This window comes from Vibrio galatheae (assembly GCF_000967545.1).
Taxonomy (GTDB): domain Bacteria; phylum Pseudomonadota; class Gammaproteobacteria; order Enterobacterales; family Vibrionaceae; genus Vibrio; species Vibrio galatheae.
Window position 1 is genome coordinate 1 of the sequence record NZ_JXXV01000033.1, and the last position, 56,390, is coordinate 56,390.

General features: G+C 45.7%; 59 protein-coding genes (1 of these 59 running past the window's edge). 35 read left to right on the top strand and 24 right to left on the bottom strand.

Annotation, left to right across the window (positions count from 1 at the left end; all coding sequences use genetic code 11):
* Positions 1–54 precede the first annotated feature (54 nt).
* Genes TW81_RS17050 through hemC form a run of 4 tightly spaced genes read right to left on the bottom strand, consistent with a single transcriptional unit; the run spans position 55 to position 4,141 of the window.
* The gene (locus TW81_RS17050; RefSeq protein ID WP_045956945.1) at positions 55–1,242 is read right to left on the bottom strand and encodes a heme biosynthesis protein HemY; all 1,188 of its coding nucleotides are present in this window, start codon (positions 1,240–1,242) and stop codon (positions 55–57) included.
* A complete protein-coding gene (locus tag TW81_RS17055; protein ID WP_045956946.1) occupies positions 1,242–2,450 on the bottom strand; it encodes a uroporphyrinogen-III C-methyltransferase in 1,209 nt (402 codons plus the stop codon). The genes TW81_RS17050 and TW81_RS17055 overlap by 1 nt, the downstream gene beginning before the upstream one ends.
* 3 nt (positions 2,451–2,453) lie before the next feature.
* Positions 2,454–3,197 (bottom strand): uroporphyrinogen-III synthase, encoded by a 744-nt coding sequence (locus tag TW81_RS17060; RefSeq protein WP_045956947.1) that lies wholly within the window; start codon positions 3,195–3,197, stop codon positions 2,454–2,456.
* A 5-nt stretch (positions 3,198–3,202) separates the two neighbouring features.
* Positions 3,203–4,141, bottom strand: a complete 939-nt coding sequence (hemC, locus tag TW81_RS17065; RefSeq protein WP_045956948.1) for a hydroxymethylbilane synthase — start codon at positions 4,139–4,141, stop codon at positions 3,203–3,205.
* Positions 4,142–4,476: 335 nt separating this feature from the next.
* Between hemC and TW81_RS17070 the strand changes: the two genes are divergently transcribed.
* Complete coding sequence (locus TW81_RS17070) at positions 4,477–7,005, top strand: class I adenylate cyclase (RefSeq protein ID WP_045956949.1); 2,529 nt, start codon at positions 4,477–4,479, stop codon at positions 7,003–7,005.
* A gap of 55 nt (positions 7,006–7,060) precedes the next feature.
* On the opposite strand, the gene cyaY is transcribed toward TW81_RS17070, so the two are convergent.
* On the bottom strand, positions 7,061–7,375 hold the full coding sequence (gene cyaY / locus TW81_RS17075) for an iron donor protein CyaY (RefSeq protein ID WP_045956950.1): 315 nt from the start codon (positions 7,373–7,375) through the stop codon (positions 7,061–7,063).
* Between the two features lie 75 nt (positions 7,376–7,450).
* Here cyaY and lptM point away from each other — a divergent pair, with 75 nt between their 5' ends.
* The 7 genes from lptM to TW81_RS17110 all read left to right on the top strand — a co-directional run bounded on the left by lptM (position 7,451) and on the right by TW81_RS17110 (position 14,653).
* Entirely contained in the window at positions 7,451–7,570 is a 120-nt protein-coding gene (gene lptM / locus TW81_RS19700) for an LPS translocon maturation chaperone LptM (protein WP_420835069.1), read from the top strand.
* Positions 7,571–7,600: 30 nt separating this feature from the next.
* Positions 7,601–8,854 carry a diaminopimelate decarboxylase gene (gene lysA / locus TW81_RS17085; protein WP_045956952.1) on the top strand — a complete coding sequence of 418 codons (1,254 nt, stop codon included), beginning with the start codon at positions 7,601–7,603 and terminating at the stop codon, positions 8,852–8,854.
* A 10-nt stretch (positions 8,855–8,864) separates the two neighbouring features.
* Positions 8,865–9,695: a diaminopimelate epimerase gene (dapF, locus tag TW81_RS17090; protein ID WP_045956953.1), complete on the top strand. Its 831-nt coding sequence runs from the start codon at positions 8,865–8,867 to the stop codon at positions 9,693–9,695.
* A gap of 62 nt (positions 9,696–9,757) precedes the next feature.
* The gene (locus TW81_RS17095) at positions 9,758–10,462 is read left to right on the top strand and encodes a DUF484 family protein (RefSeq protein ID WP_045956954.1); all 705 of its coding nucleotides are present in this window, start codon (positions 9,758–9,760) and stop codon (positions 10,460–10,462) included.
* Complete coding sequence (gene xerC / locus TW81_RS17100; RefSeq protein ID WP_045956955.1) at positions 10,434–11,363, top strand: tyrosine recombinase XerC; 930 nt, start codon at positions 10,434–10,436, stop codon at positions 11,361–11,363. The genes TW81_RS17095 and xerC overlap by 29 nt, the downstream gene beginning before the upstream one ends.
* Positions 11,363–12,085, top strand: a complete 723-nt coding sequence (gene yigB / locus TW81_RS17105; RefSeq protein WP_045956956.1) for a 5-amino-6-(5-phospho-D-ribitylamino)uracil phosphatase YigB — start codon at positions 11,363–11,365, stop codon at positions 12,083–12,085. The genes xerC and yigB overlap by 1 nt, the downstream gene beginning before the upstream one ends.
* 93 nt (positions 12,086–12,178) lie before the next feature.
* Entirely contained in the window at positions 12,179–14,653 is a 2,475-nt protein-coding gene (locus TW81_RS17110; RefSeq protein WP_045956957.1) for a bifunctional diguanylate cyclase/phosphodiesterase, read from the top strand.
* On the opposite strand, the gene TW81_RS17115 is transcribed toward TW81_RS17110, so the two are convergent.
* A complete protein-coding gene (locus TW81_RS17115; RefSeq protein WP_045956958.1) occupies positions 14,637–15,266 on the bottom strand; it encodes a tRNA-uridine aminocarboxypropyltransferase in 630 nt (209 codons plus the stop codon). The genes TW81_RS17110 and TW81_RS17115 overlap by 17 nt on opposite strands.
* On the bottom strand, positions 15,263–16,783 hold the full coding sequence (locus TW81_RS17120) for a COG3650 family protein (RefSeq protein ID WP_045956959.1): 1,521 nt from the start codon (positions 16,781–16,783) through the stop codon (positions 15,263–15,265). The genes TW81_RS17115 and TW81_RS17120 overlap by 4 nt, the downstream gene beginning before the upstream one ends.
* A 38-nt stretch (positions 16,784–16,821) precedes the next feature.
* On the opposite strand from TW81_RS17120, the gene TW81_RS17125 reads away from it, so the two are divergent.
* A complete protein-coding gene (locus TW81_RS17125; protein WP_045956960.1) occupies positions 16,822–17,292 on the top strand; it encodes an EVE domain-containing protein in 471 nt (156 codons plus the stop codon).
* A 50-nt stretch (positions 17,293–17,342) separates the two neighbouring features.
* On the opposite strand, the gene TW81_RS17130 is transcribed toward TW81_RS17125, so the two are convergent.
* Both TW81_RS17130 and TW81_RS17135 read right to left on the bottom strand, forming a co-directional pair.
* Positions 17,343–18,170, bottom strand: coding sequence for a Cof-type HAD-IIB family hydrolase (locus TW81_RS17130; RefSeq protein WP_045956961.1), 828 nt, complete (start codon positions 18,168–18,170; stop codon positions 17,343–17,345).
* Between the two features lie 108 nt (positions 18,171–18,278).
* On the bottom strand, positions 18,279–19,265 hold the full coding sequence (locus tag TW81_RS17135) for an alpha/beta fold hydrolase (protein WP_045956962.1): 987 nt from the start codon (positions 19,263–19,265) through the stop codon (positions 18,279–18,281).
* An 85-nt stretch (positions 19,266–19,350) separates the two neighbouring features.
* On the opposite strand from TW81_RS17135, the gene rhtB reads away from it, so the two are divergent.
* From rhtB to TW81_RS17170, 7 genes are all read left to right on the top strand, one after another.
* Positions 19,351–19,968, top strand: coding sequence for a homoserine/homoserine lactone efflux protein (gene rhtB / locus TW81_RS17140; protein WP_045956963.1), 618 nt, complete (start codon positions 19,351–19,353; stop codon positions 19,966–19,968).
* 21 nt (positions 19,969–19,989) lie between these two features.
* Positions 19,990–21,216 carry an EAL and HDOD domain-containing protein gene (locus tag TW81_RS17145; protein WP_045956964.1) on the top strand — a complete coding sequence of 409 codons (1,227 nt, stop codon included), beginning with the start codon at positions 19,990–19,992 and terminating at the stop codon, positions 21,214–21,216.
* Between the two features lie 131 nt (positions 21,217–21,347).
* Entirely contained in the window at positions 21,348–21,689 is a 342-nt protein-coding gene (locus TW81_RS17150; RefSeq protein ID WP_045956965.1) for a metalloregulator ArsR/SmtB family transcription factor, read from the top strand.
* A 24-nt stretch (positions 21,690–21,713) separates the two neighbouring features.
* Positions 21,714–22,715: an ArsJ-associated glyceraldehyde-3-phosphate dehydrogenase gene (locus TW81_RS17155; protein WP_045956966.1), complete on the top strand. Its 1,002-nt coding sequence runs from the start codon at positions 21,714–21,716 to the stop codon at positions 22,713–22,715.
* A 12-nt stretch (positions 22,716–22,727) separates the two neighbouring features.
* The gene (locus TW81_RS17160) at positions 22,728–23,219 is read left to right on the top strand and encodes a cyclin-dependent kinase inhibitor 3 family protein (RefSeq protein ID WP_045956967.1); all 492 of its coding nucleotides are present in this window, start codon (positions 22,728–22,730) and stop codon (positions 23,217–23,219) included.
* Positions 23,220–23,288: 69 nt separating this feature from the next.
* Positions 23,289–24,509 (top strand): organoarsenical effux MFS transporter ArsJ, encoded by a 1,221-nt coding sequence (gene arsJ, locus TW81_RS17165; protein WP_045956968.1) that lies wholly within the window; start codon positions 23,289–23,291, stop codon positions 24,507–24,509.
* A gap of 98 nt (positions 24,510–24,607) precedes the next feature.
* Entirely contained in the window at positions 24,608–25,621 is a 1,014-nt protein-coding gene (locus TW81_RS17170) for an acyltransferase (protein ID WP_045956969.1), read from the top strand.
* A gap of 29 nt (positions 25,622–25,650) precedes the next feature.
* On the opposite strand, the gene TW81_RS17175 is transcribed toward TW81_RS17170, so the two are convergent.
* Positions 25,651–25,983: a DUF2500 domain-containing protein gene (locus TW81_RS17175; protein ID WP_045956970.1), complete on the bottom strand. Its 333-nt coding sequence runs from the start codon at positions 25,981–25,983 to the stop codon at positions 25,651–25,653.
* Positions 25,984–26,250: 267 nt separating this feature from the next.
* Between TW81_RS17175 and TW81_RS17180 the strand changes: the two genes are divergently transcribed.
* From TW81_RS17180 to TW81_RS17195, 4 genes are all read left to right on the top strand, one after another.
* A complete protein-coding gene (locus TW81_RS17180; RefSeq protein WP_045956971.1) occupies positions 26,251–26,616 on the top strand; it encodes a hypothetical protein in 366 nt (121 codons plus the stop codon).
* A 914-nt stretch (positions 26,617–27,530) separates the two neighbouring features.
* Complete coding sequence (locus TW81_RS17185) at positions 27,531–28,154, top strand: lysoplasmalogenase (RefSeq protein ID WP_045956972.1); 624 nt, start codon at positions 27,531–27,533, stop codon at positions 28,152–28,154.
* Positions 28,155–28,216: 62 nt separating this feature from the next.
* Entirely contained in the window at positions 28,217–28,453 is a 237-nt protein-coding gene (locus TW81_RS17190; RefSeq protein ID WP_045956973.1) for a YecH family metal-binding protein, read from the top strand.
* 147 nt (positions 28,454–28,600) lie between these two features.
* Positions 28,601–29,185 carry a YhgN family NAAT transporter gene (locus TW81_RS17195; RefSeq protein WP_045956974.1) on the top strand — a complete coding sequence of 195 codons (585 nt, stop codon included), beginning with the start codon at positions 28,601–28,603 and terminating at the stop codon, positions 29,183–29,185.
* Positions 29,186–29,223: 38 nt separating this feature from the next.
* Here TW81_RS17195 and TW81_RS17200 read toward each other — a convergent pair whose 3' ends face one another.
* Both TW81_RS17200 and rsmD read right to left on the bottom strand, forming a co-directional pair.
* Positions 29,224–29,490, bottom strand: coding sequence for a DUF1145 domain-containing protein (locus TW81_RS17200; RefSeq protein WP_045956975.1), 267 nt, complete (start codon positions 29,488–29,490; stop codon positions 29,224–29,226).
* 11 nt (positions 29,491–29,501) lie between these two features.
* Positions 29,502–30,104: a 16S rRNA (guanine(966)-N(2))-methyltransferase RsmD gene (gene rsmD / locus TW81_RS17205; RefSeq protein WP_045957007.1), complete on the bottom strand. Its 603-nt coding sequence runs from the start codon at positions 30,102–30,104 to the stop codon at positions 29,502–29,504.
* Between the two features lie 207 nt (positions 30,105–30,311).
* Here rsmD and ftsY point away from each other — a divergent pair, with 207 nt between their 5' ends.
* The 6 genes from ftsY (at position 30,312) to glpG (ending at position 35,863) form a co-directional block, all read left to right on the top strand.
* Positions 30,312–31,532 (top strand): signal recognition particle-docking protein FtsY, encoded by a 1,221-nt coding sequence (ftsY, locus tag TW81_RS17210; protein WP_045956976.1) that lies wholly within the window; start codon positions 30,312–30,314, stop codon positions 31,530–31,532.
* A 76-nt stretch (positions 31,533–31,608) separates the two neighbouring features.
* The gene (gene ftsE / locus TW81_RS17215; protein ID WP_045956977.1) at positions 31,609–32,283 is read left to right on the top strand and encodes a cell division ATP-binding protein FtsE; all 675 of its coding nucleotides are present in this window, start codon (positions 31,609–31,611) and stop codon (positions 32,281–32,283) included.
* Positions 32,273–33,241 (top strand): permease-like cell division protein FtsX, encoded by a 969-nt coding sequence (gene ftsX / locus TW81_RS17220; RefSeq protein WP_045956978.1) that lies wholly within the window; start codon positions 32,273–32,275, stop codon positions 33,239–33,241. The genes ftsE and ftsX overlap by 11 nt, the downstream gene beginning before the upstream one ends.
* A 182-nt stretch (positions 33,242–33,423) precedes the next feature.
* On the top strand, positions 33,424–34,281 hold the full coding sequence (rpoH, locus tag TW81_RS17225; protein ID WP_045956979.1) for an RNA polymerase sigma factor RpoH: 858 nt from the start codon (positions 33,424–33,426) through the stop codon (positions 34,279–34,281).
* 414 nt (positions 34,282–34,695) lie between these two features.
* Positions 34,696–35,022 carry a thiosulfate sulfurtransferase GlpE gene (gene glpE / locus TW81_RS17230; protein WP_045956980.1) on the top strand — a complete coding sequence of 109 codons (327 nt, stop codon included), beginning with the start codon at positions 34,696–34,698 and terminating at the stop codon, positions 35,020–35,022.
* Positions 35,023–35,026: 4 nt separating this feature from the next.
* Positions 35,027–35,863 carry a rhomboid family intramembrane serine protease GlpG gene (gene glpG, locus TW81_RS17235; RefSeq protein WP_045956981.1) on the top strand — a complete coding sequence of 279 codons (837 nt, stop codon included), beginning with the start codon at positions 35,027–35,029 and terminating at the stop codon, positions 35,861–35,863.
* Positions 35,864–35,905: 42 nt separating this feature from the next.
* Here the strand turns inward: glpG and TW81_RS17240 are convergent, their stop codons facing one another.
* Positions 35,906–36,313: a flagellar basal body-associated protein FliL gene (locus TW81_RS17240; protein ID WP_045956982.1), complete on the bottom strand. Its 408-nt coding sequence runs from the start codon at positions 36,311–36,313 to the stop codon at positions 35,906–35,908.
* A gap of 166 nt (positions 36,314–36,479) precedes the next feature.
* Between TW81_RS17240 and TW81_RS17245 the strand changes: the two genes are divergently transcribed.
* Positions 36,480–37,019: a chorismate lyase gene (locus tag TW81_RS17245; protein WP_045956983.1), complete on the top strand. Its 540-nt coding sequence runs from the start codon at positions 36,480–36,482 to the stop codon at positions 37,017–37,019.
* Positions 37,020–37,874, top strand: coding sequence for a 4-hydroxybenzoate octaprenyltransferase (ubiA, locus tag TW81_RS17250; protein ID WP_045956984.1), 855 nt, complete (start codon positions 37,020–37,022; stop codon positions 37,872–37,874).
* A 52-nt stretch (positions 37,875–37,926) separates the two neighbouring features.
* Here the strand turns inward: ubiA and plsB are convergent, their stop codons facing one another.
* Entirely contained in the window at positions 37,927–40,362 is a 2,436-nt protein-coding gene (gene plsB, locus TW81_RS17255) for a glycerol-3-phosphate 1-O-acyltransferase PlsB (protein ID WP_204244012.1), read from the bottom strand.
* Positions 40,363–40,775: 413 nt separating this feature from the next.
* Between plsB and lexA the strand changes: the two genes are divergently transcribed.
* From lexA to fghA, 5 genes are all read left to right on the top strand, one after another.
* On the top strand, positions 40,776–41,396 hold the full coding sequence (gene lexA / locus TW81_RS17260) for a transcriptional repressor LexA (RefSeq protein ID WP_045956986.1): 621 nt from the start codon (positions 40,776–40,778) through the stop codon (positions 41,394–41,396).
* 88 nt (positions 41,397–41,484) lie between these two features.
* A complete protein-coding gene (locus tag TW81_RS17265; RefSeq protein ID WP_045956987.1) occupies positions 41,485–42,297 on the top strand; it encodes a class I SAM-dependent methyltransferase in 813 nt (270 codons plus the stop codon).
* Positions 42,298–42,338: 41 nt separating this feature from the next.
* Entirely contained in the window at positions 42,339–43,676 is a 1,338-nt protein-coding gene (gene dinF / locus TW81_RS17270; RefSeq protein ID WP_045956988.1) for an MATE family efflux transporter DinF, read from the top strand.
* Between the two features lie 208 nt (positions 43,677–43,884).
* Complete coding sequence (locus TW81_RS17275; RefSeq protein ID WP_045956989.1) at positions 43,885–45,033, top strand: S-(hydroxymethyl)glutathione dehydrogenase/class III alcohol dehydrogenase; 1,149 nt, start codon at positions 43,885–43,887, stop codon at positions 45,031–45,033.
* 69 nt (positions 45,034–45,102) lie between these two features.
* A complete protein-coding gene (gene fghA, locus TW81_RS17280) occupies positions 45,103–45,942 on the top strand; it encodes an S-formylglutathione hydrolase (protein ID WP_045956990.1) in 840 nt (279 codons plus the stop codon).
* Between the two features lie 66 nt (positions 45,943–46,008).
* On the opposite strand, the gene sthA is transcribed toward fghA, so the two are convergent.
* Complete coding sequence (gene sthA, locus TW81_RS17285; RefSeq protein ID WP_045956991.1) at positions 46,009–47,409, bottom strand: Si-specific NAD(P)(+) transhydrogenase; 1,401 nt, start codon at positions 47,407–47,409, stop codon at positions 46,009–46,011.
* Positions 47,410–47,697: 288 nt separating this feature from the next.
* Here sthA and fabR point away from each other — a divergent pair, with 288 nt between their 5' ends.
* Entirely contained in the window at positions 47,698–48,339 is a 642-nt protein-coding gene (fabR, locus tag TW81_RS17290; RefSeq protein ID WP_045956992.1) for an HTH-type transcriptional repressor FabR, read from the top strand.
* On the top strand, positions 48,339–48,722 hold the full coding sequence (locus tag TW81_RS17295) for a YijD family membrane protein (RefSeq protein ID WP_045956993.1): 384 nt from the start codon (positions 48,339–48,341) through the stop codon (positions 48,720–48,722). Before fabR ends, TW81_RS17295 begins: the two co-directional genes overlap by 1 nt.
* A 140-nt stretch (positions 48,723–48,862) precedes the next feature.
* Here TW81_RS17295 and TW81_RS17300 read toward each other — a convergent pair whose 3' ends face one another.
* The 9 genes in view from TW81_RS17300 to TW81_RS17340 are tightly spaced (at most 4 nt apart) and all read right to left on the bottom strand, a layout consistent with a single transcriptional unit that may run on beyond the window.
* Complete coding sequence (locus tag TW81_RS17300) at positions 48,863–49,702, bottom strand: hypothetical protein (protein ID WP_045956994.1); 840 nt, start codon at positions 49,700–49,702, stop codon at positions 48,863–48,865.
* Entirely contained in the window at positions 49,702–50,844 is a 1,143-nt protein-coding gene (locus tag TW81_RS17305) for a beta-ketoacyl synthase N-terminal-like domain-containing protein (RefSeq protein WP_052706235.1), read from the bottom strand. The genes TW81_RS17300 and TW81_RS17305 overlap by 1 nt, the downstream gene beginning before the upstream one ends.
* Positions 50,845–50,848: 4 nt before the next feature.
* Complete coding sequence (locus TW81_RS17310; RefSeq protein ID WP_045956995.1) at positions 50,849–51,118, bottom strand: acyl carrier protein; 270 nt, start codon at positions 51,116–51,118, stop codon at positions 50,849–50,851.
* The gene (locus TW81_RS17315) at positions 51,115–52,275 is read right to left on the bottom strand and encodes an ABC transporter permease (protein ID WP_045956996.1); all 1,161 of its coding nucleotides are present in this window, start codon (positions 52,273–52,275) and stop codon (positions 51,115–51,117) included. The genes TW81_RS17310 and TW81_RS17315 overlap by 4 nt, the downstream gene beginning before the upstream one ends.
* Positions 52,268–53,188: an ABC transporter ATP-binding protein gene (locus TW81_RS17320; RefSeq protein WP_052706237.1), complete on the bottom strand. Its 921-nt coding sequence runs from the start codon at positions 53,186–53,188 to the stop codon at positions 52,268–52,270. Before TW81_RS17320 ends, TW81_RS17315 begins: the two co-directional genes overlap by 8 nt.
* Positions 53,188–54,186 carry a BtrH-related acyltransferase DarH gene (gene darH, locus TW81_RS17325; protein WP_045956998.1) on the bottom strand — a complete coding sequence of 333 codons (999 nt, stop codon included), beginning with the start codon at positions 54,184–54,186 and terminating at the stop codon, positions 53,188–53,190. Before darH ends, TW81_RS17320 begins: the two co-directional genes overlap by 1 nt.
* Complete coding sequence (locus tag TW81_RS17330; RefSeq protein ID WP_045956999.1) at positions 54,176–54,604, bottom strand: DarG family dialkylresorcinol biosynthesis protein; 429 nt, start codon at positions 54,602–54,604, stop codon at positions 54,176–54,178. The genes darH and TW81_RS17330 overlap by 11 nt, the downstream gene beginning before the upstream one ends.
* The gene (locus tag TW81_RS17335) at positions 54,604–55,752 is read right to left on the bottom strand and encodes a beta-ketoacyl-ACP synthase III (RefSeq protein ID WP_045957009.1); all 1,149 of its coding nucleotides are present in this window, start codon (positions 55,750–55,752) and stop codon (positions 54,604–54,606) included. Before TW81_RS17335 ends, TW81_RS17330 begins: the two co-directional genes overlap by 1 nt.
* A gap of 1 nt (position 55,753) precedes the next feature.
* Positions 55,754–56,390: the 3' portion of a hypothetical protein gene (locus TW81_RS17340; protein WP_045957000.1), read on the bottom strand. It continues 278 nt past the right edge of the window; only the last 637 of its 915 coding nucleotides appear in the window; its start codon lies beyond the right edge, outside the window; the stop codon is at positions 55,754–55,756.

Consider the following 56,390-nt stretch of genomic DNA (forward strand, 5'->3'; position numbering starts at 1 on the left):
CTTAACTGACTGGCATTACACTCTCGCGAGTGGCTTTCACACAGACCAAGCAGATTAAGCTACGGGATCTTTAATAAGAGTAAGCGCTTTTTTTGATACCTCATGCGCCGCTTTGGTTAAGTTCTGCTTCTCTAGTGCATCTGAGAGGTAACCGTAATCAGAAACACTGGAACGAACTGAAAGGGCTTTCTCAAGGTGCTGCTGAGCTTCCGGCCACTTTCCACTGCGTAGCAGGAAGCGTGCAATGGCACTGTGCGCTTCAGCGTTGTGCGCATCTTTGCGTAGTGTACCTTCGAGGAAGATGATGACAGGATGGTCATCGGCAAGCTTGAGTTCTGGCAGCAGCGAATAAAGCGTCGAGCTTGGGTGTTTACTCAGTGTTTCTTTAATCAACGTAAATGCTTCGTGATCTGCACCGCGAGAAATAAGCTGCTTGGCAAAGCACTCGATAAGGTGTGTATCTGCTTTAACTTTACGCGGCAAAGTATTCCAATGAGACACGAGACCTTCGCTGCCGTTCTGCTCTGCAACATCGTTTAATAAGCCGCATTGAGCTCTTTTAGTCAGTGGTTCTTGCTCTTCTTTGGCGACAATGCCTTGTTTAACTAACTTAGGCAGCAAATCCAATAAAGGTTGCCAAAGTTTTAACTCGATATAAACCTGTTTGAGCAGATTCAGAACCATGGCATTGTTGGGGTGGTTCGCTTTTAACGTTGAAAGCGTATCAAACGCTTGATTGTAATTTGCATCGCGAATTTGTTGCTTAGCTCGTGTCAGTTCGACGGCTAGTTGAGAGTGCTCTTGTTGGGATGCTAACTCTAAGTAGCGGTCTCGCTGTTCGTGATTACCCATGCCTTGTGCAGCCTCTGAGGCGACCAGATAGCAAAGTAACGGCATATCATGATGATTCGCCCAACGAGTGACTTTCTTTTCGGCTTGTTTAAAATCCCCTTCGAGTAGTTTGATAATACCTTCATTGGTATAACGACGTGAACGACGCATTTTGCGTACGCTGAACCAGTTCCATGTTGCTGAGCTGGCATTGAGGGCTTTCTTAACGAAGAACTCTAGAGCGAATAATGCAGCTAGCGTGGCAATAACAAAGATAACCAGGGTGGTTACACTCATCTCAATGGTTTTATTGGCTACTGAGATGAGCACATATCCTTGTTGACCAGCGTATTGGGTACCGGCGAATAGTCCTAAGCCAAGTACCACAAAGAGGAAAATAACTCTAAACATTAGTTTTCCTCCGTCACAAAGGTGGTTACTTCACGGCGCAGGCGTTCACGGATGACGTCAGATAACTGTTGCTGAGTTTCGAGTTTTACTGGGTACTCAACCTGTACTTTTTGCTTACTCAATAACTCGAGTGCCTTGTTAAATTCCACAACTTCATTTGAGTCCTGATTAAAGAAGGTGGCAGACCATTTATCGGCAGTAGCAAGTGCTGTGGTGTAAATCTCTTGTTGCTCGACATAAACGGCTTTAATCGCGGTTTCTAGCTTGGCCTTGATGTTCTCTTTTAGATAAAAGTGCTGTTGAGGTGACAAGAGTGGAATCACGTTTCCATCGCGGCTTCTAAATGTAATAAAATTCTCTGAGAAGTCCTTCAGCGAGGTCATCAAGTTATTTTGCCAGTCATTCATATCTTCAGAGACAACGACCTTTTCTACCTGTTCTGCTTCTGGTAACAGCGCGTTAGCTAAAGGTAGGCTGTCCACCTGTTGTTGCAGTGCGGTGATACGTAGTACCAAGCCTTCTCTATCGATAAGTGGAATCGTTTTGAGTTTGGTGATGTCGTTGGCCATCGATTTACGCAAAGGAACCAAACTTGGATCATTCAGCGCTGCGATACGTAAATCGGCGCTTTCCATCAGTTTTGTCGCACTTACTGCATCATGTTCTAAGAACAGCTTTCTGCCAGCAAGTTTTACGAGATAGTCCGCTTCGGCAAGCAGCCAATCATTTGGTCGGCGACCTTTGACATCCGCGACGGCAACTTGCAGGCTTTCGATACTTTTCTGCTGTTGTTCAAGAATGGTTTCAGCGCGGTGGGTCACTTCTGTTGCCTTCGCGATTGCCTGTTGTTGAGTAGACGCTAGTTGTGACTGGAGATTGTTCTGAGTCTGTTCGAGCTGTGACTGAAGCGCGTTGATTTGTGCTTGGTAGTGTGCATTTTTCTGCTGCATTTGGAAGGTAATGCCACCACCTATGAGTAAAGAGATAATAATGGCGATGGTACCCAGTTTGACGCCGCGTTTACCTTGTTTTTCTTCAAACTTGGCTGGCGTCGCCGAGTCAGGCGAAGATGGCTGTGGTTGCGCACTCGACTCTTCTACTGTCGGCTCTACCGTTTCAGACGCGTTTGTTGCAGTTGCGCTTGCTTCCTCTGCCGGTTTGTTTTCTTGGTCAGGGGCAATGCTGTCGTTGTTATTTTTTCTGGTCATTACTTATGGTCCTGTTTCACTTGGCCGGAGAGCAGCCAGTAATACTTTATTAGAAGCACTGAAAGTGTTGGTCACTGCTTGAAATCCGATTTCACGTGCTTGTTGTGCTATTCGCTCACTGGGTACGTAGAGATGGAGCGTAAACAACCAGTTCTTATGGTCATCAGTTAGCTGAGACATAAAATAACTGAGCTGACCTGAACTGGTGATGACTAATTGGTCTATTTGTTCATTTTGCCAGAGTGGGACGAGCAAATCTGAGCGGAAAGCTAGGTTTTGCCGTTTATACACTTCTCGGTACGTTACCAAGGCTCCACGCTCAACTAGCGTATTAAAGATAAGCTCTCGTCCACCGTTACCACGTAGAATAAGCACTTTTCTATTGGCAATGGATTGAAGCGATGCAAGTTGAAGCAAATGCTCGCTATCACTGACTTGTGGGTAGTGTACTTTTTGTTGCGTCGCATTGCTTAAAACATGTGCAGTTTTTTGACCGACGGCAAGATAGGTGGCATTTGTCGGCCAATTTTGACCTGATTGCGTAAGATAGGTATCTGTTACTGACGCGGCGTGTTGACTAACAGCAATAATGATATCGAATTGAGCGAGAATGAGTTCCAGCCCGAGCAACTGTTCGCTAGGCTGGATTTCGATCAAAGGTTGGTGGTAGCTATTGATACCAACCTTAGATAATTGCTGACAGAGCTCGTGGCCTTGTTGTCCCGGCCGAGTGACCAGTACTGGCATGGGTTTTACTCGTGCTCTGCGTAGAGCTTAGTGAGGATTTCTTTCGCGCCGTTATCAAGCAGTTGATTGGCGAGGGTGACGCCCAATTTCTCTGCGTCAGTGCGCAAGCCACGAATTTCACCACGAACAATCTTAGAACCATCAGGTTCACCAACGAGTGCACGTAGCCAAATGTTGTCGCCGTCAAGCAGAGAGTAACTGCCGATAGGTACCTGACAACCACCTTCAAGGGTAAGGTTCATCGCCCGCTCACACAGCACGCGATCAGCTGTCTCCTTATGATTTAAAGGCTCTAACAGTTTAATCAGACGTTCATCATCTAATCGACACTCAATACCGACTGCACCTTGACCAACGGCTGGCAATGACTGCTCAGGTTCGATAAAACTCTGAATACGCTCTTCTAACTCTAAGCGCTTTAAGCCTGCCGCAGCGAGAATGATGGCATCATACTCCCCAGCACCCAGTTTGCCTAAACGCGTACCGACGTTGCCACGCAGTTCTTTGATGACAAGATCGGGACGATATTCTTTGAGCTGACACTGACGACGCAAGCTGCAAGTGCCGACGATTGCGCCTTGTGGTAGGTCATCAATACTCTTGTAGTTATTTGAAACAAAAGCGTCGCGAGGATCTTCACGTTCACAAATCGTGACTAGACCCAAACCTTGAGGAAAGTCGACCGGAACATCTTTCATCGAGTGAACTGCCAGATCGGCGCGACCTTCTAACATGGCGACCTCAAGCTCTTTAACAAATAAGCCTTTGCCACCCACTTTGGCTAACGGTGTATCTAAGATCACATCGCCCTTAGTTACCATGGTCACTAGCTCAACCTCTAAGCCTGGGTGAGCGGCCATTAGTGCATCTTTTACATAGTGAGCTTGCCAAAGTGCCAGTGGACTTTTACGAGTCGCAATTCGAATTGGAGTGGTATGAGTCATAGTGTTTTATTGATTACAAATAATGGCCTAATCGTACCATTGTCGGTGAAAAAAGTATTAAGGCTTATTCGTTACAAGGGGAAGTTAGCTATGGACTAGCATAAAATGATTAAAAGAGTGTGATTGATGTCTCGTTTGTAAAATAGGCTATTATTATTAATAGACGTTACGTACCACACTAAGAGCGGCAACTTCAGATGGACAAAATTGTGTCGAATCGATCGTACATTTCTTTACCAATCTAAAGAAAAGTGATAGATTGATCACGTTTTGTTGGTGCTTTAGAATAATTAATAGTCAAAGTGCCCTCTAGGATATGAACCAAGGAACCCCCCTTGCAGGCTTACACCCAGACGCTAATTAACAGACTTGATAACCTCAACCAGCAGCGCGTAGAGCGTGCGTTGGCATTAATGGATTTACCAAGTCAGCGTGTGTTTCATCTGATACCGACTCTTCTTCATTTCAATCACCCTGTTATTCCCGGCTACTTCGACGCTCAAGTCCCATTCGGTATTCGTGACTTTGAATTGAATGATATTCAGCAGCAGTTCGTTGCCGACACGCAGCTTACTATTGGTCAGTTGCTTACAAGCAGTACGCAACCTGCGATTTTGGGTCTGTATACCATGGGCAGTACTTCGTCGATTGGTCAAAGTACCTCAAGCGATCTCGATATCTGGGTGTGCGTTTCGCCAAGCATGAGCTGTGACGAGCGGGAAAGCCTAACCAACAAATGCTTACTGATTACCGACTGGGCTCAGACACAAGGTGTGGAAGCCAATTTCTTTTTGATGGATGAAGAGCGTTTTCGTTCGAATCATTCTGAAGAGATGACCGGGGATAACTGCGGTTCTTCGCAACACCTTTTATTGTTGGATGAGTTCTATCGCAGTGCGGTACGTCTTGCCGGTCAACGTCTATTGTGGCAAATCGTTCCTCCAGAGATGGAAGAGTGCTACGACGAATATGTGAGAGACCTATGTGGTCAGGGACATATCGATTGTTCGAAATGGATCGATTTCGGTCAACTCAATCGAATTCCAGCAGAGGAATATTTTGGTTCGAATCTATGGCAGTTGTACAAAAGTATCGACTCGCCCTATAAGTCGGTACTAAAAGCGATTCTGCTTGAAGCCTATTCGTGGGAGTACCCAAACACTCAACTGTTGAGTTTAGATACCAAGCGCCGTTTCTTTGCACACGAGCCAGACCTGTATGGTATGGACGCGTATTACCTGATGCTTGAGAAAGTGACGCGCTACTTAGAGCGCATCGGGGATCGCACTCGTTTGGATCTTGTCCGTCGCTGCTTCTATCTTAAAACGCATGAAAAACTGTCTCGCGAGCCTAACGTGGGCTCTGTGGCTTGGCGTCGTGAAGCATTAAGTGACATGATTCGAAAGTGGGACTGGGACGCGTCGGTGATTGCTGAATTGGATGATCGCCGTAACTGGAAAGTGGAACAAGTCAAAGTGGTGCATCACGCACTGCTTGATGCGCTCATGCAAAGCTACCGCAATTTGATTCAATTTGCTCGCCGTAACGATATTACTTCAGCGATCAGTCCTCAAGACATCAGTGTGTTGGCGCGTAAGCTCTATGCCGCATTTGAAGTGCTGCCCGGCAAAGTGACGTTGCTTAATCCACAAATCTCTCCTGATTTGCACGAGCCAGACCTCACTTTTATTGAAGTTCGACCTGGGCGCACCAACAAATCGGGTTGGTATCTATACAAGCAACCAATCACTCCGCATCGCATTCTTGGTCAGGCACCACTCGAGCACAATGAGTACTTGAGTAAGCTAGTGGCATGGTCATTTTTTAACGGTTTAATTACGGAGTCGACGCGATTGCACTCTGTGATTCGCGATGCTCATTTGGATATCGACAAGTTCTACCAAATGGTGAGTGATTTACGCAATACCTTCTCACTGCGTAAGCGCCGTCCAACCATGCAAGCACTGGCTAGCCCGTGTGAAATTAGCCAATTGGCGATGTTTATCAACTTTGAAAATGACCCAACCGCAGAGCTGGCAGGTAAGTCACTCAAACTCGATCCTAAAACGACCGATATTTTTAGTTTTGGTCCTGAGCAAAAGAGTTTAGTGGGTAGTGTTGACTTGGTTTATCGTAACTCATGGCATGAAGTGCGTACTTTACACTTCAAAGGTGAGACTGCGATGTTGGATGCCTTAAAAACGGTATTGGGAAAAATGCATCAAGATGCGATCCCACCCGAGTCGGTTGATGTGTTCTGCTACAGCAAAAACCTACGCGGTGTAATGCGTAATATGGTTTACCAATTACTTGCTGAATGTATTGATCTACGTCTGAAGCCTGTTGAACAGGAAAAGCGCCGCCGATTCAAAGCGCTACGTATTGGTCAACAGACATACGGCCTGTTTTTTGAGCGTCGTGGCGTATCAGTGCAGATGTTGGAAAATTCAGTCGATTTTTACCGCAGTATCTCGACCAACAAGCTCAAAGGGTCGCCACTGTTGATGCTCGATAAAGAGCAAGATTACCCATTACCTGATATTGTCGACGGTTTTGCCAGTGAAGGCTTGATTCAGTTCTTCTTTGAAGATAGCGAACAGGGCTTTAATATTTACGTTCTTGACGAAGCGAATCGTGTTGAGGTGTATCACCAGTTTAAAGGTGAAAAAGACGAAATGATCGCTAGCGTAAATAGCTTCTATACCTCGGTACAAGACGAAAGCTCAGTGTCGTCTAAGCTGATTAACTTTAATTTGCCGCAGTATTACCAGATAGTTCATCCTGAAGATGATGAATCTTACATCGTGCCTTACCGTAATGATGGCGCCAGCTATTCAAGGCCAAGTAAAATCGTTAATGGTTAGCAACAAAAAAAGAGCATCATGAAAAATGCTCTTTTTTTAATTTTCTTCGCGATGATTATTGCCATTCAATCTCTTCAGCGCAGTGCTTCTCGCACTCTTGTTTGACCATAGCGATCAACTCAAGGCCGCTCTTAGAGCATGTCCACTTATCGTCCACTAGGGCAAAGTGGAAACCGCCGGATTTAGAGGCTAGCCAGATCTCTTTCATAGGCTCTTGGCGGTTGATAATGATTTGACTACGGTCTTCAAACTCCAGTGTCATTACATTTCCAGACGTTTCGTAGTCGATGTCCGCACCTGAATCATCAATCATTTCCTCGATGATTTGCATTTGAACATCTACCAACTGATGAAATTCCGTATCGTTCATCTAATCTATCCTATTGCTTTTCTTGATTGTGGTGCGATTATAGGGGGCATTGACAGAATAATCACGATAGAACTCATGAAAAAATCACTCGTAGCGCTATTTATCTTTTCAGTTCTTGGCCTAGCTGGCTGTGGTCAAACAGGGCCACTTTACATGCCTGAAGATGCTCCGCAAACTGAGCAACCATCACAATAAAACTAAAATCAGAATATAAGGGAAAGTACTTTGGATTACTTCAACTATCAGGATGATGGCCAGCTTTGGGCCGAAGACGTTTCACTCACTGAACTTGCTCAACAGTTTGGTACGCCGCTATACGTTTATTCTCGCGCAACACTAGAGCGTCATTGGCATGCCTTTGATAAATCGGTTGGTGAGCACCCTCATTTAGTCTGTTATGCCGTGAAAGCCAACTCCAACTTAGGGGTATTAAATACCTTGGCACGTTTAGGTTCTGGCTTTGATATTGTTTCAGGTGGTGAGCTAGAGCGTGTGATTGCTGCGGGTGGTGAGGCAAGCAAAGTGGTTTTCTCTGGTGTAGGGAAAACGGAAGCTGAAATGAAGCGAGCGCTAGAGCTAGGCATCAAATGTTTTAATGTTGAGTCTGAACCTGAACTTGAGCGTCTGAATAAAGTGGCGGGTGAGCTTGGTGTGAAGGCACCGATTTCACTGCGTATTAACCCTGATGTGGATGCTAATACTCACCCTTATATTTCTACTGGCCTACGTGACAACAAATTTGGTATCGCTTTCGACCGCGCGCCCGAGGTGTATAAGTTCGCACAAAGCCTCGACAATCTAAATATTCAGGGTATTGATTGCCATATTGGCTCGCAACTGACCGACATTGAGCCGTTTATTGATGCCACCGACCGTTTACTTGCATTGATTGATGATCTGAAGTCTCAGGGTATTACGATTACTCACCTAGATGTGGGTGGCGGTCTGGGTGTGGTTTACCGTGATGAATTACCACCTCAACCATCAGATTACGCCAAAGCGCTATTAGGTCGATTAGAGAATCATCAAGACTTAGAGTTGATCTTTGAACCTGGGCGCGCCATTGCTGCGAATGCGGGGCTATTGCTGACCAAAGTTGAATTCCTCAAGCACACAGAGCACAAAAACTTCGCCATTATCGACGCTGCGATGAACGATTTGATGCGTCCAGCCTTATACCAAGCTTGGCAAGATATCGTACCTGTTGCCCCTCGCGAAGGTGAATCGGTAACCTACGATTTGGTTGGGCCAATCTGTGAAACCGGTGACTTCCTAGGTAAAGATCGTGCGCTGGTACTACAACCCAATGATTTGCTGGCGGTACGCTCTGCGGGAGCCTATGGCTTTGTAATGTCGTCAAACTACAATACGCGCTGCCGTGCTGCCGAAGTGATGGTAGATGGCAACCAAGTGCACCTCGTCCGTCAACGCGAAGAGCTGACGAGCTTATGGGCACTTGAAAATGTACTTCCGGAGTAATTGAAGTCTTATGCATTTCCATTTTTCTAAAATGCACGGTTTGGGTAATGATTTTATGGTCGTTGACTGCATTACCCAGAATATTTTCTTTTCCCCAGATTTAATCCGCCGTTTGGCGGATCGCCATACTGGGGTAGGCTTCGACCAGTTGTTGGTGGTCGAAGCGCCTTATGATCCAGAAACGGACTTTCACTATCGCATCTTCAATGCGGATGGCAGTGAAGTTGAGCAGTGTGGTAACGGAGCACGATGTTTTGCCCGTTTTGTGCGCATGAAAGGGCTGACGAATAAGTACAGCATCAGTGTTAGCACCAAGAAAGGTAAGATGCTCCTTAACATCGAAGAAGATGATGAGGTGACCGTCAACATGGGTATCCCTGAATTTGAACCCAGCAAGATACCGTTTAAAGCTAAGCAAACCGAGAAAACCTACATTCTTCGTACTGGTGATAAGACACTGTTTTGCGGTGCGGTAAGCATGGGCAATCCTCATGTCGTCACGGTTGTAGATGACGTGGCGACGGCAGATGTTGAGGCGCTTGGCCCACTGCTTGAATCTCATGAACGTTTCCCCGAGCGTGTTAATGCGGGCTTTATGCAAGTGGTCAGCCGTAACGAAGTCAATCTCAGAGTGTACGAACGTGGTGCGGGAGAGACTCAAGCTTGTGGAAGCGGTGCGTGTGGCGCAGTGGCGGTGGGCATTATCCAAGGTTTGCTGGATGAAACCGTCACGGTCAACCTTCCAGGGGGCTCTCTGTGCATATCTTGGCAGGGCGTTGGTAAACCTCTCTATATGACGGGGCCAGCTACTCATGTATTCGATGGTCAACTAAGCTGTTAATATCCCCAGCATATATAAAGATCCAACTATGTTGGCAAGATAAAGAACAATAAGGAACTGACGTGTCTCACATTGAAGCGGATGCGCTGACGGCAGAAGTGGTTGCCGAATACCTAAGTGATAATCCGGATTTTTTTATCCATCGACGTGATTTAGTTGACCGACTCGCTTTGCCTCACCAAGAGCAGGGCGCGGTGTCATTAGTTCATGTACAAATGAACCGCCAGCGTCAGAGAATTGAAGAGCTAGAAGAAGAGATCACTGCGTTGATGTCCTTGGCGAAAAGTAACGATCGTACTTTTCACGAGTTTATGCAGTTGCAAGAGCAGATTCTTAAGTGTGATTCTCTGCTGTCAGTGATCAAGGCAATAGAAGAGATGGCCAAATCACTCGACCTCATTGCGTATGTACGTTTGTTGGACAATGAGTCAAGCTACTATGCACTCAGCAAAGACAACTACCAGCGTTTTGCGACCAATCACTTAAATGGCAAAGGGGCCTATTTAGGGCGGATGCGTAAAGTCGATCGTGAACTTCTGTTCGGTGACCATTCACGTGCGCCAGAAATGGGCTCTTATGTTGTGTTGCCTTTGCACAAGACATCTCTGCAAGGTGTATTGGTTTTTTCCAGCAGCGATGGTGGACATTTCCAACCCCATATGGACACCTTATTCTTACGCCATTTAGCGCTTGTTCTTTCCCATCTTATTGAAAACCTCCCTTGGCAGAACGACGACCATGAGCGAATCAGTAACACCTCTGCCTAATGGTCTGCAACGACCCCTTGAACGTTTCTACGAATATCTGCGTAGCGAAAAGGGGTTGAGCTTACATACTCAGCGTAATTATAAACAGCAGCTTGAAACCATGGCTCAGCACCTGGCTCATCTTGGACTCACAGAGTGGCAGCAAGTGGATGCGGGTTGGGTGCGACAGCTCGCCAGTAAAGGGATGCGTGAAGGGATGAAGGCCAGTAGCTTAGCGACACGACTCTCTTCTTTGCGCAGCTTTTTTGATTTTCTCATCCTACGCGGCGAAATGACGGCCAACCCTGCCAAAGGTGTTTCTGCGCCGCGTAAAAAGCGCCCGTTGCCTAAAAATCTTGATGTGGATGAAGTAGGCCAACTACTTGATGTCAATGAAGATGACCCACTAGCGGTGCGTGATCGCGCCATGATGGAATTGATGTATGGCGCAGGTTTGCGTTTAGCTGAGCTGGTGAGCGTCAATATCAAAGATGTTAGCTTGTCGGCGGGCGAGTTGCGCGTAGTGGGTAAAGGGGACAAAGAGCGTAAAGTACCATTTGCGGGTTTGGCGGTGGAATGGGTGACCAAGTGGCTGAAGGTGAGAGCGAGTCTCGCCAACAGTGATGAGGCGGCGCTGTTTGTTTCTAAGCTAGGGGTAAGAATTTCGCACCGTAATGTACAAAAACGTATGGCAGAGTGGGGACAAAAACAAGCTGTTGCTAGCCATATTAGCCCGCATAAATTACGCCACTCGTTTGCCACACATATGCTAGAGTCGAGTAATAACTTACGTGCGGTCCAAGAACTGCTGGGACATGAGAATATCTCAACCACGCAAATCTATACTCATTTGGATTTCCAGCACCTTGCCGACGTGTATGACCAAGCACATCCGCGAGCGAGAAAGAAGGAAAGAGACTGATGCAGTTTTTTCGCCATTTGCAGCCGATTCACGCGATGACTTTTGATCTCGATGATACGCTATACGACAATCGACCTGTTATTCGACATGTCGAAGCGCAAATGGTGGCTTGGTTGCACAAGCATCATCCCATCTCTGCCAGTCAAACGCTGCGCTGGTGGTACGATTTAAAGCGATCGTTGGCCCAAGAGGATACTTGGCTGCTTAATGATGTCACTTTGTGGCGTTTTAAACAGATCGAAAAGGGGTTGTACCTTCTCGGCTATCAGCCACAGCAGGCTGCTCAGGCCGCAGAGGATGCAATCGATCAAGTGTTGCGTTTGCGCAGCGACTTCACCGTGCCAGCCGAATCGCATCAAGTACTGACTGAGTTAGCAAAGCGTTTACCCTTGGTCGCGATTACCAATGGTAACGTAGATGTGGAAAAAATCGGTTTAGGGGAGTATTTCTCTCTAGTGCTAAAAGCTGGCCCCGATGGCTATGCCAAACCTCATCGACAAATGTTTAGTAAAGCTCAAAGTTATCTCTCTGTTGCTGCCGAGAATATCCTTCATGTTGGCGATCATCTGATTTCTGATGTGCAAGGGGCAAAACTGAGCGGTTATCAGGCTTGCTGGTTTAACGATCAGAATATCAATCTGTTTGATGTCAGTAAGGCTCGAACTCTGCCAGATGTCGAAGTGAATCGTTTGCATGACCTGTTGCGACTGAGTGAGAGCTAAATAACATCTGCTCAACACAAGGCTTTTCATATTGATTGAGTTGAATTACGGTAGTAGCAAATATAAATTCAAACAATAAGTCTAGGCTTTTGAATGCGCACATACTCAGCGTTGATTACCGACCATCAACAACTCATGGCGCATCTAAGGGATATTCCGACCAAGAACTACTCTTCATGTCTTGTTCAGCTTCTGTCTACTGATCCAGAATCGGTCGTATGTGATTATGCGACCCAAATTCTCGAACATATTCCTGGGTGCCATATCATTGGTCACAGTACACGTCACACTATTTATGATGGTCAGATTGTTCATCATGGTAGTTTGGTGACCATCTCCTGTTTTGAGCATACCGCGATTACTTCGTCTTGCGTGGCGGTTACCGATAGTCCGCGGAGTGATGCAAGACAGGTTGCCGATGAATTGGCACTGGCGCGTGCGACTAAATCCATCATCTCTTTTTCACACCACATTCGCAGTCTTGATTGTAATCTCTACCAGGCGTTAGGCGAACTTAGTGATATACCAGTTAGTGGAGGAGCTGCGGCGACCGTCGAAGGAAGAGATGCTTGGGTGTTGCTTGGTAATCAAACTCTGCAAGACAAATCGGTTTCGGTGGCTCTACATGGTGAAGAGCTACAAGTTTGGCGTAATTCATTTTCTGAATGGACACCTATTGGCGGTCTTCTTCGCGTCACCGATGCCGATGGAGCGCGGTTACGCTCACTAGATTACCAATCTGCCTACGACTTATATCAAACCCGATTGTCTGCTGGAAAAACGCTGACACTTGATCAACTGCTGAGCTTTCCGCTCAAAAATAGTTCCGGTGTTGTCAGTTGTCCACGGGTGTTGCACCCCGATGGCAGCATTGAGTTTGAGCACCCTTTTCAGATTGGCGATGAAGTGCGGATCTGTTACAACCATCCATCGTTGACGCTAGAGCAGGTACGTCACGATGTGACCGGTTTGGCTCAGCATAACCCCGAGTCGATATTTATCTACAATTGCGAATCTCGCTTAGAGTTTATCGAAGGCGTGAACGAAATAGAGCTGTTTGATGAGTTTGACAGTTGTTGTGGTTCCTACTGTTTTGGTGAACTCTATCGCGGTGACAGACAACAAGCGTTGCACCACAGTATGACTTATGTGGCTTACAGTGAAGACTCATCCCGCCAACCGATTCGTTTAAGTGAAAAAGCCGAGTTTCCCGTCTCTCCTTTGTTCCATTTAATTAGCTATACCATAGATAACTTAAATGAAACCCAACGAGGGATGGAACAGAAGTTGGCTCAGCAGACAGAAAAAATGATCAATAGCTACCGTGTTGATAAGCACACTGGGCTGAAGAATCGTATTGCACTGCAAGAGCGACTCAAAACAATCAAAGTTGATGAACATGTGGTGACATTGAAGTTGTCTAATTTTCATCAAATTAATGAGAAATATGGCTATCAAGTGGCCGACGAGTTGATCCGAGATATTAGCGATTACTTAGTCCATCACTTCGTAGAGTTGCGCTGGGTCTCTCAAACTGAACCCTTGTACTATATCAGCACTGCTGAATGGGCTTTCGTCTTCTGCTCTGAGCTACCAAGTCATACTATTCAGCAAGAATTGTCGCAACTTTCTGACACTATCGAGCACATCAACTTTGAGCCTTATGGACTGCCAGAAGTGGACTATCTCTCGGTTTCCATTTGTGGTGGGATTGCCAGTCAAAGGGATTTCTCTCAAGTTTCAGGGGATGAGCTGTTACTTAAGTCAATTGATGCTCGTCGCATTGGCAAGGCGCGTAATACCCATTTGTTCAATGCAAAAGATTGCGCGGTAAGTGCGATTGAGCAACAAGATAAGTTGGACTTAATGGGGATTGTCAGCCGGGCAATTCTCAATAAGCGGATTATTACTTATAGCCAACCGATTTTTGCAGCGCACACTCGTGAACAAGTCTCACAGGAGTGCTTGGTACGCATTGAAGACGAAGGTGAAATCATTTCGCCGGGACGCTTCTTACCCATCATTGAAGGGACACATCTTTATACGCGTTTAAGTCGTCATATGTTTGAGTCAACCATCGGCTATATGTCTGACAAGCAAGCGCCTTTTTCAATCAACCTCTCTCCTCAGGATATGCTCAGTGATAAAACGCTTTATCTGCTAGAGCAGGCCGTGGCGAAAATGAATGACCCGTTTCGTTTGGGCATTGAGGTGTTGGAATCAGAACGCCTTAAGGATTTTGGTCGTATGGCTGAAATTTGCCGCCATTTTAAACAAATGGGAGTGCGGCTTCTGGTCGATGATTTTGGTTCGGGCTATTCCAACATTGATGAAATCATCCGCTTAGAGCCAGATGTGATTAAGCTCGATGGGAGTTTGATTAAAACCATCGATAGAGATCCTAAGCAGCGTCAGATTACCGGGCAGCTAGTTAAGCTGTGTCAGGTTTTAAATGCCAAAACGGTCGCCGAGTTTGTCCACAACCAAGAAGTATGCAATATCGCAGAAAGCTTAGGTATCGACTACCTGCAGGGCTTTTATCTGGCAGAGCCTAGCCGACTGTTTTAGCGCTGAGCACATGACCACTCTTGTCTGCTTTAAAGGCTTGCATGTAGTGGTCAAAAAAGTCCAGCAGTTGATTCGCTTGCTGCGCTTGTCCTGCCTGCTTAAGTATTTCACACCCTACTTCTAAAGTGCACAGGTGGCCTTGCTCTTGATTGCGCCGTAGTTGATAACGCGACTCGTGACTGGGGGTAATGTGGGCTAAGGGTAGCTCGCTCAGCCAGGCACTCTTGCGTAGCATCTTTTTTGCTTCTTGCCAGGTACCATCCAAAATGATGAATAAGGGGATGGTTTGCGCCTGTGTTGTCGTTTGGACGACTTGCTCAACAGGGATGCTCACGTCGCTTGGAAACAGTAAATATGGCTGGTAGTGCTCACTGTTCAGCATGGTTAGTAATGATTGACAAGGTTGCGTGCGCTGCCAAACATGCACCGACGTGGAAGCCAAGCTTTTGTTGAGCCATTGACCAGTATTGGTCTCACGGGTTAACTCATTTTCATGGGTTAGCAGTGCGAGGTGAAATGGAGCGTCGATACTTGGCAGTCTATCACACACGCACTGATACTGCAGTTGGCATTGAGGGCAGCGTTTGCCCTCAATAGTGGCAGCATGACTCACAGGGTGACACCTCGCTGCTGGGGTGTTTGCCCGTCAGAAAATAGCTGTATTGGGCTGATTTGGTCATAATCGGCTACGGGAGCTGTGCTTGGATTGAGTGGATAGCGGTCACCTTGATAGCGCAAGACATGCTGGTTGGGCACGGCTCCGCCACCACTGACAAAAAAGACTAAGTCATGCCAGCCATTACTGTGCTGCAAACCGAGATTGATCGGCGTCCTTACCTGAGTTACGCGGCTATTGAAGTGCCACTGCTGCTGGACGTTTTCAAAAATAAGCAGGGTACAACCTCCCGAGCCACACCAATCTAATTGGACGAGCAGTTCCTTATTGCCATCACCATTTAAGTCGTAAGCTAGCCAACGATAGCGTGTTCCTGTTGGATCGGTATTGACGGATTTCAAGTAACTACGAATGGCTTTATCGACCTGTGGATTAAACTCTGCGCTAGAGAGAATGGCCTGTGGTGTTGATTGCTCGCCAGCTTTTTCTGCGCTCGGCTCAGATTTAAACAGGGTTAGCCCACCATCTGCGATAGGGTAGATGAGGTTACCTACCTTCTCTTGATTTGCGCTGAGTTGCTTGCCATCACGGGTGAAAATACGCTGTGAAAGTAATGGTTGCTGCTGATGATGCGTCATGACGACTTGAATCTGATTTGGGTTAAGTTGCTGCCAGAAACCACTTTCAACCGAGTCAGACTCACCAGTGCTATATCCGTACCTGGTAATAGCAGAATGATCTGGGAAGACTTTTAAAGTAACGCTAAAGTTACTCGATTTGGTCGAGGATGCGCGATATTCGCCAACCCAACTTTGGGTCGCATCTTGATTGGATAAGGTTGCGCAACCTTTATAGCGAGTATCATCTAGGTTGAGTGTGGCACTCCAGCCATACAGAGAGTCACTCATACCGTCGACACAGCTATTTTGCTTAAGTTCGAGTGAACCTCTTTCAAATTGGTAGCGACGACGATCAGGTTCAATACGGCTAGACGTTAACGCGAGTGATTGCTGTTCGTTTCCCGGTGTTTGGAATATCAACTGGTTGTTTGCGAAGCTAACCGACCATGACGGCTCGTTACCAAAAGCGGTTGTCGGTTTAGCTGCTTGGTTACAACGTTTTGGATTTTCTGCGCTGAGGATATTGACCGATTCAACCACAAAGCGAGCGCTGTAATCCGAGACAAAACCATCTGTTTGCCCAGTCGTAAGATGGCCTACCACCTCGCCATATAGTGGAGCATAGGGGCTGCGTACCAATGTCAGTGCTTGTTGGAACTTGTCGTCAGAGAGATCGAGCCAATACTGCTGCTGACTACCACAAGGGGTAATGGAGCGTACTTCATGACCAAGTACTACTTCGCCGCGCATGATAAATGTCGGCACTTTAACTGTGTCAGGTTTATCTAGGCTTGCGTTTGCGACGGCCTGAGACGAAGAAACATCGTTAGACGTTGAGCAGGCTTGTAGAGCGAGTAAAGTGAGCACAACCACTGGGTTTTGGAGCGCCTTCATGCTATATCTTCCCTATTAAGAAACTGGCGAGATCTATTATGGCATATTGGCTATTCAAAACTGAACCAGACACTTTTTCTATTGATACGCTGCGAGTGCAAAAAAACTCCTGTTGGGAGGGCGTACGTAACTATCAAGCACGTAACATGATGCGCGATCAAATCAAAATCGGCGATTTGGTTCTGATCTATCACTCTTCTTGTAAAAAGGTTGGCGTTGCTGGGATTGCCAAGGTGGTGAAGGAATCTTATCCCGATCATTTCTCTTTTGACCCAGAGAGTGATTACTACGATCCTAAATCGACGCCAGAGAATCCACGTTGGTTTATGGTTGATATCGAATTCGTGCGCAAGACCGAACGCTTGATTCCATTGTCGGTGATGAAAGCGATGCCAGAGTTGGAAAATATGCCGTTAGTCAAAAGAGGCAATCGCTTGTCGATCATGCCCGTGACAGATCAAGAGTGGCAGGCGATTCTAGCCAAAGAGTCACTGACTAGCGTGAACTAAGATGTTAAACCAACACAGGCTGCGTAGTGCAGCCTGTGTTGTATTGAGTTTTAAAACAAGTGGTCATGTAAATAATGAGCCACAGCGTCTTCTGCATTGCTGCCGATGACTTCGTTATTCGGCAGTGCCTGTTTTACTTTGTGGTGCGAGGTGCCCATCACTAAGCCTTTGCCCGCCATAGCTAGCATCTCTGCGTCATTCATTCCATCACCAAACGCAATACAATTTTCAAGTCCAAGTCCGAGCGACTTAGCTACCGCATCAAGTGCGTGACCTTTCGACACTTCCGCATTCATCACTTCAAGGCACCAAGGGGTAGAGAAAGCGATATTGAGCTGATCGCCAAACTGTTCGCGTAGCTGGTTTTCAAACCCAACCAAGTGTTCGTGGTCATGTTCTGGATGAGTAAAAAAGATTTTCGCTATGCCCTCGTTAGGAGCATTACCAGCTTCGAAACGTTTGTAACTAAACCCAGACTCACTATGGAATTTTGCTAATCTCTCATCATCTCTATCTAGAAGCCAATCTTCATCTTGGTACATGTGGATAAAAATAGCCGGATCTTGGCGGATCACATCGATCACAGATTGAACCAATTCTTTTGGCACATTGTTGCTGTACATCAGTTGATCATTTTGGTCATGCACGCGAGCACCGTTTGAGGTGATCATGTAGGCCGGTATACCCGCTATTTCACGAATGCCAGCGACATCAACGTGGTGACGACCTGTGGCAAAGATAAAGGTGAATCCTTTTTCGTGCAGCGCTTTGAGCGTTTGTTTAGAAAAGTCACTCAGCTGGTGGTTGGGCGCGAGTAAAGTGCCATCGAGATCCGAGGCTACAATGTGAAAAGGAGTATCTTTGCTTGTTGTGGTCATATCACCCTCGTTAGTACAGCGTCAGTTCCCGATTGGGGTAGAGAGCTTAGTTTACTCGAAGACAAAGGGGAAAAAGAGGGTAAAGATCACCCATCAACATTTCCTGTTTTAGAACTGCTGGAAAAAACTCAGAGTCGAATCAAGTGCTTGGTTTCGATATTCATCTTTCTCAAACAACAATTCGTGCTTCGCGCCGTGGATGATTTTAAAAACACATTCGGCATTGGTGCGGGCAAGCTTCTTCATTAACTGACCCTGTGCTTGATTAGAGACAATCTGGTCGTTACTGGCTTGCATGACCAGTAAGGGTACCTTTAGCTGCCGTGTCATTAAGTAACACTGTTTACAAGACATCAATGCTTGCCACACCCAACGCGTGCTTGCGCCGCCAATTTTTAGTTCTGGCTGGCGCTCATACAGATCGCGAAACCAGTGATAGCGAACGCGACTTTGGCTCAGTAGGTTAGTGTCAAACGGCTTTGGATAGTAAGCCACTTGTCCGGGAGCAAAGGTTGGCTGAGGGTAAATAGCGGTGAGCAATTGGCCTAGTAATGTAGCAATCGGTTTAAGGTGCCAAGGCAAATCTACCCCATACATTGGAGCACTTAAAGCGGCGGCATTAAATGGATGTGGACAGGTTTGTAGGTAACGCGTGGCAATATTGCCGCCCATTGAGTGTCCGAGCAGATAGCGTTTGTGGTATTTGTCTAGGTTGCAATGAACGACGATCTTGTCTAAGTCTTTAACATAGTCATCAAACTCTTCGACATAGCCCATTTGCGTGTCTTCAATTAGACGTTGGGACAAACCTTGGCCTCGATGGTCATAGGAATAGATATCGTAACCTTGTTGAAAAAGGTCGTAAAATAGCTCCTGGTACTTTGCTGTGCACTCGATTCTGCCGTTAACAACAACGATGGCTTTGGTGTGCTCAGGCGCACACAGCTTGACCCAGTACAAAGACGTTTTGTCGAATGATTTTAGGTAGCCTTCTTCTTTGGTACGCCATAAATTCGCTATAGAGCTAGCGATTGCTTGCTCAAAGTTGGACTCTTGAGTATAAGAAGGGGTAATGTTGAGGCTGGAATCATTCATGGGAGTTAAGTGCCTGAGTACGATTTCATTTTTGCGACAGATTAGATTATGTGGTTGTTGCTGCATTTAGTCGAGAGGAAATACTATGGATATGCATGTTTGGCTTGCTTATGTGGCGACAGCGATTGTTTTTAGCCTAGCGCCAGGCTCTGGCACGGTGAACTCGATAAGCAATGGCTTGAGCTATGGCACGCGTCGTTCATTGATGGCGATCGCTGGACTTCAAGTCGGGCTGGCTATTCATATTGCCCTCGTTTGGATGGGAATTGGTGCCTTGGTTGCGCAATCGGCATTGGCTTTCAGCGTCATTAAATGGGTTGGTGCGGCTTATCTAATTTGGCTCGGTATTCAAAAATGGCGCGATCGTTCGAGTTTTGTCGCACAGCAATCGAATCACCAGTTGTCAAGCATACAGCTGATGCGTAAAGCTGTACTGATTAATTTAACCAATCCAAAGTCGATTGTCTTTTTAGTCGCGCTGTTTCCTCAGTTTATTGACCCTGCGAAAGATCAACTAACTCAGCTATTGGTTCTCGGAATTACGACAGTGACGATTGATGCCTTTGTGATGTTGGGCTACACCAGTCTAGCGGCGCAAATGGGACGTTTTATACGTTCAGATAAGATTATGTCTGGCATCAATAAGGTGTTTGGCTCCATGTTCATGGGCTGCGGTGCTTTGCTTGCCGCTGCCAAAGCGTAATAGGTTACTATGCGACATCGGATGCAAGATACCTATGTGGCTCGCCAGCCGATCCTCAATGCGAAACGACAAACGTTAGGTTATGAGTTGTTGTTTCGTGATGGCGAGAACAATGCCTATCCGTCCCATATCGAATCTAACCGAGCAACTTACCGCCTGATCGTAGAAAACTTTCTGTCGTTAGGGACCAATCCTGCGTTGTCTACATCGCGCTGTTTTATTAACTTCCCACACAGCAGCTTGGTGCGTTTGTTGCCACTCTCTTTGCCAAAAGAACAAATTGTGGTGGAAGTGCTAGAAACCTGCACGCCCAACGATGAGTTGCTCGCGGCGATTAAGCAGATTCATGCCAATGGCTACCTTATTGCCTTGGATGATTTTGTTTATAAGCCTGAGTGGGAGCGTTTCTTGCCTTATGTGCAGATTGTCAAAATCGATATTATGGCGACGGGACTAGAGGCGTCATGCCAATTGGTGAAAGAGCGCTTAACCAAAGGGTCACGACCTAAGTTTTTGGCAGAGCGGGTCGAAACGGAGCAAGAGTTTATTGCTACGCGCTCGGCAGGGTTTACCTTTTTTCAAGGCTACTTTTTTAGCAAACCACATATTGTTCGCCAACGTTATGTCAGTCCGCAGCATGTGATTGCGATGGAGTTGTTTCGTGAAGTATGCCGCCCTGAAGTCGACTTTGCTAAAGTTGAAAAGATCGTTGCCCGCGACGTTGCTTTGTCATACAAGTTGTTGCGCTTCGTCAATACCATGTCGACACGAATTGAGGTGCCAATCTCTTCGTTTCGTCAGGCTTTAGTCTATTTAGGCCAGGATAGATTGAAGATTTTTGTTTCATTAGCGGTTGCTTCGTTTGTCTCGGTAAATAAACCCAAAGAGATCTATACCTTGTGTTTGCAACGTGCACAGTTCTTCTTGCTGATGGCAAACGACAATCCCTTTGATCAGTTTCGCGAACAGGCGTTTCTAATTGGCTTGTTTTCTCTGCTCGACTCTATGCTCGATATTCCCTTGGACGAAATTGTTGAGCAACTGCCGTTAGCAACCGCAATTAAAGTCGCTTTACTCGACAGGCAAGGGCCTTATGGCGACTTGTTGACGCTTGAAGAGTGCTATGAAAGTGCTGATTGGCAAGGTATGGAGCAAGTTTGTAAGCAACTCAATTTATCTATTGATGAAGTCATGCCGCGTATCTCTCAGGCTCAGCGCTGGAGCCAAGATCTCAACACTCTTATCTAATGCTTACTGACCGCAGCTTGCCTCAGGCTGCACTTTCCTACATGAAACTTTTGTGACGATTGGCTGGTTAGGCTTGATCTCAGCTTAATTTTAACCAAGTATATATGCATATCCATATATGAGTATGTTTTATGCTACCACACCAATTCTTTAAATTGTTATCGGATGAAACCCGCGTTCGCTGCTTGATGCTAATCATGCGTGAAGAATGCTTGTGTGTAGGGGAGTTGACTGAAGCGTTGCAAGAGAGTCAGCCGAAAATTTCTCGTCATCTTGCTCAGTTACGCTCGAGTGGCATTTTGGTGGATGTCCGCCAAGGGCAGTGGGTGTTCTATCGTCTTGCTGCCGATTTACCCGGATGGATGAAAAAATTGATTGATGACCTTGTTGCATCAAACTGCCTAAAGGCTGAGTACCAACAAGATATAGAGCGACTTCATGCAATACAGGCACGCCCTGTCTGCTGTCAGTAATTAAAGGAACGGAAGAGATAAATTATGGCAATTAAAGTAGGTATTAACGGTTTCGGCCGTATCGGACGTTTGGCTTTGCGTGCTTCGTTTGATTGGCCAGAGCTAGAATTTGTGCAGATCAACGATGTTGCAGGTGATACCGCAACGTTGGCTCATTTGCTTGAGTTTGATTCAGTGCAAGGCCGCTGGCATCACGAAGTTACGGCGCAAGGTGATCAGATGATCATTGATGGTCAAGCCATTAAAACCACACAAGAGAAAGCGATTGATGCGGTTGATTGGTCTGGCTGTGATGTGGTGATTGAAGCAACAGGTGTTCATCGCCAGGCTGCTTTCCTCAACCAATACTTAGCGCAAGGCGTGAAGCGTGTTGTGGTTTCCGCGCCAGTGAAAGAAGAAGGCGTCGCCAATATCGTCGTGGGCGTTAACGATCATATCTTTGACCCTGCAGTGCATAAAATTGTCACCGCTGCTTCTTGTACCACTAACTGTATTGCCCCTGTGGTCAAGGTTATCAATGAAAAACTGGGCATCGAGCATGCGTCGTTTACCACCATCCATGATTTGACTAATACCCAAACGATTCTCGATGCGCCGCACAAAGATCTGCGCCGTGCAAGAGCATGTGGCATGAGTTTGATTCCGACAACCACTGGTAGCGCGAAAGCGATCGTCGAAATTTTCCCAGAGTTAGAAAACCGCATTAATGGACATGCCGTTCGTGTTCCACTGGCGAACGCATCTTTAACCGACATCATCTTCGAAGTGAAACAAGACACCACCGCCGAAGAAGTCAATGCACTGCTAAAAGAGGCATCGCAAGGTGAGTTGAAAGGTATTCTTGGCTATGAAGAGCGCCCATTGGTTTCTATTGATTACAAAGGTGACCAGCGCTCGACCATTGTCGATGCTCTATCAACCATGTTGGTCGGTAAGCGTATGGTGAAAATCTACGCGTGGTACGACAATGAGATGGGTTATGCGACACGTACTGCTGAGCTTGTTCGTCAAGTTGGCTTGGCATAAGGAGTGACTGATATGACACATCCAACTTGGCAACTTGATGTCGAAAATGGCGCCTTGGTATTAACCCCGTGTCCTGGAACTAAAGGTGTCGATCTAGATACCTCTCTTAACCAGCTAAAACAGCAAGGCGTTGAGGCGATTGTCACCGCGCTAGATAGTGCGGAACTGGTCAGTAAAGACGTTGCTCAACTTGGTGAGAAAGCGCAACAGCTCGGGATGCAGTGGTTCCAAATCGAGATAGAAGATGATTGTGCGCCAAATGAAACCTTTGCCGCTAAGTGGCAACAGGCGAGCCCTGCTTTACACCAGATTGTTGAAAATGGCGGTAAAGTGGCCATGCATTGTATGGGCGGCTCGGGTCGAACAGGTTTGCTCGCAGCGCATTTGTTGTTAGAGAAGCACTGGCCGCTAGAGAAGATTATCCAGCAAGTTCAAGCGCTTCGCCCTGGTGCGTTCACTAAGCCGGTGCAAGTTGAGTACATTAGCGAGATTGCTGCACAGTAATCTTATCTTAGAGCTTTTGGATCATAGTTGTTCAAAAGCTCTATTTGCTGTCCATGGGCGAGGGAGCTTATGTTGTCAAATCTCAGTAACAGTGTGCGTCAGTATATGCTGGTGACGTTTAACTATTGGAATTTCACCATTACCGACGGCGCATTGCGTATGCTGGTGGTGCTGTACTTCTATGACTTAGGCTATAGCGCATTCGAAATTGCTTCACTGTTTCTTTTTTATGAATTCTTTGGTGTGGTGACCAATTTAATTGGCGGTTGGCTTGGAGCAAGGTTAGGGTTAAACACGACCATGAACCTTGGTTTAGCTATGCAGATCGTTGCGTTGTCCATGCTAGCAGTGCCGAGTGTTTGGTTGACGATTCCTTGGGTGATGGCGGCTCAAGCTTTGTCGGGGATTGCCAAAGACCTCAACAAGATGAGTGCAAAGAGTTCGATCAAAACCTTAGTTCCTGATGAGCAGCAAGGGGCGCTGTATAAGTGGATTGCGATTTTAACCGGTTCAAAGAACGCGTTAAAAGGCGCAGGCTTCTTTGTCGGTGGTTTGCTACTTTCGACGATAGGTTTTAAGTATGCCGTACTCACTATGGCTGGCGTGCTCACACTGGTCTTTATCGGCAGCGTACTCAGCCTAGAGGCCAATCTTGGCAAGGCGAAATCTAAGCCTAAGTTTAACCAGATCTTCTCTAAGTCACCGCCGATCAACATTCTTTCCGCAGCGCGAATGTTCTTGTTTGGCGCGAGAGACGTGTGGTTTGTTATCGCGCTGCCGATTTATTTAGGTAGCGTGTTTGGCTGGGATCACACCTGGGTCGGGGGCTTTCTTGCTGCATGGACAATTGCTTATGGTTTCGTTCAAGGTGTCGCGCCTAAGATTACAGGTAAAGCTCAGGGGCGAGTACCCGATGGACATGCGGCTATGCTGTGGGCAGGAGGTTTAGCCGTGGTTACCGCGTTGATCGCGTACGCGGTGCAGATTGGTTGGCAGCCGCAGTTGGTGATTGTCGGTGGTTTGATGATTTTCGGCGCTATCTTTGCCGTCAATTCGTCACTGCATTCGTACTTAATCGTCAGTTATGCCAAAGATGATGGCGTTTCGCTTGATGTCGGCTTTTATTACATGGCCAACGCAATAGGACGTCTAATTGGCACTATTCTTTCTGGCTGGGTATTCCAAATGGCAGGTTTGGCGGCGTGTTTATGGGTCTCTGTAGCCTTCCTGGCACTAACGACACTGATCTCGATTCGTTTACCGAAAATTAAGCACATTGCTACGGCATAGTATAATCCACGCTTTCATGACTAAAAGCTGACTAAGGAAGTACTTTAGTCAGCTTTTTTATTGCTATATTCAATACGTTATTGAGTAAAGGTGGTGGTATGCGCGAAAGAGTGCTGTTTTTTGATTTATTACGTTGTGTGGCAGCGGTTGCGGTGATCGCTATTCATGTCTTGGCACCTTATCGGCATGAACTGGGCACGATACCTGTGATGGAGTGGGCGACTGCGGTTGGGGTTAATAGTGTCACGCGCTGGGCTGTGCCGGTGTTTATTCTTATTACCGGTGCCCTGATGCTGAGTGACAAGCGCCCATTTGATGCAAAGTACTATGTCAAACGGCGTCTGGGTAAAGTCTTGCTGCCTTTTATTATCTGGTCATTGTTCTACGCCTTTTTATCTGGATGGAGTGCCAGTGGTTTTGATGGTGCGCTATCTCTGCAAGTATTGGCTGGCAGTCTCAGTCATGAAACCTACTATCACCTTGGATTCTTCTATTACTTTATTCCGCTCTACTTTGTTATACCTTTCTTCCAACTGGTGGTTAAGCAATATGGAGACAGTGCTCTTTATGCCTTTGTGGCTATTTGGTTAGCCACGACTTTGCTCTATTTGCTAAGAATCGATGGTCCCTGGAGCCATGAATTATGGCTATACAGCGGCTATTTGCCGTTGGGGTACTTACTCTATCAACGCGTACCGTTAACCAGAGTTTATGTCTCTGTGTTCGCGGTTCTGGGTTTAGCCGCGTTGTTTATCACTGGGTACATGGTGATTACTCACAGTCTTGCGGCTCATGAGTACACTGTTGGCCGCTGGTTGTCATATAAGACGCTCAATGTTGTGCTTGCAGCTAGTATGATCTTCATGCTCTGCCGTTACTTTGGGGAGGGGTTATCCGATTCGTCGAACCAAGTGATTGGTTTTATTAGCCAACATAGTTTGGGGATCTATATTCTCCACCCGATATTTTTGTGGCCAATGAAGGAGTTTGCTTGGCACCAAGGGCACCCAGCTTGGGTGATACCCGTATGGATTCTCATTAGTGGCACTGGGGCGTTAGCGCTGAGTTGGTTGCTGTCTAAATCGACACGTACACGTTGGTTGCTACCTTAAGTTTTGGCTCTTCAGTAGACGGGAGAGCGTTAACGCTTAACAGCAAAGTGAAGAAACTTGTCGCCACGGTAAGTTAGAGTTCCTTGATCGCCAGGGTTTAACGCGTGAAAGTAGTGCACGCCTATCTGAAACTCTCTTTTGGGTCCAATGCGGCCCTTCTGAACATAGATCCAATATTCTTGGTCATCTTGCCCAGGTTGCGCATCTTCTATAGCAATAGATTGCTTGTCTAGAACTGTGACCTCAGCAGTTTGCTCAGGTGCATTCTCGCCATGGATGTGCTTGCGATAGAAACGGACAAACGCCCAGCCACTCGCAAGGGCGAAAATCACGATGATGGCAAATAATAGTGTTAAGGGCATGCTTTAAGCCTTTTTGTCAGTCGTCTGCTATCTATATTATCTGGAAATGTTCACTAGTGTTGGGCACGGCTCTTGCTGTATCAACAAAGAGAGTGTCAGTAAGAGGATTCTCGAGCCATATCACATAACGAACTTGTGTAATCAGTGTAATACGTTTTAATCATTGATTCTTTTACACAAATTTACTTGAAACTTGGACGAAAAGTGGGAGAGTAGATAGAAGAAAGATTAAACACCCCCTAAACTTAGTAGCGATGGAGGGAAACTATGTCTGATATTGAAAAAGTAGTGACTCGAACACGTAAAATCGAGAGGCTCCTCCGAACGCAATATCATGCTAACGGTAAAGGAATGCACCAACTTATTACCAGCTGTGAAGAACGCTTGCCTCATGACGTGATCGATAAGTTGAGATATATCGCGACCATTCGTAACAAAGTGGTTCATGAAGATGATTTTAAACTAGATAGTCGACGAGACTTTCTCAGTGTTTGCGATGAGTGCGAAAAAGAACTTACGCCAAGAAGCAGTCGATTCATTTGGAGAGCTGCGATTACCTTGATGACGTTAATTACGCTGGCGGCATTACTGTTTTATTATGCAAATTGGGATGTGTTATCTAAGCATCTCTAGACTAAGCGTTAAAAGTAGTACTTTTACTCAGTGCTAACTATTTATTCATATGGCTGATTTTTAACTAAAAATCGAGTGCTAAACATCCAGAAAACAAAAAGGGACGCAATTGCGTCCCTTTTTGTTTTTATTAAATTTCTTAGTACATCATCGGCAGTGTCATTAGACCAACGACGACTGCGATCATTACAAGTCCTTGTTTTTGTGAGGAAGAAATCATAACACTGCTCCTTAAATTTGATGTTTAACGGTATGTTTAAAACAATAGCAGTATTTTGATGGTTAGATCAAGAGATTTGTCACCTAAGCCTTAAAAAAATAACTTTTCTATGCTCGATAAAGTAAATTTGTCGTCACTATTTTTATTTTTTTCTATGTGACTTTACTGGGTTTAACCTCTGTTTTTTATTTTTAATTTTTTATCTTGTTGTTTTTATAGTTATTTTTTATTGTTGCTAAGTTGTTTCTGATTGTTTTTTTGTATTTTCTTGGCTTTTGTAGCTGGCAGTGATTTTGTTTGTTAATTTATGTTTTTATGACTTATTTCTAACACTGGATTTAATCTTTTACTTTGTAGTCTCGTGAGATTGAGGGTGGTTTTAATAGAAAAGTAATTTTATCTATCTTGTGCTTGTTTTTTAGTTAACTGTAACTTGTTGTTTTTTAATTGTTTTGTATTTATTGATAATCGTCATTTCTACTAATGGTGTTGTTTTTTCATTTCTAAGCGCTTGGCTTATCCTAACGCTAAATCTGTTGGTGTTAGCGCGTGAGGGAAGAACAATAACGACGGGAGTAAAAAGGTCAGGTGTGAAACGAGGATAGTATTATCGAGATCCAAGTTTTGCTTTTTGATGGTAGACATCTTGAGCGCGGTGCCTAAACTAGCAGCTCATTTTTATTGAGGTGTTCGAATGTGGAGCTGGCTATCGGTTGCCCTATCCGGGTATATCAGTATTTCCGCTAATGAAAGCAATCATGTAAAACAGGCTGCGATGTTTAAAACAATGTCGCTGCTTATGCTACTGACTATACTCTTGAGTCATGAAGGCGCAATTGGCTTCTCGGCTGGGCTGGTATCGCTTGGTCTTATCATCTCTATACTTGCTGATGGGCTCTACATTTTTAAAAAGCAACTTAAGCTGTGCTTCGCGAGTTTTATTGCCGCACAGCTTTGCTATAGCGCATCATTTTGGTTCAAGCTTTCTGGCGACATAGTTTGGTGGTTACCCGCAATGCTGTTGGGTGTCGGAGTTGTCAGCTTCTTTTTGTTGCTGCCTAAGATTGATCGGCTGATTTTTCCAGTTGTAATGATGGGCATTGTATTGCTACAACTCAACTGGGCTGCTGGTGAGGTATGGCTGCTTAATCAGAGTCTTGCGAGTCTAAGTGGGTTTATTGGTTCGCTGACTTTAACTTTGTCGGCAGTACTACTTGCTGTTCATGATTATCGCCACTCTATTTCTCAGGGTCGTTACCTCATCTCTGGAAGCTATCTTTTAGCCCATAGTTTAATTACTGCGTCTCTGCTTATCTAAAATCAAGGAAATGTTGCCCAGCTCAAGTATCCTCGCTGCAAATAGACGTTTGAGGATCGGCCATGACGACAGAGATTCACGCCCACAAGGTGTTAAATTTACTCAGAGAACAACCAATGTCGAAATCAGAATTGACCTTGGCGGTAAACAGCACTTTTGGCGAGCAAGCACGCTTTCGTACTTGTAAGTGCCAAGGCTTCACATTGGACTCATTACTCACGTTTTTTATTGAACGTGAAAAAGTAACGATTGAAGATGGGCTATGGATGGTTAACACCGAGCGAGTGTGTGGTCATTAAGATTCAACCCCAGAGCTGAGTTTCACCATCGAAGGTGTTCGTTTATAAGATTAAATTTCTTCAATGCCTCCAATTCATTCGATGAGATTGCTATACTGCTCCGACTTTTAATGCGGTCAGCTTAATCACGCTTTTTGGAGGCTTTTTATGGACATACTTTCCGCCGCGACCATGCTATTTTTAATCATGGATCCGCTCGGCAACCTGCCGATTGTCCTCTCTATTCTTAAACATCTAGATCCTAAGCGTAGACGCAAAGTCCTGATCCGTGAGCTGATCTTTGCTCTAGTCATCTTAATGCTGTTCTTGTTTGCTGGGCAAAGCATACTCAATTTCTTACATGTTCAACCAGAAACCTTGAGTATCTCAGGTGGTATTATCCTGTTTATTATCGCGATTAAGATGATCTTCCCGAGCGCCGGCAGTATCACTGGCCTCGCTGCTGGTGACGAGCCGTTTATTGTGCCAATGGCAATCCCGATGATTGCGGGGCCATCTGTGATTGCGGCGATTTTGCTGCTGTCTAGTCAGTACCCCGATAAGTTAATCGAGCTGTCTGGCGCAGTCTTATTGGCTTGGGGAATCACCTTCTTTATCCTGATGTTCTACAACTTCTTCCACCGTATTTTAGGTGAACGAGGATTGAAGGCCGTTGAACGTTTGATGGGCTTACTGCTGATTATGATTTCGACTCAGATGTTCCTTGATGGCGTCAAAGGGTATCTTGCTTAATACAGACAAAAATGCCGCTCAAATGAGCGGCATTTTTATTAAGACATGTGCTTACGACGAATATCCAGTAAGGCGAAAATCCCAAAGACTAAAATCGACCATTTTTCCCAACCGCTCATTTTGACTTTATCACCAAAGGCGCCGATGAAAATGGCCATTTGCAGTCCGTGCATGATGAACAAGAAGGCCGTCATAATATAAAGGGCAATGGCCGCTTTGCCTGGGAAGGGCATAAAGAAGTTCAGTATCAGAATCAACCACACAAAACCAATCGCGGCTTTGGCTAACAGAATCAATGCTTTCATTAAAATTTTCCTTACTGGTTTTGCTGTCTTTCAAACAATCGGTAGCTGACCTGACCGGCGGTTTTTTCTCGATGTAGATGCCAATGTGCTGGAATACAGTCAAGGCTGAGTTCTTTTTCCGTCTCAATATAGATCATCGCATCTTGCGCCAGCCAACCATTTGCTTCTAACAAGGCGACTGTTTCGTCGAGCAAGCCCTTACGAAATGGAGGATCAATAAACACCACATGATGCGGCGTCCCAACTTGCTTTAAAAAGCTCAATGCGTCTATATTGTGTGCCTTGAGGTTGGCTGCCTTTAGCGAAGCAATATTGGTTTCTAACTGGCGGAATGCATTAGGATTAAGCTCAATTAATGTCACCATTTCTGCTTGGCGAGACGCCGCTTCAAAGCCTAAACCACCCGAGCCTGCAAATAAGTCGAGGCATTTGGCGCGCGGTATATCTTGCGCTAGCCAGTTAAACAGTGTTTCTTTGACACGATCTGTCGTTGGCCTTAACCCCTCAGCATCGTGAACTGGGAGTTTACGTCCTCTCCATAAACCGCTAATAATACGAACAAAGCCCGCGGAAGGTTTTTTTTGTGATGTGTTTTGCTGGCGACGTCTTAGCATAGATTTTTTGACCGCTAATAAAGTGATACTATAGCCAGTCGCTCTGCTGTGAGCGCTAACATACAGCCCAAATTTGTTGATGACAAAGTGTATACCATCGCTTAGGTAGTGAAAACTTTTCACTGTGTCGTCATTTTTCTTTTCTGCCTAGACAATCCTGAGCAGAAAAGCACATGAGTTAAATAAGACCTTCTAGGATAGCCCCAGATGACGGAAAAAAAGAAGCGCGGATTACTTTCTTGGCTTGGTTTCGGAGATGAAGAACAAAGCAAGCAAACCGCTGAAGAACAACAAAATACCCTCGAACCAGTTGTCGAAGAGACGCCTGTTGTTGACGAACAAGATACGTCAGTAAAAACTGAACTAGCAGAAGCAGAAGCAGAAGCAGAAGCAGAAGCAGAAGCAGAAGCAGAAGCAGAAGCAGAAGCAGAAGCAGAAGCAGAAGCAGAAGTAGTTGAGAGTATTGAACCTGCCCAGCCGCGTATCGCGGAGCAAGAAAAGCCAAGTGAAAGCTTTTTTGCTCGCTTGAAGCGCAGTTTAGCACGTACCAAAGCCAACATTGGTGCGGGCTTTTTTGGCATGTTTAAAGGCAAGCAGATCGATGATGAGCTGTTTGAAGAGCTTGAAGAGCAACTCCTGATTGCCGATGTGGGTATGGATACCACACTAAAAATCATCGAGAATCTGACAGAAAAAGCGTCGCGCCAAGACTTGAAAGATGGTGAGGCTCTATACGGCTTACTCAAAGAAGAGATGGCTGAAATCCTGTCGAATGTTGAGCAGCCTTTGCAAATTGATAGCGGCAAAACACCTTACGTTATTCTTATGGTCGGTGTGAATGGCGTGGGTAAAACGACAACAATAGGCAAGTTGGCGAAGCAGTTCCAAGCTGAAGGCAAAAAAGTCATGCTGGCCGCTGGAGATACGTTCCGCGCGGCAGCGGTAGAACAGTTGCAAGTTTGGGGTGAGCGTAACAATGTTCCTGTCGTGGCTCAGCACACAGGTGCCGACAGTGCTTCTGTTATCTACGATGCGATTGAATCGGCGAAAGCCAAAGGTGTCGATGTGGTGATCGCTGATACCGCAGGTCGTTTGCAAAATAAAGCCAACCTGATGGAAGAGCTGCGTAAGATTGTCCGTGTCATGAAGAAAGTGGATGACTCAGCGCCGCACGAAATCATGCTGACACTCGATGCTGGCACAGGACAAAATGCCATCAGCCAAGCCAAGCTGTTTAGCGATGTGGCGCCATTAACGGGTATTACCTTGACTAAGCTAGACGGCACCGCAAAAGGCGGAGTGATCTTTGCGTTGGCGGATCAGTTCCAGATTCCAATCCGCTACATTGGTGTTGGTGAAGGCATCGATGATCTGCGTCCATTTGAAACGCAAGAATTTATTGACGCGTTATTTAGCCGAGAAGACTAACCCAGCATGGTTGAAGCTACAGCTGCAACGACCAAGGGTATAGAGACTGTATAGAAGTTCGTAAGAGGGATTTCGGGTGATAAAATTTCAGCAAGTGAGTAAGGCTTATCGCGGTGGTCGCCAAGCTTTGCAGAAGGTCGACTTTCATCTCCGCCGAGGTGAAATGGCCTTTCTAGGCGGACATTCTGGCGCCGGTAAGAGTACACTGCTTAAGTTGATTTGTGCGATTGAGCGTCCAACCGACGGCAAAATCAGTTTCAATGATCACGATATCACCCGAATTCCTAGCAAAGATATCCCCTTCTTACGGCGTAATATTGGCATCGTGTTTCAGGATCATCGCTTACTGATGGACAGAAGTGTGTTTGATAACGTTGCATTGCCGATGCGTATTGAGTCTATCTCTGAAAATGAAATTAAACGCCGTGTTTCAGCTGCGCTCGATAAAACCGGTTTGCTCGACAAAGCCAAATGTCGACCTAGTCAGCTCTCTGGCGGTGAGCAACAGCGTGTCGGGATTGCGCGAGCTGTCGTCAATCGCCCAACCTTGCTTCTAGCCGATGAACCGACTGGTAACCTAGATCCAGAGCTTTCAAACCGAGTGCTCAAGTTGTTTGAAGAATTTAATCGCGCTGGTGTAACTATTCTATTAGCGACACACGATATCGGGTTAGTAAACACTCGCCCACAATATCGTCACCTAGAGCTAAACCAAGGTTTTCTAAGTGAGGTGGAAGACTATGGCCAATAACAAGCGCAATAAAAAAGCCAATGCGTCGCGCACAAAAAACCGGGTCAAGAAAGACAGTTTTTTCACGGTTCACTTTAAACAAGCCAAACTCTCGTTAGTGGAGTTTTGGCAACGGCCTTTGGGTAATATCCTCACGTTAGCGGTAATTTCTATGGCATTAGCAATGCCATCGGCTTTGTATCTACTGGCAAAAAATATTTCTGCCGCCTCGACTAATGTAAACAGTCCATCGCAAGTAAGTGCTTACATAAAAGAGCGCACCCCTGAGGCGCGAATCATGGTGTTGAAAGATGAACTCGAAACTTCGCTTGATGTTGCTAATGTTGACTACATATCGCCGCAACAAGGGCTGGATGATTTAAGTCAGTATTCCGGTTTTGAACAAGCGTTGAGCTTACTCGATGATTACGCCTTGCCTGGCGTGTTAGTGGTGACACCGAGAAGTGAAGACAAAGATGCAATCAAGCGCTTGGCAGAGCGGATCAGTAATGAAGATGGCATTACTGATGTCCGCCTAGATGAAGACTGGCTGACTCGTTTAGATGCGATTAAAAACCTCGTCAGCGGGATAGTGATTACCTTATCTGTGCTGATGCTTGGATCGGTGTTTTTGATCGTCGGCAATACACTGCGTTTTAATGTATTGGCTAATAAAGAAGAAATTCAAACCATGAAGCTGATTGGCGCAACCAACAGCTACATTTTACGCCCCTATTTGTATTCGGGTATGTGGTTTGGCCTGCTAGGTGCAGTAACGGCGTGGATTTTAACTGCACTAATCACAGTTCTACTTAATAGTCGCGTAGAACAATTGGCGCTTCTGTATGATAGCCAGTTCCGCTTAGTTGGCTTAAGTTGGGATGAATCCTTACTGCTGGTGATGCTCGGCACTTTCTTAGGTTGTTTGGCGGCCAAGGTATCAGCGCAGCGACACCTCAAAGAAATTGAGCCAGTTTAATTGAACCGGATTATTTTGCAGTTGTCATACTATTGAAAAAAGTAGACGCTACCGTATACTTTTATCTTGTATAGACGATATGTTTATGCATAATGAACTTCCCCTGCTTGAAACCTGTTCATTTTAGGTTCAAGATTGATGGGTTAAAACATATTCCAGATCAGAGATTGATGAGGACTTGAATGGCTAACCAAGCATACCCAATGGCTGTAGTGACACAAGATAGCTTAGATAGCTATATTCGTTCCGTGAACAGCTATCCAATGCTGACTCCCGAAGAGGAGCGTGAACTTGCAGAACGTTTGCATTATGATGGTGAAATTGAGGCGGCAAAAGGCTTAATCCTTTCGCACCTGCGTTTTGTCGTACACGTTGCTCGTGGTTATTCTGGTTATGGCCTACCTATGGCTGACCTTGTTCAAGAAGGTAATATTGGTCTAATGAAAGCGGTGAAACGCTTTAACCCAGAAGTGGGTGTGAGACTGGTGTCTTTCGCTGTTCACTGGATCAAAGCAGAGATTCACGAATATGTGCTGCGTAACTGGCGAATCGTGAAAATCGCGACGACTAAAGCACAGCGTAAGCTCTTCTTTAATTTACGTAAGTCGAAGAAGCGTCTTGGTTGGTTTAATAACGGTGAAGTTGAAACCGTTGCGCGTGAATTAGGCGTGGAACCATCTGAAGTGCGTGAAATGGAATCACGATTGGCGGCGCAAGACGCAACATTTGAAATGCCAAGTGATGACGATGATTCCAATGCGTCTTACACTGCGCCTATGGTGTACTTAGAAGACAAATCGTCAGATGTCGCTGATAATGTTGAAGCGGCAAACTGGGAAGCGCACACCAATAATCGTTTGAGCTTAGCACTGAAGAGCTTAGATGAGCGTAGTCAGCATATTGTCCGCTCTCGCTGGCTAGATGACAACAAGTCGACCCTGCAAGAGTTGGCTGAAACGTACAGTGTCTCTGCTGAGCGAATTCGTCAGCTTGAAAAGAACGCGATGAAGAAGTTAAAAGCGGCAGTCGGTGAGTTCTAACCGATTCTAATTGCCTAAAGTTGAGTGAAGCCGAGATCGAATGATCTCGGCTTTTTTGTTGCTGATCATTTATCCATTTTTGTTGTCAGAGTTGGATCGTGAATATCATGCTTGCCTGTGGGTAACTCTGTGATAAATTTCTTGGCTATCTGTCAGCAAGCGGGGTGAATAAAGGCACTTTGACCTTTTGGCCTATGGGGATAGTTTTGCTTTTACACACAATAAAGTAATGATCATCACTATATGTAGTAGATCAAAATAGAGAAAGATACTTTATCAACGCAATCCACAGCTTTATCCACAATTGGTGGATTTATGATCGCTGGTGGATAACCTTACTCGCGCTATGTACTTGTTAACCACTGGATAGGTTACAATGGCACTAGATAATCATGATATATAAAGAGACAGTTCATGGACCAGTTTAAGCATATTAACGTGAATGATGCACAAAGCTTGTTGCAGCAGGGTGAAGCTCGCCTTGTCGACATTAGAGATCCACAATCTTTCGCTGTTGCCCATGCTGAAGATGCTTTCCACTTAACCAACGACAGTATTGTCGCTTTTATGGATGAGGTTGAATTCGAACAGCCAGTATTGGTGATGTGTTATCACGGAATCAGCAGCCAGGGCGCAGCGCAGTATTTGGTTAATCAAGGGTTTGAGCAAGTGTATAGTGTTGACGGTGGCTTTGAAGCGTGGCAAAGAGCACAATTACCGACTCAATCAAACCTAGGCTAACGTTATGCATAGACTCGTCTCCCTCAGTAATCCTCGATTGGCGCAAGCCTTTATCGACTACATGGCTTCACGTCATATCGATATTCAGATGATGCCCGAGGGAGAAGGGCAATTTGCGCTGTGGTTGATCGACACTCAGCATCAAATAGAAACTGAGGCTGAACTGACACAATTTCTCGCTAATCCTAACGCCAGTAAATACCAGGCCGCATCATGGGATATGGCCGAAACTCGCCGCAACGCTTTTAAATACCAGTCGCCAAGTATGTTGGCGATGGTCAAGGCCAAAGCAGGGCCTGTGACGTTATCGATCATGCTGATCTGTGTGGTGATATTTACCCTGCAACAGTTAGGGTCTGCACAAGGCGTTTTCTCGGCGCTGCATTTTCCGGCATTTAGTGGCCAAGAATGGCAATTGTGGCGCTGGGTAAGTCATGCTGTGCTGCACTTTTCCGTTATGCACATTGCTTTCAACCTGTTGTGGTGGTGGCAGCTTGGCGGCGATATCGAACAAAAGCTAGGTTCTGGTAAGTTGCTGCAGCTATTTGTTGTTTCTGCGGTACTATCTGGAGCAGGACAATATTGGGTTGAAGGCGCTAACTTTGGCGGTTTGTCTGGTGTGGTGTATGCGTTAGTGGGTTACTTATGGATGCTGGGCTACCAAGCGCCGCAAGTGGGACTTGGTATGCCGAAACCTGTTATTGGCTTTATGCTGGTTTGGCTTGTGCTTGGTTTCGTACAACCCTTTATGGCGATAGCGAATAGCGCGCACCTTGCGGGCTTGATAGCTGGCGTGGTGTTTGGCTTAGTCGATGCAAGTCGGATAGAGCACAAAGCATAAAAAAACGGCGCACTCAGCGCCGTTTTTCATCCGAGCAATAAGCTACTGATATAAATATTTGGTAAACAGCAAGTCGGCAATAATCGTTTTGCCCGTTTCAGGTAGCAAGGTTGCGTTGAGTTGTTCAACGAGCGTTTTACGTAAATCTTCACGCCCTGCCAGTGAGGTGATGGTGTCTTCTGACTGTTTGCCAAGTAGTTCAATCACCGCATCACGGATCAAAGGTTGATGCAGTTCAATGGTGCCAAGGTCGGCTTCACTGGCCACCATAATGTCGATGCGCACTTGAATATAACCAAGCTTTTTGCCTTTGGTATAGAAGTTAGTGGTAAGGTCTGGCTCCAAAGTAAAGTAAGCCAGCTTTGGCGCACCCTCTTCTTCGGCCAAAACCGGTAGACTGACAATGAAACCCAAAGCGATAAATATTTGGGCTAGGTAACGTTTAATCATATTTATAACTTTTCTTTCTTCTAATCACGATACTCGAATCGCTTGAGTCTTGTTACAATAGAGCATCTTTTTGTAATGAAAATGCGTTAACTGCTCGTAGAGAAGGTTAACTATATAACAGTGAAGCTTTATTGTACGTTGATAAGGCGACTTATTGAATATTAGTATGAATCAACCAACTGCGCTTTATTTATCTGCTCTTCGCCAAGTTGATTGGCAGCAGCCTGATCATTTTAGCTTTCCCACTCAAAGTGCAAAAACATGGCTGTTAGAACAGGGCTCATTGTCACGTTTATTGGAGTCTTATTGCCAAACTTTGAGTGTTGACTTACTGCATAACAAAGTCGTTCGCGAAGATAAACTCAATGCGCAAGAAATAGAATTATTAACCAAAGAAGCATGCTTGTTGCGAAAAGTCGTCCTCAAAGGTGATGGCGAGTCTTGGGTGTTAGGTCGTACCTTAATTCCTCACTCTTCGATGTTGGGTCAAAAGTATGACTTAGCCCAGCAAGGCGAAATTCCACTGGGCTTAACGGTGTTTAGTGCCAACAATGTTAAGCGCGACGCCTTGCAGGTCGGGATTGTTGAAGTTGATGGTCAGCGTCTGCTGGCTCGCCGCTCACGGTTATGGATGAACCACAAACCAATGTTAGTAGCGGAGCTTTTTCTCCCTACAGCACCAATTTATGCAAAGGAGAGTGCTTAAATGAAGGCAGATAAAGCAGTCGCATATTGGCAGTTAATGCGTATGGATAAGCCGATCGGCACCCTGTTACTGCTTTGGCCAACATTATGGGCGCTGATTATTGCCGCGCAAGGTATGCCGAGCCTAAAAGTTCTGTTTGTGTTTGTGTTAGGGGTGATATTCATGCGCGCTGCGGGTTGCGTGATCAATGATTTTGCTGATCGCAATGTAGATGGTCATGTTAAGCGTACAAAACAAAGACCACTTCCTTCTGGGCGAGTGACTTCTAAAGAAGCGATTGGATTATTTTTAGTTCTGGCCGTTAGCTCATTCTTGCTGGTACTCAGTATGAATGCGCTGACGATACAGCTCTCTTTTGTTGGTATTTTCTTAGCCTTCATTTACCCGTTTATGAAGCGCTATACTCATCTTCCTCAGCTATTTCTTGGTTTGGCCTTCAGTTGGTCTATTCCTATGGCGTGGGCTGCTGAGGCCAACGAAGTTACTATGATGACGTGGTTTATCTTTGCCATTAACGCCTTGTGGACGATTGCCTACGATACCCAATATGCCATGGTAGACAGAGATGATGATTTGAAAATTGGCATCAAATCAACCGCTATATTATTTGGCCGTTGGGACAAAATGGTGATTGGCGTTTTGCAGCTAGCCACACTGGCGATGCTGATGAGTGTCGGGATGTGGTTTGAACTAGGCGCAAGTTACTACTGGACTCTATTGATTGCTGGTGCGCTGTTTGTTTTCCAGCAACATTTGATCCGTCATCGCGAGCGAGACTTGTGTTTTCGCGCATTTCTGAACAACAACTATGTTGGCATGATAGTCAGCATAGGTTTATTTATCGCGTTCTGGTAACAGAAAAGGGGCATCAACTTGATGCCCCCTTTTGTTATCTGGTTGGCGATAACTAATGAGTATCTGTCGCTTGACAGATACTCTCTTTAATCGTCAAACGCACCTCTGGATAAAGTGTCGAATAAAGTAAGTCAGCCAATGCCTTGCTCTTATCGGTATCACAATTACCATCACTATCAAGATAGGCTTGTTGTTTGAGCGTGGTAAACAGGGCAGAGAATACGCCTTTATCAAAGAACTCTGGCGCATTAATGCCATGTAGGCGACCTAAGCGCTGAGCAATGTCTTGGCTCTTCTGCTCTAAGTCTGATTTGCCTAATTCTGGATTTGCCACTAACAAGTTCAGAGCAATCGCGTAACGTTGCAATGTCTCAGTGATGGTTCGGCCTAACAGCACTAGCACCTGATTGTTGGCTTGATTGATAGCAACGTTTTGCTCGCTATCAATGTTGACTAAACCTTGGTGAGCCAACTCTTCGATATAGGCTTCAGTAAGCTCAGCCAGCTTGTCTTGTTCGATACTTAAAAACAGCTCTTGTTTTAAGAAAGGATAAACCAGCGCGACATTGTGCTTAATCTCATCAAGCGACAGTTGCTGATGACGTACCAGCATCTGAGCGATTAAGGATGGCAGCGCCAACAAGTGAATAATGTTGTTGCGGTAGTAAGTCATCAGAATCGACTGATTGCGATCCAGTGACACAATCTCACCCATGCTGTCGGTTTCGATCAAAAACTTATCCAGTGACTCTGCATGCTTGACCAAAGCTTCGGCGTCTTCTTCTGGCACCGTGTAGGTGGAAGAGTAAGGCACGTTGTTAAGAATAGATAGGTAACAGTCGATCTGGTTGACTAAGCTGTCGCGTGATAATGCTCGCTGGCGCGAGGCGAGCAGAGCGGTCGCACACAGTGTTAGTGCGTTGGCTGCTGCCGCATCATTGATATGCGTCATCATCTTAGTCGCGAGACCATTAACCACAGGATTTAGCCATTGCGGTTTGGTCGCGCCCATAGGATCAATATCTTTAGTCCATTCCGGCGCATGTTCATTGAGGTATTGGTTAAGAGGAATTGGCTCACCAAAGTTCACATAACCTTGGCCAAAGTTACGCAGTTTGCGAATGGTACGTAGTACTAAACTTGCGTTCTCTTTCTCTTTACGTTTACCACGTAGCTCTTTTGCATAAGTGGCCACTTCCATAACATGCTCGTAGCCGATGTATACCGGAACTAGAGTTACTGGGCGATTCAAACCACGCAACATGGCTTGGATAGTCATGGCCAGCATACCCGTTTTCGCTTGTAGCAAACGGCCAGTGCGAGAACGACCACCTTCGCTGAAATACTCAACCGAATAACCCTTAGCAAACAGTTCGGCAAGGTATTCGCGGAAGATAGTGGAGTAGAGTTTGTTACCCTTAAAACTACGGCGGATAAAAAATGCGCCACCGCGACGAAAGAGTGGGCCAGCAGGGAAGAAGTTAAGATTAATCCCTGCGGCAATGTGTGGCGGCACCATGCCTTCATGGTACAGCACATAAGAGAGGAGTAAGTAGTCCATATGGCTGCGGTGACAAGGGACATAGACTATCTCATGACCATCTTGAGCTAGTTTACGTACCGTAGCGGCGTTGCTGATGTTTAAGCCTTGGTAGATGCGGTTCCACAACCAGCCGAGAATACGATCGCCATTTTTCACTAACGAGTAGGAAAAGTCTGCGGCAATTTCATCCATGATCACATGCGCTTCTTTACGCACTTTTTCGAGTGGCACACCCTTAGCTGCCGCTTCGTCATTGATGACCTTTTCAATCGCTTTAGACTTCATTAAGCGATTAAACAGTGCTTGTCGGCTTGGCAGATTGGGCCCAGAGGCTGCAAGTTTCTGACGAGAGAAGTGAATGCGCGCCACACGCGCTAGCTTATGTGCAATCGAAGCATCGGTGCCGTGTGAGTCAGCCATATAGCGCAATGAAACCACAGGGCTAATACGAACTAGGCAGTCACGACCTGCAAGCAGAACCGCTTTGGCTTTTTGTGGGCCATTTAGCGACTGAAGGTAAGGCTTTTGCTGCGACTCTTTACCAGGCTTGCGCCCCCACAACACCGTGGTTGGGATCATCTGTACATCGAGCTCAGAATCAAATTTGTGTAACTCTAACAGTTCAGAAAATAGGCTTACCGATGTACTTGGCACATCTTGATCACTCTCCATCATGGTTTGACGGGCAGAGGTGAAAACGAAGCGGTTAAACGATTTGCCATTAATTTCGACTGGCTCTAGGGGATCCGGTAAGCCAAGTGCGACGACTTGCTTTTGCAATGCGAGTAAATCGACTGCCGAGCGGTATGGCAGAGCATAGATAATGGGCTTGTTGATATCAATGCTATTATCTTCAATCGGATTTGAAGGAATAGTGGTCCCTTTAACTAACACTGACATTGGCAGCTTTAGTAAGGTTCGCGATAACATTCGTCCAGAAGACATAAGGTTCTTAGCCTCAAATTTAAATGAGTTGCATAAGCGCATTGCCATTTCACTAACTATAGAACTGGGATTGCACTTAGGCGTGTATTTTTACAGCCGGCAAGGATACCAGAAACTGGTCTAACCTTTTACTGAATATTGATTATGAAAACGTCAATTTTTTAGTTATTTCGCTATCGATATAAACGGTACAGATAATTCAGCCTGCCTTAGCATAGTTGATATCAATAAAACAACTGATGAATGCAGTACGCTAATCCTACTCAGGCGTCAGCAGCGCGTTTAAAAATATAGAATCTTTCTGTTCATAACCTACTCAAATGGCTAACTCGCTAAAAAATAAGCAATTGGCTTTGCATTTGCACCATTACTGGATATACTCACAGTTAACTGTATAAAAAGACAGGTGACTTATGAAGCCGTTAACGCCCCGCCAACAACAAGTTTTTGATCTGATCAAAAGCAAAATTGATGATACTGGTATGCCACCGACACGTGCAGAAATCGCGCGCGAGCTTGGCTTCCGTTCAGCAAATGCTGCTGAAGAACACCTTAAAGCGCTTGCACGTAAGCAAGCGATTGAAATTATTCCCGGAGCCTCACGTGGTATCCGTATTCTGCTTGAAGACGCGGCAAACGATGACCAAGGCCTGCCTTTGATTGGTCAGGTCGCTGCGGGTGAACCAATTCTGGCTCAAGAGCATGTTGAGACGCACTACCAAGTCGATCCAAGCATGTTCAAACCTCAAGCTGACTTTCTATTGCGCGTCAATGGCGAAAGTATGAAAGACATCGGCATTATGGATGGTGATCTGCTCGCGGTACATAAAACCCAAGATGTGCGCGATGGCCAAGTTGTGGTTGCCCGGGTTGACGATGATGTCACGGTAAAGCGTCTCGAACGCAAAGGCTCGACAGTACTACTGCATGCAGAGAACGAAGAGTTTGCGCCAATTAAAGTCGATCTAGCCAGTCAACACTTGACGATTGAAGGTCTTGCTGTCGGTATTATCCGCAACACAGATTGGATGTAGTCGGGTATTTTGAGATTTATTCTCATTTGTTGATTTTGTAATTGATATTCATTATCATCTGGTTTCTGGCTACGGAAGGAAGATGATAATGGCCGTCGAACACTCATCAGCTCAACATCGATACCAAATCCCCGCTAATTTATTGCAACCTTTATGGCTCCGTAGTCGAGAAAGCTTGGTTGATAATGGCTTAGTCTACGACCCGATTGCAGCGCGTGCCTGTCAGCGCTGTCAATTGGCGCCAGAGTGTCTCACTGGGGATATTGATCAAAAACAACTGCTTCATGCCACTCTCACGCAACTCTGTGATCAACAAGTCTGTGCTTTTATTCAACGTAATCCTGATGGTTGGATTGTCAACGTTGGGGCAGGACTAGATACACGTTTCTATCGCGTTGATAATGGTCGTTGTAATTGGCTAGAGCTGGACGTTACTGAAAACCTGTTATGGCGCCAAAAACTGTTCCACAACAGCGAACGTTATCATCATGTTTGCGGCAGTGTGGATGATCTGAGCTGGTTAGAGCAACTGCCTATTCCAGAACAAGCGCCGGTTATGATTGTATGTGAACACGCCTTACTTGACTGTAACAAGCAACAAGTCGCGAAGTTTGTTCAAGCGCTCGGTTGTCATTTTGATTGCGCTCGCGCTTGTTTGGTATTGGCTGGCGATTTAAGTCATTCTAAACTTGGACAAAAAATGGGCGCAGGTCAATACTGCCATGGTTACCACAACCTGGGAGAGAGTATGTTGGGGTACTTACCTTGGGCGCGTAGAGCAAGTATCCATTCGCCACTCGATCAGGATTGCCGCCGTTGGAAATTGTGGCAGCGCTGGCTAACCAAAATCAGCTTCCTAAAGCAAAGATTAACGCCAGTATTAGTTCAGCTTCACTGGTAATCTAGTTACACTTGTCACTCAATGATAGCCAGAGTGACCACGTGCAAATTCTTCAGACTCTCACCAATCGTGCACTACATAAGCAAGTACTTCTACTTGCGATACCTATGGTGCTTTCCAATATTACCGTTCCGCTGCTTGGTCTTGTCGATGCAGCAGTGATCGGACACCTTGAACATGCTTGGTATTTGGGTGGTGTAGCACTCGGCAGCACGATGATCAGTGTAACCTTCTGGCTGTTGGGCTTCTTACGTATGTCGACCACTGGACTGGCCGCTCAGTCTTACGGGGCAGAAAGTAAACATCAGCTCGGTTTAGTATTTTCTCAAGGCATGACAATGGCACTTGGCTTTGCTGCGGTGTTTCTTGCTTTTCATCAAGTGATTGCTGAGTGGGTGTTTAGTTTTAGTGATGCCAGTGATCAGGTTAAGCATTACGGCGCTGAATATTTTGCTATTCGCGCTTGGAGTGCGCCAGCAGCGTTAGGGAATTTTGTCTTACTCGGATGGTTGCTGGGTACTCAAAATGCCAAAGCGCCGATGTGGATGGTGATCATTGTCAATGTGACAAACATCGTACTGGATGTGCTGTTCGTGATCGGATTTGGTTGGAAGGTTGAGGGGGCCGCCCTTGCTTCAGTGATTGCCGATTACACTGGGATGGCATTTGGTCTTTTTTGCGTATGGCGTCTATGGCAAAGAGAAGCGCTTCCAGCATTAATCAACTTAATTAAAGATACCGCGAATGGATTAAGTCGCTTCGTTAAACTGAATCGCGATATCTTCTTACGCTCACTTTGTTTGCAGGCGACATTCACCTTTATGACTTTTCAAGGTGCCAGTTTTGGTGACGAAATTGTGGCCGCCAATGCGGTGTTGATGAGTTTCTTAATGATGATTTCCTATGGTATGGATGGCTTTGCTTATGCGATGGAGGCTTTGGTTGGTAAAGCGATTGGCGCTAAAGATCGAGAGCAACTCAACCAATCGCTGCTAGGATGCTTTTTTTGGAGTTTGGTGATCTGCGTTTTGTTGACATTAGTCTTTGCTACTCAGGGATCAAGCCTGATCGCTTTGATCACCGATATCGAAGAGGTACACGCTTTAGCCCTAGACTACCTACCGTGGTTGGTTGCTATGCCGCTGGTGGCGATGTGGTGCTTCTTGCTTGATGGCATTTTTGTCGGGGCAACGAAAGGGAGAGAGATGCGTAACAGTATGTTTGTTTCGACCTGTCTCTTTTTTGCGATGTTTTATCTCTCTTCTGGGCTGGGTAACCACGCCTTGTGGCTTGCGATGGTGAGTTTCATGGCGATGCGTGGCGTTACTTTAGCGCTGATTCTGACTTTGCAGTGGCGAAGCAACACCTTTCTTGCTTAAGCGTACATTGACAACCGGGCCTATGTGTCCGGTTTTTTGTATCTTCTTTCCATTATTACAAATAAGTAAAAATGATTTTCTAAATCGTGGGATTATCAAACAGCACATAGCGACTAAAATATTCAGCAATAAAACGACACAGCGCAGTGAGACAACCTCGACTACGCTTATCACTTCAACCCTACACTGAGAATTAAGGAAGCCGCTCATGACTCTTGAACTCAAACCCGGTCAAACTCATATCAAATCAAAGGCGATGGTTGCTTGGGCTGCTGGCGAGCCATTAAAAATGGAACAAGTTGATGTACAACTGCCAAAGGCGGGCGAAGTGCTGGTACGTATTGTTGCCACGGGCGTTTGTCATACCGATGCATTTACGTTATCTGGTGATGATCCTGAAGGTATTTTTCCATCAATTCTCGGCCACGAAGGTGGCGGTATTGTTGAAATGGTTGGCGAGGGCGTGACTAGCGTTGAAGTGGGGGATCATGTCATTCCTCTTTATACCGCTGAGTGTGGCGAGTGTAAGTTCTGTAAGTCCGGTAAAACGAATCTTTGTCAGGCGGTACGTGAAACTCAAGGTAAGGGCTTAATGCCAGATGGTACCAGTCGCTTTTCCATTAACGGTGAAACTATTTTTCACTACATGGGTTGTTCGACGTTCTCTGAGTACACAGTACTGCCTGAAATCTCGCTCGCTAAAGTCAACAAAGACGCGCCACTTGAAGAGGTGTGCTTGTTAGGTTGTGGTGTCACGACCGGTATGGGTGCAGTACTTAATACAGCCAAAGTTGAGCAGGGCGATACGGTAGCGATTTTTGGTCTCGGGGGTATTGGCCTGTCAGCGGTGATTGGAGCACGTATGGCTGGCGCAAGTCGCATCATTGGTATCGATATCAACGAAAGCAAATTTGATTTGGCCAAGCAATTGGGCGCAACAGACGTCATTAACCCGCAACATTTTGATAAGCCTATCCAAGAGGTAATTATAGAAATGACCGATGGCGGTGTGGATTATTCGTTTGAATGTATTGGTAACGTCAACGTGATGCGTCAAGCCCTTGAATGCTGTCATAAAGGATGGGGTGAATCTGTCATTATTGGTGTTGCTGGCGCAGGCCAAGAGATCTCAACGCGCCCATTCCAGCTTGTCACGGGTCGAGTCTGGCGAGGCACAGCATTTGGCGGTGTGAAAGGTCGCTCCGAATTGCCAGAGATCGTAAACCGTTATATGGCAGGAGAGTTTGGTCTGCAAGAGTTCATTACCCACACTATGGGTCTGCAAGATGCAAACCAAGCCTTTGATTTAATGCACAAAGGTGAGTCGATCCGTACAGTTTTGCATATGGACAAGTAATTACACTCATTCAAACAGAGCCATGCTCCATAACAGCAGCATGGCTTTCACAATTAATCTGAGGTTGTTATGACCATAAATAACGTAAGCCAAGCTAAGGTGTGTGGTGGTTGGCACAAGCAGTACACCCATGAATCAGCAACGCTTAACTGTACGATGCGCTTTGCGATCTTCTTACCACCCAGTGCGGTGAAATCGAATCCAGTTCCTGTGTTGTATTGGTTATCTGGTTTAACTTGCAGTGATGAAAACTTTATGCAGAAGGCGGGGGCGTTTCGTCGAGCAGCGGAGCTTGGCATTGCGATAGTCGCGCCGGATACCAGCCCACGTGGTGAAGAGGTAGCCGATGATGAAAACTACGATCTCGGACAGGGTGCAGGCTTTTACCTTAATGCGACCCAAGAGCCTTGGTCTCGCCACTATCACATGTATGACTATGTGACTAAAGAGCTCCCTGAGATCATCGAAGCGAACTTTCCGGTATCGCAGGTTAAATCTATTGCTGGCCACAGTATGGGCGGTCATGGTGCATTGACCATTGGCTTGAAAAACTCACAGCAATACCGTTCCACCTCCGCTTTTAGCCCTATCTGTAATCCAATGCAGTGTCCTTGGGGGCAAAAGGCATTCAACGCTTATCTAGGTAATGAATTTGAAGCATGGAGAGAGTACGACGCGAGCGAGTTACTCAAGCAAGCTCCATCAGAGTTACCTATTCTGGTTGATCAAGGTGATGCGGATGGCTTTCTTGCTGAGCAGCTTAAACCCGAGGCATTGGTCGCGGCAGCGCAACTGCATCAATCTAAGGTTGAAGTAAGAATGCAGCCAGGTTATGACCACAGTTACTTTTTCATTGCGAGTTTTATTGATCAGCACCTTGATTTCCACGCTCGGTATCTGAATCAATAACTAGCTCCACAAATCAAAAAGCCGCGGCTATCATAGCTGCGGCTTTATCTATGGTGTGACGCCTAATTAAAACAGTCGGTTAAGGCCATTTAGCGCGGCGACGCGGTACGCTTCGGCCATCGTAGGATAGTTGAACGTGGTGTTAACGAAGTACTCAATCGTATTCGCTGAACCTTTTTGCTCCATGATGGCTTGGCCGATATGGATGATCTCTGCTGCGCGCTCACCAAAGCAGTGAATGCCTAAAATTTCTTTGGTTTCACGATGGAAAAGAATCTTCAAGCTACCAATATCTTTCCCTGCAATCTGCGCGCGCGCCAAGTGTTTGAAAGAGGAACGCCCAACTTCATACGGAACTTTGGCTGCGGTCAACTCTTGTTCTGTTTTGCCGACTGAACTGATTTCTGGAATGGTGTAAATGCCGGTTGGGATATCTTCAATCAGGTGACCATCAGCTTGGCCTTTGGTGATCGCCTGAGCAACAAAGCGCCCTTGGTCATACGCCGCACTGGCTAAACTCGGATAGCCAATCACATCGCCCACGGCATAAACGTGGTCAATTTCGGTTTGATAGTTGCTGTCTACTTTGAGTTGCCCGCGCGAATCCGCTTCTAGCCCCACAGCAGATAGGTTGAGCTTATCTGTATTACCAGTACGCCCGTTCGCATACAGTAGGCAGTCAGCACGCATTTTCTTGCCGGATTCGAGGTGGATAATCACCCCATCTTCGGTTCCTTCAATCTTCTCAAACGTTTCATCATTACGTATCACCACACCACTGTTCCAGAAATGGTAAGACAAGGCATCAGAAACTTCGTTATCAAGGAAAGAGAGCAGTCGATCACGCGTATTAATCAGATCCGTCTTAACCCCTAAACCGCGGAAAATTGAGGCGTATTCACAACCAATCACCCCTGCGCCGTAGATAATGATATGGCGAGGGTCGTGCTTGAGACTCAAAATGGAATCACTGTCGTAGATACGTTCGTGGTTGAAGTCGACATTGTGTGGTCGATATGGACGAGAGCCTGTCGCAATCACAAATCGGTCAGCGCTATAGGTCTCTTCTGTGCCGTCACTTTGCATTACTGCGATAGTGTTTTTATCAATAAAGCGCGCGGTACCGAAAATCAATGAACACTGATTGCGATCGTAAAACCCCTGACGAAGTCGAGTTTGTTTATCAATCACTGTCTTAGCGTGGCCAAGAATGTTAGAAAACGTTGAGTGCAGGCTGGTATTGTTGTGGCAAAACAGCGGGTTGTTATTGAATTCTATAATACGGCTAACGGCATGGCGCAAAGCCTTAGAAGGGATGGTGCCCCAGTGGGTACATCCACCACCGACACTACTTTCTTTTTCGACAATGGCTACGTTTAAGCCCGCTTTGGTTAATCCCATCGCTGCCCCTTCACCGCCTGGGCCACTACCTATCACGATGACATCAAAGTGGTTGCTTGCCGCCATAGATTCTTCCTTGTTATAAAGTCTTAACATTGCTGTAGCGGGATTTTAACTGATTCTGCCAGTGCGTACACCTAAAGCATACTAGAGAGTCGGCGAGATCACGCTCAATCAAGCAAATCAATTAAAGGGTATGTCGTATGTCTCTTATTGAATGGCAAAAGATTGAATTATCAAACCAACACGGTTTAATTGCCACTCGGCCACCAAAGCGAACGATTGTGGGTTATTTCCTTGCGCCAATCGTTGTATATTAATGGCTATCGAAGTACCAAAAATAGAATAATAACTATGAAATCCATGGGAATCCGTGCGCAGCAGAAAGAAAAAACGCGTCGCTCTTTGATTGATGCCGCATTCAGCCAGCTTAGCGCCGATAGAAGCTTTTCTAACTTGAGCTTGCGTGAAGTTGCACGGGAGGCGGGAATTGCTCCAACCTCATTCTATCGTCACTTTAAAGATATGGATGAACTTGGCCTAACCATGGTGGATGAGGGTGGCCTACTGCTACGCCAGCTAATGCGTCAAGCTCGGCAAAGGATTGTCAAAGAGGGCAGTGTGATCCGCACTTCGATCGAAACCTTTATGGAATTTATCGAGAGTAGCCCCAACGTTTTCCGACTATTATTACGTGAACGTTCGGGAACTTCGTTTGAGTTTCGTACTGCTGTAGCGCGTGAGATGCAGCATTTTGTGGCCGAGATGACAGAGTATCTGATCGGCACAGGTATGGGGCGAGATGAAGCCTTTACTCAAGCTGAGGCTTCAGTCACTTTAGTTTTTAGCTCGGGTGCAGAAGCTTTAGATTTGGATAGACGTGAACGCGACGAACTGGCGGAGCGTCTAATTATGCAATTGCGAATGATAGCCAAAGGGGCTTTCTGGTATCGCAAAGAACGTGAACGTAACCGATTAAAAGGTGGGATAGATTAATGTCGAATGAAACAAACCAAGTTAATCGTGGCTCTGAGAGGAAAACGCTAGTACTGGCTCTGATAGCGGGTATGTGTGGTGATGCAATGTTGTCATGGCTGACCATGAGTGATGTGCCTTTCTCAATTTTTCCATTGATTGCATTGGTGCTTTCTGTGCAAGCACTTTACCGTGAATACCTAGCTAACCCAGTGTCGGAGGATATTCCGCTCGTCGGTCTAGCGTGTTTCTTCGTTGGTGCATTTGGCCACTCTGCATTTGTCAAAGCACAATACCCAGACTCGGGGTCTAACATGCTAGCCATTTTTATCACCCTTGGCTTGTTAGTGTGGGTGGCGAAAAAGTTGGGCTTTCTCAATTCAGTTACTAAAGCTGAATCGTAAATTGCTGTGCCACTGAGACAAAAAAACGAGCTTACGAGCTCGTTTTTTTATGTCTGAAGTGAGAGAAATTAAGCATTACGCTCTAGCAGTACACCCGCTTCTAAATGGTGGGTGTAAGGGCTTTCTTGTCAATAAGGGAATTAGGTTAGGGTTTTTATTACCATGACACAGTATTTGCCATCAATGTAGTTGATATGGCGAAGCGTGCCTCGCTTAGATGCAATGAACTGGTTGATGACGTAAAGCGATTTCGTTTCATAAAAGTCGCATTCAATATCGAGTAATTCAAGTTGCGTGTGTTTGTGGATGTCTGAGTGTAAGGAATCATCTATCCTGTCAGAAATTGCGACGTAACAAGGTTCATCTACTGAGTCTAAGTAATGCTTTAGACCATCCAAACTCATTGTAGCGGAGACGTCGACAATTCGAGCTAATGCACCACTTTGCTCTTGATTTAATAGCAGCCAACTTGAGCCTTCTCCAATCTGCACCTCATCGCTTAAACCTAGGTAATTAAGAGGAGACGTCATGTCGTCTGGGCATTCATCGATTCCACCAAGCAAGATTTGCTTGTCTCGTTCAAGATTCAATTTCGCTTGTGCAAGGCGTAATGCATTTTCAACTACAAAGCCGTGATGAGATAAATTTAAGTTCTCGCTATCTAATCCAAGGTATTTGCTAAGGTAGAAACCAGCGGTGTTACTTAAAGAGTTAATAAAATCAACTGGCTTTGGTGGCGTCTTATCTATATATCGCTGTTCACACGAACGATTAAAAACCGCTAGGTCGCCCTGACCAGAGACGAGGTAAAGCGCGGTGTGACTCGCTAGGTCTGTAATGTCTGAAACGCCTAGAATTCCAAGTTGGATAAAACGGTCTGTGCGTCGAATATAGTTGGGGGCGACTTTCTTACACACTTGTTTAATATCAACAACCGAGTTTCGGTGAGTGTAGTAAGAAGATATTTGATGGATATACATCACGCCCCTCTCTTTTCAATGACCAAGGCGTTGTTGTTACCACCAAAGCCAAAACAGTTGATTAAAAATACACCTTGGTCACAGGGTATTGATTGCTTTGTTGGAGACAAGTTCATTTCAGGATCAATGCTGGAGAAGTTTGGCGTTTGGGGAATAAAGCCTTCGTTGATAGCATTCATCATCAGAACTAGCTCACTTGTTCCACAGCTACCCAGCGTATGTCCGATGTATGGCTTTAGGGAAAAAAATGGCGGGGGAGTATCAAAAATAGATTTCATTCCATTTATTTCTGCTAAGTCACTTAGGTGACTTGCTGTGCCGTGAGCTTTAATAGCAGAGATATCCTGAGCGCAGACCTGAGCATTTTCAAGGGCTTTACCTATGACTTTAGCGATACCTGAGCCGTCAGGGTTTACACCCGTGACACTGTGTGTTTCACAACGGCTGTCTCCCCCAAGTAAATGCCAAGGGGAATCTTTGATATCTCGGCGACTCATTAACACGACACTGAGCGCCTCCCCTAATAGCAACCCATCTCGGGAAGCATCAAAAGGATTACAGCTTTCGGTTGCGAGAAGCTGCATAGAGACAAAACCCTCAACAGAGTGTTCAGCAAAGGTTTCAACACCTACGACAAGCGCATAATCAAGCACATGGCTTTTAAGCATAGCCGCGGCGTCTAAAATCGCATTTGAACTGGATGTGCAGGCGGTATTATAGGTAAGGCTCACATCACTTAATCCAAAGTGCTGGCATAGCCGTTCTGCATATCGGCCGTTGCCTACCCTTTGTTTTTCGATTGTGAGTGTTTGTTGCTGCTTGATACTTTCGCCAAGCGGAATCGAAAGGGAAAGATCATTGGACGCACATCCTACAAATACGCCACATCGTGCACGCTCCTCGGGAGAGATATCCTGCTGCTCAAATATGGATTCGATTAATTGTTTTAAGTAGGGAACTGGGTCAAACAGGGCTTCGAAACTGCCTTTGTTCCTTATCGCATAGTAAGGGATGGTTCTTTGTTGTTCGAAATACGGTATCGTCCTGTTTTGAGTGACAAACGTGCCTTTTTGCAATGATTCTAGCTGATGTTGCTTATCGCCAAGTGCACTGAGAACTTCTCCGGCTAATAAAGTGATCATATCGTTATTCTGGTTGAAGGTGATCGGCGAGGTTGTTTATTGTGGTTACGATGCGGCGGAACTCTTTTGGATCCACCAAGCGTAAGTTGAAGTGACGTTGAAGAAGCATCGAAATCTGCAAACCATCCACTGAGTCAAATTCGAGTTCACTCTCTGGCGAAAACAGCATTACATCGTCAGATAGCTCTGAAGCACTAATTTCATCGCGATCGCACTCTTCAAGAATCATTGTTTTTAGTTTTAGTTTAAATTCATTGTCTAAAGAGCCTTTCATGCTTCTTTCCTTTTCTTTAATGTAAATACAGCTGCTGATAAACAAAGGGTTACAACGCCAAATAGAGTTAAGGCTCCGGCCTCGGGTAGGATGTCGCGTACTTCGCCACCACGTAAGAAAATATCTAAGTAGCCTTCAAGCCCCCATGACATTGGCGAGATATTGCTTAGAGTTTGCATCGATTCAGGCATCACCATTTTTGGCACCATTACGCCACCGATAGCGCCCAGAAGAATATTAATAATCCCTCCAATGGTGGTTGCCTGCTCAACACTGTCGACACAAGTTGCGATGAGGATAGACAGGCCGATCGCCGAGATACTTAAAGCTAACGAAACCAGTATTAACCCAAGCAAAGAGCCTGAAATTGCCAATGGCGCTGCGCCAAAATAAGGCACTATGTACATCCCAACACCAATCATCAGCCAAACTTGGATTTGGTTAATCAACATATAGGGAATGATCTTCCCCGCAAACAAGTTGAGGATACTGACATTCATTGTCAAAAGGCGCGTTAGTGTGTTTTGCTTTTTCTCATTAATGAAGATTGTCGACATGGGAATAATGACAAAAAACAAGCCAAACACTATCCAAGAAGGCACGCTTTGTTGAGTTGAGGTAGGTTTCTCATTGTCTGCGAACTTAGCGTAACTGACTTCAATCAGGTCATCATCGAAAGACGTAAGCTTGTCTTGCTCTGTTGAACCAAATCGTGCGTGATTTGCTGCGCTGAGAGAGATTAATTGCTCCCTCATTCTGATCATAGACAGCTGATTTTTGAATAGGCTCAACAGCGATGGTGAGGTATCTGCCGCCACCGTCAAGTTGATTTGGGCGAGGTCACTTTCATATCCGCTGGGAATATCTAGGATGAACTGTACCCCTTCCTCTTCTGGAGACTGGTAGGTGTCTTGGTCATATTCGCGCTGTGTAAAAGTGGGGCTTTCAGCAAGTTGACTTAACAATGTTTGGCTGGCAGTTGTCTGGTCTCTGTCAATCGCGATATAGCTGATTAAAGATTTGTCTTCATTCATGACATCTTTTAAAGCGATAGACATGATCAAGATGAATACCGAAGGCATAATAAACAGCGCGGCTAAAGCGTGCTTATCTCGGCCAATCAATAAGAATTCTTTAGTAAGCATCGCCTTAAACATCACGACGCTCCTTTGAAGTAAGCTGGATAAACATCGACTCTAAAGTGGTGGTTCCGTAGCGGACATTTCTAACCTTGAGTTTATTTTGCGCCAACTTGTTGAGAACATCTCCGATGATCAAAGCATCGGTAGTATCAATCAGCAGAGTTTGGTTGTTAATGACTCGCACGGTATCGGGAAATGCCGACAGCTCGTTGATTGAATGGGTTTGAGGGTATAGCTCAACGATCACTTGTTGTGACTCATGATTATTCACCATTTCGTCGATGGTTCCTTGCTTGAGGATTTGCCCTTCATTAATGATCGCAATCTCATCGCAGATTTTCTCTATTTCAGGCATGTAATGAGACGTATAGACAATGGTTTTATTGTCGTTGGCATAGTCTTTAATACTGTCAAGAATGTCGTTGCGTGACTCGGGATCAATACCGACGGTGGGCTCATCAAAAAACAGAACGTCAGGATTGTTGAGGAGGCCAATCGCGATATTTAATCTGCGTTTTTGTCCTCCGGACAACGTGGATGCTTTTCGTCCTAACATCGTAGTTAACCGATTAGTTTCAACGGCATATGAAAAGTTCTCATCAAAAGCTTGTGCCTTAATACCTTGGACACCAGCAAAAAACTTCAAATTCTCTTTCACGGTAAGGTGATCGTAAAAAGCAAGGCTTTGTGGTATCAACGAACAACGTTGGCGAATCGCATTGAGGTTCTGTGATAAAGGTTGACCGAAGAAACGGATGTTGCCTTGGTCGTAATTTAATAAGCCATTCAATATCGACATTAACGTGGTTTTACCCGCGCCATTTGGACCGAGTAAACCAAAGATAGAGTTAGATGGTATCGTCAGAGACAAGTTATCTAACGCTTTGACTTCGTTGTAAGACTTTGACAGTGCCTCTATTTGGATCATCAAAAGGCTCTCAGCAGTGATTGATATAGATGTTTTTCTTGGTCAGCAATCGACTCTAGTTTTGCCGCTATTGCAGAGAAATCTATCGCCTGCTTGTTCCTCGGTCGGATCGCTTTGGCAATCAACAGCGCAAACTCTCGCCATTCATCACCAATTTGAGTCATTTCGGTGGAAGCCTGCGCTAAGCGTGGATTGTTAATCAAAGCGGCGGATTCTTGTAGAAATGACGCGTAAATATATCGAAATCCAGCGCCGCCTGTACCAATCTCTTCTTGCATGCGAATGATATGGCCTAAAAACAGCTTGGCATAATGGGTGTCTTTGCTTTCTAACCTGCGGATATGTTTGGCTAGAAAATGCATCCCTTTTAGTCCCGCAATTGGAACTGGGGTCTTTAACATAGATTTCGCTGTTTTCTTGATACTCTTCTCGATCACGTTAGCGTAATCAATCGATGTAGGTACGTGGGTCGGATAATACAGCGCCCCTTTCGGCGCCATGACACCTTTAACAAAACGAGCTTTTTGCAAGGCACTTTCATCTGATGAAACGAGATGTTCGAAAACCGGATCACTGATGGTGTAAGTCGTGTCTTCTTTACCCACGACGACGAGATTATGCGCATTAAAGTGAAAACGCATTTCCTCTGGAAAGTAAGGGAGCCAAAAGACCGAGGTTTGTGCCCCAACGATTTTACCTTGTGCTAAGAGAGAATCGAGTCGCTGAGTGCCTTTTTCAGGTGTAGAAAATGTTTCAACTTTCATTTTCACCCCCAAGGCTTTCTGCACACCTTTAATGATAGATTTAGGCATCGAACGGTAGGCGATTAATGGCATACCGCTAAGCTTAACAAAAGGCAGATAGGCGAAGGTAAGAGCGCTCGAAAGGCCAAACACCATAGGTTCCGATAACGGCAGGCCTTGGTGGGTCAAGATTGAAGACATCACGCCACTTTCACAGTGGGCGTGGTGTTGGTGAGAAAAACCGTTATTGGTCATGATTGTTTTCTTCTAAGTTGAGCTCGGGTAGGGTAGAAAGCTGTTCAATGCTGATTCCTAGAGCTTCACTGTATTTGTGGAGCTTGTTTGCAGAAAGCTTGGCAAACACCTTAGGGATCATATGACGCTTCACCCGCCACTGAAACCAACCGACCGATTGAGCCAGTACCATGAGATCCATTCGTTGTGCGAACATATGGTAGTAGAGTGGAGACTTCTGCCCCTTCTTTACTAATTCATATGCGGCATGAGCTTGACGTTCAAATTCGTTCAGCGCCTGTTTCGTCACCAGTTCTTCGGCTTCCCAGCCAGATGAGGTGACAACGGAATACTCGCCAGTTTCGTTCGTTGCATACATTGCCTTAACGTTGTTGGCATAGGTAGAGGATTGATCTTGAGGGACCTTTTTCGCTTCCATTACACCACCTTGAGCTGCATAAATGCGGTAGAGAATCGTCCGCTTTCAGGAACATAACACAGCAGGGTATCACCCACTTTCAATCTCCCAGAATGGAATAGCTCTTCCAAAATGATATAGATGGAGGCAGACCCGGTGTTTCCTTTCGAAGACAAATTGGTAAACCAGCGCTCTTGAGGAATGTCGCACTCCGCTTCCAACATACCTTGGTATAAACGGTCACGGAAATATCCAGAAGAGTAGTGAGGGAGGAAATAAGTGACGTTATTCGGGTTCACTTTGCCGTGATGGACGAGCTCTTTCAGCGGTCGTGTTACGGTATATTCTACAATGTTATCGTTGAGCTGCTTTACGTCTTGTTTGACAGAAAAAATCGATTGTTCTAGCCAAACCTGAGTAGAATGTTCTCGCCAGCCTTTTAAGCTGCCATCTGCCAGTTTTTCCGCACCTGCATACATGCAGGCATCGAGATCATTGGCATAAGACTTTTGCTCAATCCATTCGATCTCAAGCGAAATCCCCGTTTCATTTTTTTCAGAGCTGAGCAGCGCAGCGCCCGCACCATCACTTAGCATCCAGCGTAAAAAATCTTTTTCGAACGCGATTTCTGGCTGTCGCTCAAGCTCTTCAAGCTTACTTGATACCTCAGCTTCGAATTGGCTTGCGCGCATCATGGCGGAAGCATTCTCTGAACCAGTCACTACGGCATTATTACTTTGCCCACTTAATACCGACATATAGCCGTATTTTAGGGACATGGTTCCTGCTAAACAGATACCCGCAGTGGCGATGACCTCACAACTCGGGATGGCTAACTCTCCATGCACCATTAGCGCGTGGTTTGGTAATAGTTGATCTGCGATGGTAGTGCCACAGGCCAGTAGCTCTATTTGGTTGATATCAAAAGCTTCCGAATTGAGTTTTCGAATGGCTTCTGCGGTTAGCTGTGCGTTGGTATGGGTTGTGTCCCCTGTCTCAGGATCAATAGCGTAGTAGCGCTGCTTTATTTGATTTGAGCGCAATATAATATTTTTTGCTCTTGAAGGACGATCGCCAACTTGCCCTAAAACACTTTCTATTTGCTTGTTATCTACCGCTTCATTAGGCAAAAAAGCTTGGACATCATTTATGTATACTCTTTTGTTCATATTATCGTCCGGACGGTTTTTCATAGTATTCGGTGCTTTTCTCAATTGATTTTTTCATCAAGGGAGAGATAAGTTTTTTAGCCAGTAAATTAATAGGGACCAGAGTGAAAATCATGGTAATGAGAAAAATAACGTAGATGGTAATTACTACCTTGCGAGAAAAAGCGCCTGGTTTACCTGATCGCTGGATTAACTTGCCCCAAATCATAAACGAGCGAGTCGCTATTTTCTCGGAGCCGACTAATTTGCCGTTGACCTTGACGGCATTCAAGTTCGTGAGCAGAGGTTTTCTTTCTTTTTCTAAGTTTTGAGATAACCCCCATGCGAGACGCTCTCCGAATCGAGCGCTTTCCGCTATATCCTTTTCGGAAACTCCCGCTGCTGGGAATATCCCGAACGAATCTTTCTTGCCAGTTAACATCCAGCGAGGTGTGGTGACAAATGAATAAATCGTGCCACTCTGATCGGTTAAAACAGCATTGTCAATTAAGTGTCCACCACAATCGTCAATTAGAGACTTCATTTTCTCTTGAGCCATTACCCACATATCGCGGCAAGCAATGAGAGTGACTACGGGTTTATCTCGTAATAACTGCTTAGCTTGATCAGTTTTTAAAAAACCAGTGATTGGAATAGAA

Excerpts from the sequence above, each read along its gene's own strand:
- TW81_RS17160 (WP_045956967.1), top strand. The coding sequence starts at position 22,728 with ATGACACATCCAACTTGGCAACTTGATGTCGAAAATGGCGCCTTGGTA.
- TW81_RS17170 (WP_045956969.1), top strand. The coding sequence starts at position 24,608 with ATGCGCGAAAGAGTGCTGTTTTTTGATTTATTACGTTGTGTGGCAGCG.
- TW81_RS17180 (WP_045956971.1), top strand. The coding sequence starts at position 26,251 with ATGTCTGATATTGAAAAAGTAGTGACTCGAACACGTAAAATCGAGAGG.
- TW81_RS17055 (WP_045956946.1), bottom strand. The coding sequence starts at position 2,450 with ATGACCAGAAAAAATAACAACGACAGCATTGCCCCTGACCAAGAAAAC.
- fghA (WP_045956990.1), top strand. The coding sequence starts at position 45,103 with ATGACCATAAATAACGTAAGCCAAGCTAAGGTGTGTGGTGGTTGGCAC.
- dapF (WP_045956953.1), top strand. The coding sequence starts at position 8,865 with ATGCATTTCCATTTTTCTAAAATGCACGGTTTGGGTAATGATTTTATG.
- glpE (WP_045956980.1), top strand. The coding sequence starts at position 34,696 with ATGGACCAGTTTAAGCATATTAACGTGAATGATGCACAAAGCTTGTTG.
- xerC (WP_045956955.1), top strand. The coding sequence starts at position 10,434 with ATGAGCGAATCAGTAACACCTCTGCCTAATGGTCTGCAACGACCCCTT.
- TW81_RS17175 (WP_045956970.1), bottom strand. The coding sequence starts at position 25,983 with ATGCCCTTAACACTATTATTTGCCATCATCGTGATTTTCGCCCTTGCG.
- darH (WP_045956998.1), bottom strand. The coding sequence starts at position 54,186 with ATGACCAATAACGGTTTTTCTCACCAACACCACGCCCACTGTGAAAGT.
- fabR (WP_045956992.1), top strand. The coding sequence starts at position 47,698 with ATGAAATCCATGGGAATCCGTGCGCAGCAGAAAGAAAAAACGCGTCGC.
- rpoH (WP_045956979.1), top strand. The coding sequence starts at position 33,424 with ATGGCTAACCAAGCATACCCAATGGCTGTAGTGACACAAGATAGCTTA.
- TW81_RS17185 (WP_045956972.1), top strand. The coding sequence starts at position 27,531 with ATGTGGAGCTGGCTATCGGTTGCCCTATCCGGGTATATCAGTATTTCC.
- TW81_RS17130 (WP_045956961.1), bottom strand. The coding sequence starts at position 18,170 with ATGACCACAACAAGCAAAGATACTCCTTTTCACATTGTAGCCTCGGAT.
- rhtB (WP_045956963.1), top strand. The coding sequence starts at position 19,351 with ATGGATATGCATGTTTGGCTTGCTTATGTGGCGACAGCGATTGTTTTT.
- TW81_RS17195 (WP_045956974.1), top strand. The coding sequence starts at position 28,601 with ATGGACATACTTTCCGCCGCGACCATGCTATTTTTAATCATGGATCCG.
- TW81_RS17295 (WP_045956993.1), top strand. The coding sequence starts at position 48,339 with ATGTCGAATGAAACAAACCAAGTTAATCGTGGCTCTGAGAGGAAAACG.
- TW81_RS17275 (WP_045956989.1), top strand. The coding sequence starts at position 43,885 with ATGACTCTTGAACTCAAACCCGGTCAAACTCATATCAAATCAAAGGCG.
- TW81_RS17120 (WP_045956959.1), bottom strand. The coding sequence starts at position 16,783 with ATGAAGGCGCTCCAAAACCCAGTGGTTGTGCTCACTTTACTCGCTCTA.
- TW81_RS17050 (WP_045956945.1), bottom strand. The coding sequence starts at position 1,242 with ATGTTTAGAGTTATTTTCCTCTTTGTGGTACTTGGCTTAGGACTATTC.
- TW81_RS17125 (WP_045956960.1), top strand. The coding sequence starts at position 16,822 with ATGGCATATTGGCTATTCAAAACTGAACCAGACACTTTTTCTATTGAT.
- TW81_RS17200 (WP_045956975.1), bottom strand. The coding sequence starts at position 29,490 with ATGAAAGCATTGATTCTGTTAGCCAAAGCCGCGATTGGTTTTGTGTGG.
- lexA (WP_045956986.1), top strand. The coding sequence starts at position 40,776 with ATGAAGCCGTTAACGCCCCGCCAACAACAAGTTTTTGATCTGATCAAA.
- plsB (WP_204244012.1), bottom strand. The coding sequence starts at position 40,362 with ATGTCTTCTGGACGAATGTTATCGCGAACCTTACTAAAGCTGCCAATG.
- TW81_RS17190 (WP_045956973.1), top strand. The coding sequence starts at position 28,217 with ATGACGACAGAGATTCACGCCCACAAGGTGTTAAATTTACTCAGAGAA.
- TW81_RS17315 (WP_045956996.1), bottom strand. The coding sequence starts at position 52,275 with ATGTTTAAGGCGATGCTTACTAAAGAATTCTTATTGATTGGCCGAGAT.
- TW81_RS17320 (WP_052706237.1), bottom strand. The coding sequence starts at position 53,188 with ATGATCCAAATAGAGGCACTGTCAAAGTCTTACAACGAAGTCAAAGCG.
- TW81_RS17135 (WP_045956962.1), bottom strand. The coding sequence starts at position 19,265 with ATGAATGATTCCAGCCTCAACATTACCCCTTCTTATACTCAAGAGTCC.
- TW81_RS17245 (WP_045956983.1), top strand. The coding sequence starts at position 36,480 with ATGAATCAACCAACTGCGCTTTATTTATCTGCTCTTCGCCAAGTTGAT.
- glpG (WP_045956981.1), top strand. The coding sequence starts at position 35,027 with ATGCATAGACTCGTCTCCCTCAGTAATCCTCGATTGGCGCAAGCCTTT.
- yigB (WP_045956956.1), top strand. The coding sequence starts at position 11,363 with ATGCAGTTTTTTCGCCATTTGCAGCCGATTCACGCGATGACTTTTGAT.
- hemC (WP_045956948.1), bottom strand. The coding sequence starts at position 4,141 with ATGACTCATACCACTCCAATTCGAATTGCGACTCGTAAAAGTCCACTG.
- TW81_RS17330 (WP_045956999.1), bottom strand. The coding sequence starts at position 54,604 with ATGGAAGCGAAAAAGGTCCCTCAAGATCAATCCTCTACCTATGCCAAC.
- TW81_RS17335 (WP_045957009.1), bottom strand. The coding sequence starts at position 55,752 with ATGAACAAAAGAGTATACATAAATGATGTCCAAGCTTTTTTGCCTAAT.
- TW81_RS17310 (WP_045956995.1), bottom strand. The coding sequence starts at position 51,118 with ATGAAAGGCTCTTTAGACAATGAATTTAAACTAAAACTAAAAACAATG.
- TW81_RS17155 (WP_045956966.1), top strand. The coding sequence starts at position 21,714 with ATGGCAATTAAAGTAGGTATTAACGGTTTCGGCCGTATCGGACGTTTG.
- TW81_RS17150 (WP_045956965.1), top strand. The coding sequence starts at position 21,348 with ATGCTACCACACCAATTCTTTAAATTGTTATCGGATGAAACCCGCGTT.
- TW81_RS17110 (WP_045956957.1), top strand. The coding sequence starts at position 12,179 with ATGCGCACATACTCAGCGTTGATTACCGACCATCAACAACTCATGGCG.
- sthA (WP_045956991.1), bottom strand. The coding sequence starts at position 47,409 with ATGGCGGCAAGCAACCACTTTGATGTCATCGTGATAGGTAGTGGCCCA.
- rsmD (WP_045957007.1), bottom strand. The coding sequence starts at position 30,104 with ATGCTAAGACGTCGCCAGCAAAACACATCACAAAAAAAACCTTCCGCG.
- TW81_RS17060 (WP_045956947.1), bottom strand. The coding sequence starts at position 3,197 with ATGCCAGTACTGGTCACTCGGCCGGGACAACAAGGCCACGAGCTCTGT.
- arsJ (WP_045956968.1), top strand. The coding sequence starts at position 23,289 with ATGTTGTCAAATCTCAGTAACAGTGTGCGTCAGTATATGCTGGTGACG.
- lptM (WP_420835069.1), top strand. The coding sequence starts at position 7,451 with ATGAAAAAATCACTCGTAGCGCTATTTATCTTTTCAGTTCTTGGCCTA.
- TW81_RS17240 (WP_045956982.1), bottom strand. The coding sequence starts at position 36,313 with ATGATTAAACGTTACCTAGCCCAAATATTTATCGCTTTGGGTTTCATT.
- cyaY (WP_045956950.1), bottom strand. The coding sequence starts at position 7,375 with ATGAACGATACGGAATTTCATCAGTTGGTAGATGTTCAAATGCAAATC.
- TW81_RS17305 (WP_052706235.1), bottom strand. The coding sequence starts at position 50,844 with ATGATCACTTTATTAGCCGGAGAAGTTCTCAGTGCACTTGGCGATAAG.
- ftsX (WP_045956978.1), top strand. The coding sequence starts at position 32,273 with ATGGCCAATAACAAGCGCAATAAAAAAGCCAATGCGTCGCGCACAAAA.
- TW81_RS17145 (WP_045956964.1), top strand. The coding sequence starts at position 19,990 with ATGCAAGATACCTATGTGGCTCGCCAGCCGATCCTCAATGCGAAACGA.
- TW81_RS17300 (WP_045956994.1), bottom strand. The coding sequence starts at position 49,702 with ATGTATATCCATCAAATATCTTCTTACTACACTCACCGAAACTCGGTT.
- ubiA (WP_045956984.1), top strand. The coding sequence starts at position 37,020 with ATGAAGGCAGATAAAGCAGTCGCATATTGGCAGTTAATGCGTATGGAT.
- TW81_RS17265 (WP_045956987.1), top strand. The coding sequence starts at position 41,485 with ATGGCCGTCGAACACTCATCAGCTCAACATCGATACCAAATCCCCGCT.
- ftsY (WP_045956976.1), top strand. The coding sequence starts at position 30,312 with ATGACGGAAAAAAAGAAGCGCGGATTACTTTCTTGGCTTGGTTTCGGA.